This is a genomic window from Streptomyces sp. NPDC017991 (assembly GCF_044328075.1).
GTDB lineage: Bacteria > Actinomycetota > Actinomycetes > Streptomycetales > Streptomycetaceae > Streptomyces.
In genome coordinates, this window is sequence record NZ_JBIRGP010000001.1 from 603,994 (window position 1) to 661,664 (window position 57,671).

Annotated in this window: 46 protein-coding genes and 1 riboswitch (1 of these 47 running past the window's edge); of the genes, 22 read left to right on the plus strand and 24 right to left on the minus strand. The window is 70.8% G+C overall.

Going from position 1 to position 57,671, the window contains the following annotated elements:
- Positions 1–290: 290 nt before the first annotated feature.
- Together ACH4DZ_RS02580 and ACH4DZ_RS02585 are read left to right on the plus strand one after the other, a co-directional pair.
- Positions 291–1,676, plus strand: coding sequence for a cytochrome P450 (locus tag ACH4DZ_RS02580; protein WP_398285053.1), 1,386 nt, complete (start codon positions 291–293; stop codon positions 1,674–1,676).
- Between the two features lie 204 nt (positions 1,677–1,880).
- The gene (locus ACH4DZ_RS02585; protein ID WP_398285054.1) at positions 1,881–3,905 is read left to right on the plus strand and encodes an FAD-dependent oxidoreductase; all 2,025 of its coding nucleotides are present in this window, start codon (positions 1,881–1,883) and stop codon (positions 3,903–3,905) included.
- 67 nt (positions 3,906–3,972) lie between these two features.
- On the opposite strand, the gene ACH4DZ_RS02590 is transcribed toward ACH4DZ_RS02585, so the two are convergent.
- From ACH4DZ_RS02590 to ACH4DZ_RS02635, 10 genes are all read right to left on the minus strand, one after another.
- Positions 3,973–4,662 carry a TetR family transcriptional regulator gene (locus ACH4DZ_RS02590; RefSeq protein ID WP_398285055.1) on the minus strand — a complete coding sequence of 230 codons (690 nt, stop codon included), beginning with the start codon at positions 4,660–4,662 and terminating at the stop codon, positions 3,973–3,975.
- Complete coding sequence (locus ACH4DZ_RS02595; RefSeq protein ID WP_398285056.1) at positions 4,659–6,170, minus strand: MFS transporter; 1,512 nt, start codon at positions 6,168–6,170, stop codon at positions 4,659–4,661. Before ACH4DZ_RS02595 ends, ACH4DZ_RS02590 begins: the two co-directional genes overlap by 4 nt.
- A gap of 148 nt (positions 6,171–6,318) precedes the next feature.
- Entirely contained in the window at positions 6,319–6,831 is a 513-nt protein-coding gene (locus ACH4DZ_RS02600) for a hypothetical protein (protein ID WP_398285057.1), read from the minus strand.
- 91 nt (positions 6,832–6,922) lie between these two features.
- Positions 6,923–8,110, minus strand: coding sequence for a glycoside hydrolase family 64 protein (locus ACH4DZ_RS02605; protein ID WP_398285058.1), 1,188 nt, complete (start codon positions 8,108–8,110; stop codon positions 6,923–6,925).
- Between the two features lie 196 nt (positions 8,111–8,306).
- Entirely contained in the window at positions 8,307–9,344 is a 1,038-nt protein-coding gene (locus ACH4DZ_RS02610; protein WP_398285059.1) for a hypothetical protein, read from the minus strand.
- A gap of 39 nt (positions 9,345–9,383) precedes the next feature.
- The gene (locus ACH4DZ_RS02615) at positions 9,384–10,670 is read right to left on the minus strand and encodes a TRAP transporter large permease subunit (RefSeq protein ID WP_398285060.1); all 1,287 of its coding nucleotides are present in this window, start codon (positions 10,668–10,670) and stop codon (positions 9,384–9,386) included.
- A gap of 3 nt (positions 10,671–10,673) precedes the next feature.
- Positions 10,674–11,267 carry a hypothetical protein gene (locus tag ACH4DZ_RS02620; protein WP_398285061.1) on the minus strand — a complete coding sequence of 198 codons (594 nt, stop codon included), beginning with the start codon at positions 11,265–11,267 and terminating at the stop codon, positions 10,674–10,676.
- A complete protein-coding gene (locus tag ACH4DZ_RS02625; protein ID WP_398285062.1) occupies positions 11,264–13,438 on the minus strand; it encodes a hydantoinase/oxoprolinase family protein in 2,175 nt (724 codons plus the stop codon). Before ACH4DZ_RS02625 ends, ACH4DZ_RS02620 begins: the two co-directional genes overlap by 4 nt.
- An 84-nt stretch (positions 13,439–13,522) precedes the next feature.
- Entirely contained in the window at positions 13,523–15,136 is a 1,614-nt protein-coding gene (locus tag ACH4DZ_RS02630; protein WP_398285063.1) for an FAD-dependent oxidoreductase, read from the minus strand.
- 188 nt (positions 15,137–15,324) lie between these two features.
- On the minus strand, positions 15,325–16,428 hold the full coding sequence (locus ACH4DZ_RS02635) for a LacI family DNA-binding transcriptional regulator (RefSeq protein WP_398285064.1): 1,104 nt from the start codon (positions 16,426–16,428) through the stop codon (positions 15,325–15,327).
- A gap of 410 nt (positions 16,429–16,838) precedes the next feature.
- Between ACH4DZ_RS02635 and ACH4DZ_RS02640 the strand changes: the two genes are divergently transcribed.
- From ACH4DZ_RS02640 to ACH4DZ_RS02680, 9 genes are all read left to right on the plus strand, one after another.
- Positions 16,839–18,317: a glycoside hydrolase family 76 protein gene (locus ACH4DZ_RS02640; protein WP_398285065.1), complete on the plus strand. Its 1,479-nt coding sequence runs from the start codon at positions 16,839–16,841 to the stop codon at positions 18,315–18,317.
- 131 nt (positions 18,318–18,448) lie between these two features.
- Positions 18,449–19,177: a LysE family translocator gene (locus tag ACH4DZ_RS02645; protein WP_398285066.1), complete on the plus strand. Its 729-nt coding sequence runs from the start codon at positions 18,449–18,451 to the stop codon at positions 19,175–19,177.
- Between the two features lie 118 nt (positions 19,178–19,295).
- The gene (locus ACH4DZ_RS02650) at positions 19,296–20,828 is read left to right on the plus strand and encodes a glycoside hydrolase family 43 protein (RefSeq protein ID WP_398285067.1); all 1,533 of its coding nucleotides are present in this window, start codon (positions 19,296–19,298) and stop codon (positions 20,826–20,828) included.
- A gap of 375 nt (positions 20,829–21,203) precedes the next feature.
- Positions 21,204–23,372, plus strand: coding sequence for an RNA polymerase recycling motor ATPase HelR (gene helR, locus ACH4DZ_RS02655; protein WP_398285068.1), 2,169 nt, complete (start codon positions 21,204–21,206; stop codon positions 23,370–23,372).
- Positions 23,373–23,555: 183 nt separating this feature from the next.
- Entirely contained in the window at positions 23,556–24,209 is a 654-nt protein-coding gene (locus tag ACH4DZ_RS02660; protein ID WP_398285069.1) for a maleylpyruvate isomerase N-terminal domain-containing protein, read from the plus strand.
- A 100-nt stretch (positions 24,210–24,309) separates the two neighbouring features.
- Entirely contained in the window at positions 24,310–25,089 is a 780-nt protein-coding gene (locus ACH4DZ_RS02665; RefSeq protein ID WP_398285070.1) for an SDR family NAD(P)-dependent oxidoreductase, read from the plus strand.
- A gap of 30 nt (positions 25,090–25,119) precedes the next feature.
- Positions 25,120–25,338, plus strand: a riboswitch (cobalamin riboswitch).
- Positions 25,339–25,502: 164 nt separating this feature from the next.
- Positions 25,503–27,821: a 5-methyltetrahydropteroyltriglutamate--homocysteine S-methyltransferase gene (gene metE, locus ACH4DZ_RS02670; RefSeq protein WP_398285071.1), complete on the plus strand. Its 2,319-nt coding sequence runs from the start codon at positions 25,503–25,505 to the stop codon at positions 27,819–27,821.
- 177 nt (positions 27,822–27,998) lie between these two features.
- Positions 27,999–28,994, plus strand: a complete 996-nt coding sequence (locus ACH4DZ_RS02675) for a helix-turn-helix domain-containing protein (protein ID WP_398285072.1) — start codon at positions 27,999–28,001, stop codon at positions 28,992–28,994.
- Positions 28,995–29,336: 342 nt separating this feature from the next.
- Positions 29,337–29,771, plus strand: a complete 435-nt coding sequence (locus ACH4DZ_RS02680; RefSeq protein WP_398285073.1) for a cupin domain-containing protein — start codon at positions 29,337–29,339, stop codon at positions 29,769–29,771.
- Between the two features lie 25 nt (positions 29,772–29,796).
- Here the strand turns inward: ACH4DZ_RS02680 and ACH4DZ_RS02685 are convergent, their stop codons facing one another.
- A complete protein-coding gene (locus ACH4DZ_RS02685) occupies positions 29,797–30,255 on the minus strand; it encodes a MerR family transcriptional regulator (protein ID WP_398285074.1) in 459 nt (152 codons plus the stop codon).
- Between the two features lie 354 nt (positions 30,256–30,609).
- On the opposite strand from ACH4DZ_RS02685, the gene ACH4DZ_RS02690 reads away from it, so the two are divergent.
- On the plus strand, positions 30,610–32,106 hold the full coding sequence (locus ACH4DZ_RS02690) for a SulP family inorganic anion transporter (RefSeq protein WP_398285449.1): 1,497 nt from the start codon (positions 30,610–30,612) through the stop codon (positions 32,104–32,106).
- 247 nt (positions 32,107–32,353) lie between these two features.
- Here ACH4DZ_RS02690 and ACH4DZ_RS02695 read toward each other — a convergent pair whose 3' ends face one another.
- From ACH4DZ_RS02695 to ACH4DZ_RS02710, 4 genes are all read right to left on the minus strand, one after another.
- Positions 32,354–33,190 (minus strand): carbohydrate ABC transporter permease, encoded by an 837-nt coding sequence (locus ACH4DZ_RS02695; RefSeq protein WP_398285075.1) that lies wholly within the window; start codon positions 33,188–33,190, stop codon positions 32,354–32,356.
- Positions 33,187–34,032, minus strand: coding sequence for a carbohydrate ABC transporter permease (locus tag ACH4DZ_RS02700; RefSeq protein ID WP_398285450.1), 846 nt, complete (start codon positions 34,030–34,032; stop codon positions 33,187–33,189). Before ACH4DZ_RS02700 ends, ACH4DZ_RS02695 begins: the two co-directional genes overlap by 4 nt.
- Positions 34,033–34,193: 161 nt before the next feature.
- The gene (locus ACH4DZ_RS02705; protein ID WP_398285076.1) at positions 34,194–35,498 is read right to left on the minus strand and encodes an ABC transporter substrate-binding protein; all 1,305 of its coding nucleotides are present in this window, start codon (positions 35,496–35,498) and stop codon (positions 34,194–34,196) included.
- Between the two features lie 127 nt (positions 35,499–35,625).
- Entirely contained in the window at positions 35,626–36,867 is a 1,242-nt protein-coding gene (locus tag ACH4DZ_RS02710) for an aminotransferase class V-fold PLP-dependent enzyme (protein ID WP_398285077.1), read from the minus strand.
- A gap of 248 nt (positions 36,868–37,115) precedes the next feature.
- Here ACH4DZ_RS02710 and ACH4DZ_RS02715 point away from each other — a divergent pair, with 248 nt between their 5' ends.
- On the plus strand, positions 37,116–37,826 hold the full coding sequence (locus ACH4DZ_RS02715; RefSeq protein WP_398285078.1) for a FadR/GntR family transcriptional regulator: 711 nt from the start codon (positions 37,116–37,118) through the stop codon (positions 37,824–37,826).
- Positions 37,827–38,059: 233 nt separating this feature from the next.
- Here ACH4DZ_RS02715 and ACH4DZ_RS02720 read toward each other — a convergent pair whose 3' ends face one another.
- Positions 38,060–38,977: a LysR family transcriptional regulator gene (locus ACH4DZ_RS02720; protein WP_398285079.1), complete on the minus strand. Its 918-nt coding sequence runs from the start codon at positions 38,975–38,977 to the stop codon at positions 38,060–38,062.
- A gap of 164 nt (positions 38,978–39,141) precedes the next feature.
- Between ACH4DZ_RS02720 and ACH4DZ_RS02725 the strand changes: the two genes are divergently transcribed.
- Genes ACH4DZ_RS02725 through ACH4DZ_RS02750 form a run of 6 tightly spaced genes read left to right on the plus strand, consistent with a single transcriptional unit; the run spans position 39,142 to position 45,349 of the window.
- Positions 39,142–40,143, plus strand: a complete 1,002-nt coding sequence (locus tag ACH4DZ_RS02725; RefSeq protein ID WP_398285080.1) for a fumarylacetoacetate hydrolase family protein — start codon at positions 39,142–39,144, stop codon at positions 40,141–40,143.
- Positions 40,140–41,147 carry a cyclase family protein gene (locus ACH4DZ_RS02730; RefSeq protein ID WP_398285081.1) on the plus strand — a complete coding sequence of 336 codons (1,008 nt, stop codon included), beginning with the start codon at positions 40,140–40,142 and terminating at the stop codon, positions 41,145–41,147. The genes ACH4DZ_RS02725 and ACH4DZ_RS02730 overlap by 4 nt, the downstream gene beginning before the upstream one ends.
- 23 nt (positions 41,148–41,170) lie before the next feature.
- Positions 41,171–42,367, plus strand: a complete 1,197-nt coding sequence (locus ACH4DZ_RS02735) for an FAD-dependent oxidoreductase (RefSeq protein ID WP_398285082.1) — start codon at positions 41,171–41,173, stop codon at positions 42,365–42,367.
- A complete protein-coding gene (locus tag ACH4DZ_RS02740) occupies positions 42,364–43,416 on the plus strand; it encodes an amidohydrolase family protein (RefSeq protein ID WP_398285083.1) in 1,053 nt (350 codons plus the stop codon). Before ACH4DZ_RS02735 ends, ACH4DZ_RS02740 begins: the two co-directional genes overlap by 4 nt.
- A 4-nt stretch (positions 43,417–43,420) precedes the next feature.
- Positions 43,421–44,359 carry a VOC family protein gene (locus ACH4DZ_RS02745; RefSeq protein WP_398285084.1) on the plus strand — a complete coding sequence of 313 codons (939 nt, stop codon included), beginning with the start codon at positions 43,421–43,423 and terminating at the stop codon, positions 44,357–44,359.
- Positions 44,360–44,386: 27 nt separating this feature from the next.
- Positions 44,387–45,349, plus strand: coding sequence for a fumarylacetoacetate hydrolase family protein (locus ACH4DZ_RS02750; RefSeq protein ID WP_398285085.1), 963 nt, complete (start codon positions 44,387–44,389; stop codon positions 45,347–45,349).
- 72 nt (positions 45,350–45,421) lie between these two features.
- Here ACH4DZ_RS02750 and ACH4DZ_RS02755 read toward each other — a convergent pair whose 3' ends face one another.
- Both ACH4DZ_RS02755 and ACH4DZ_RS02760 read right to left on the minus strand, forming a co-directional pair.
- Complete coding sequence (locus ACH4DZ_RS02755) at positions 45,422–45,871, minus strand: DUF6069 family protein (protein WP_398285086.1); 450 nt, start codon at positions 45,869–45,871, stop codon at positions 45,422–45,424.
- Positions 45,872–46,009: 138 nt separating this feature from the next.
- A complete protein-coding gene (locus tag ACH4DZ_RS02760; RefSeq protein WP_398285087.1) occupies positions 46,010–47,803 on the minus strand; it encodes an FAD-binding dehydrogenase in 1,794 nt (597 codons plus the stop codon).
- A 263-nt stretch (positions 47,804–48,066) separates the two neighbouring features.
- Between ACH4DZ_RS02760 and ACH4DZ_RS02765 the strand changes: the two genes are divergently transcribed.
- Entirely contained in the window at positions 48,067–49,251 is a 1,185-nt protein-coding gene (locus tag ACH4DZ_RS02765; protein ID WP_398285088.1) for a PucR family transcriptional regulator, read from the plus strand.
- Positions 49,252–49,257: 6 nt separating this feature from the next.
- Here ACH4DZ_RS02765 and ACH4DZ_RS02770 read toward each other — a convergent pair whose 3' ends face one another.
- The 3 genes from ACH4DZ_RS02770 to ACH4DZ_RS02780 form a co-directional block, all read right to left on the minus strand.
- Positions 49,258–50,907, minus strand: a complete 1,650-nt coding sequence (locus ACH4DZ_RS02770; protein WP_398285089.1) for a phytoene desaturase family protein — start codon at positions 50,905–50,907, stop codon at positions 49,258–49,260.
- Positions 50,908–50,950: 43 nt separating this feature from the next.
- Positions 50,951–51,427 carry an SRPBCC family protein gene (locus tag ACH4DZ_RS02775; protein ID WP_398285090.1) on the minus strand — a complete coding sequence of 159 codons (477 nt, stop codon included), beginning with the start codon at positions 51,425–51,427 and terminating at the stop codon, positions 50,951–50,953.
- Between the two features lie 69 nt (positions 51,428–51,496).
- Positions 51,497–52,393, minus strand: a complete 897-nt coding sequence (locus ACH4DZ_RS02780) for an SDR family oxidoreductase (RefSeq protein WP_398285091.1) — start codon at positions 52,391–52,393, stop codon at positions 51,497–51,499.
- A 300-nt stretch (positions 52,394–52,693) separates the two neighbouring features.
- On the opposite strand from ACH4DZ_RS02780, the gene ACH4DZ_RS02785 reads away from it, so the two are divergent.
- The gene (locus ACH4DZ_RS02785; RefSeq protein ID WP_398285092.1) at positions 52,694–54,082 is read left to right on the plus strand and encodes a glycoside hydrolase family 43 protein; all 1,389 of its coding nucleotides are present in this window, start codon (positions 52,694–52,696) and stop codon (positions 54,080–54,082) included.
- Positions 54,083–54,133: 51 nt separating this feature from the next.
- Positions 54,134–54,526, plus strand: a complete 393-nt coding sequence (locus ACH4DZ_RS02790) for a molybdopterin-binding protein (RefSeq protein ID WP_398285093.1) — start codon at positions 54,134–54,136, stop codon at positions 54,524–54,526.
- A 59-nt stretch (positions 54,527–54,585) separates the two neighbouring features.
- On the opposite strand, the gene ACH4DZ_RS02795 is transcribed toward ACH4DZ_RS02790, so the two are convergent.
- From ACH4DZ_RS02795 to ACH4DZ_RS02805, 3 genes are all read right to left on the minus strand, one after another.
- The gene (locus tag ACH4DZ_RS02795) at positions 54,586–55,746 is read right to left on the minus strand and encodes an NAD-dependent formate dehydrogenase (RefSeq protein WP_398285094.1); all 1,161 of its coding nucleotides are present in this window, start codon (positions 55,744–55,746) and stop codon (positions 54,586–54,588) included.
- Between the two features lie 105 nt (positions 55,747–55,851).
- Positions 55,852–56,799, minus strand: coding sequence for a LysR substrate-binding domain-containing protein (locus tag ACH4DZ_RS02800; RefSeq protein WP_398285095.1), 948 nt, complete (start codon positions 56,797–56,799; stop codon positions 55,852–55,854).
- A gap of 110 nt (positions 56,800–56,909) precedes the next feature.
- Positions 56,910–57,671, minus strand: the 3' portion of a protein-coding gene (locus ACH4DZ_RS02805) for a methyltransferase domain-containing protein (RefSeq protein ID WP_398285096.1). Its footprint extends 537 nt past the window's final position; 762 of the gene's 1,299 nt are visible here — the last part of the coding sequence; its start codon lies beyond the right edge, outside the window — the gene reads right to left on this strand; it ends in the stop codon at positions 56,910–56,912.

Below are 57,671 nucleotides of genomic sequence, written 5' to 3' on the forward strand. Positions count from 1 at the left end.
GTTGAACGCCCCCGCGTGGGCGGGGGGAATATGCAACCCGAACGCCGCCCCCAAGTCCGTACCGCCCTCCTGCGAATGGCCCGGGCAGCCCCGGGGGGCCGATCACGACGACTCGTCGTGATCGGCCCACTGTTGTGGCATGACCGCCGGGCGCCCGGATCCGCCGCCCACTGCCCGCTCAGCCGTCGGTCACACGTGGTGAAGACCACTTGACGTTCCGGAATGCAATCGAGCCCGAGTTGGGCAGTGATGAATGCGCCCGTGAACTCTGTGAAGGAGCGCTGATCCAAGTGACGGTCGCCACGCCTCCCCCCATTCCCAGAGCGGCGGGCTCCCACCCGCTGCTGGGCCACGCGATACAGCTCATGCGCGACAACCTCGGTTTCATCGCCTCACTCCGCGAGACATACGGTCCCGTGGTCGAGATCACCCTTCAGCCCGGCACCCGGACCCTCATCGTCCAGGACCCCGCACTGATCCGCACCATGCTGGTGGACCTCGGCCCCAGCCTCGACAAGGGCCGGTTCTTCGAGAAGATGGGCCAGCTCCTGGGTGACAGCGTGGTCACCGCGGCCGGCCAGGAACACGTCCGCAAGCGGCGCCAGTTGCAGCCGGCGTTCACCCACACCGAGATCGCCCGGTACGTCGACACCATGCGCGACGAAGCCGAGGCGGTCGTCTCCCGCTGGCGGCCCGGCGAGGTCGTCGACGTCCGCGAGGCGATGGTCAAGCTCTCCCTCGACATGCTCACCAAGACGGTCTTCTCGGGCAGCCTCGATGAAGAAACGTTCCTGCAACTGCGGGGCGACCTGTCCGTGGTCATGAACGGCGTCGGGGCGCGCGTCATGCTCCCCGACTGGGTCGAGCGGCTGCCACTGCCGTTCAACCGCCGCTTCGACGAAGCCCGTGCCGCCGTACGCGCCACCATCGACGCAGCGCTCGACGGACTGCGGGCCTCCGGCCACGACACCGGCGACATGCTGTCGATGCTGCTGCGCGCCCGGGACGAGGAGACCGGCGAACCCCTCACAGGGGACCAGATCTGCTCCGAGATCCTCACACTCGCCGTGGCCGGCACCGAGACCACCGCGTCCGTACTGTCCTGGATCCTGTACGAACTCGCCCGCGATCCCGCCGTCGAGGCCCGTGTCCAGGCCGAACTGGCGGACGTGCTGGCAGAGCGGCCGGTCACCTTCGACGACGTCATGCGGCTCCCCTACCTCAACCGCGTCATCACCGAGACCCTGCGGCTCCACCACACCGGATGGCTCGTCACCCGTCGTACGGTCACGGACACCCGCCTCGGCGAGTGGACCGTGCCCGCCGGTACGGAGCTGGCCTACTGCCAGCACGCCCTGCACCGCGATCCCGAACTCTTCTCCGACCCCCTCGACTTCGACCCCGACCGCTGGCTGGACGACGCGCAGGCCCGGCTGCCCGCGGGGGCGTTCCTGCCCTTCGGGGCCGGCAGACACAAGTGCATCGGCGACCGGTTCGCGCTCACCGAGCTGATCACCGCGATCGCGACGATCACCCGGGAGGTACGGTTCGCGCTCGCGCCCGGCCAGGTCGTGCGGCCGGTGGCCCGGGCCACCGTACGACCCAGGACACTGCTGATGACCGTCGGTCCCCGAGTCGACTCCGAGCCCGAGCGGACCGGGCCGGCCGGGTACTGAACGCCGTTGCGGGACAGGTGACTCCCCCGGCGGCCCGGCGGCCCGATGGCTCTCAGGGGACGACGTCCCGGATACCAGGGTGAACGTCCGGTTCTCACAGGGGCGTTGACCAGGGACTCGTCCTATGACGGAACGAGTGGTTTGAGCTCCCCGTCCGTGTGAATGCCCTGGTTCCGCGCCGGTCGTGCGCCAAGCATGATCTTGATGAGTACACACGACATGAACACTCCGGACCTGACCACCGCAGACCTGGCCACCTCGGACGTGACCGCTTCAGGCCTGCCCGACGCGAACAGCGCGCCGCCGACACGGCGTTCGGTGGTCACGGTGACCGGTGCCACGGTCCTTGCCGCCGGGCTCACCGCGACCACGGCCGCTCCGGCCACCGCGCTGAGCCCCGCCATCACACCCTCGACGGCGCCGGCCGCGGTGCCGCCCGGCACCGATCCGACGGCGTACACCACGGTCGCCCGCGCCATCGTGGTCTACGACAAGAACGACAAGTCCCTTGTCCCGTCCTATCTGAAGGCCATCGAGAACGGTCTGCCGTCGAGCGGGGCCAAGGCCTCGAAGCGGGTCCTGATCGTCGGGGCCGGGCCGGCCGGTCTGCTCGCCGCCGACCTGCTCAACCGGGTGGGCCACGACGTGGTCGTCATCGAGGCCAACGACAACCGCGTCGGCGGCCGGATCAAGACCTTCCGCAAGGGCGGTCACGAGAACGGGGAACAGCCCTTCGCCGACCCCAACCAGTACGCCGAGGCCGGGGCGATGCGACTGCCCGAGAGCCACCCGCTGCTCATGGCGCTGATCGAGAAGTTCCACCTCGCACGCCAGGAGTTCCTGCTGGTGGACGTGGAGGTCGACAACCCGACCAAGCGGGCCAACCGCACCTGGATGCACATCAACGGCGTCCACATGCGCAAGGCCGAGTACGAGGAGGACCCGGCGAAGATCAACGACACCTTCGGCATCACGGGCCCCAACCGTACGAGGACCGCCGCCGCCATCCTCGCGGACGCCCTCGAACCCGCGCACCTGCTGATCCGCGGCAAGGAGGGCTCGGCTCTCGTCGAAGGATGGGTCAAGGTCCTCAAGCGGTACGGCCACTGGTCCATGTACCGCTACCTCACCGAGGTCGCCGCTCTCGACACCAGGACCATCGACCTCGTCGGCACCGTCCAGAACCTGACCTCGCGGCTCCATCTCTCCTTCCTGCACAGCTTCCTGGGCAGCGCGCTGATCCACCCCAGTACGAAGTTCTGGGAGCTCAAGGGCGGTACCGCGAAGCTCGTCGACGCGCTGTACGCGCCGGTGAAGGGCAAGGTGCGGCTCGACAGGCGTGCCGTACGCATCGAGCGCGGCGGCGGCAAGGTGCGGGTGCACACCGTGTCCGAGGACTGCCAGACCGGCAAGGGGGGTACCACGGAGGTGTTCGAGGGCGACGAGGTGATCGTCACCGTGCCCTTTTCCGGACTGCGCCACGTGGCCTTCGACCCGCCGCTGACGTACGGCAAGCGCCGGGCCATCACCGAGCTGCACTACGACGCCGCGACCAAGGTGCTGCTGGAGTTCTCCCAACGCTGGTGGGAGTTCACCGAGCAGCAGTGGGAGGAGGCACTGAACTCCATCGAGGACGGCCTGTACACCCGGTACAAGAACGGACAGGTCAGGGACGGCAGGCACCTCGGCGCACACCGGACCGTACGGGACCTGGGGGTGACCGTCCCCGGCGACCTCAAGGAGTGTTTCAGCGCCTTCCGGCCGGCCGTGCTCGACGACCCCGAAGCCTCGCATGTCCGAGGGGGCGGCTCGGTGAGCGACAACGCCAACCGGTTCATGTTCTTCGAGCACGCCCATCCGATGGAGGGCAGCGACGGAGGTATCGTCCTCGCCTCCTACAGCTGGTCCGACGACGCCCTGAAGTGGGACGCGTACGCCGACGAGGAGCGCTGTCTGCGTGCCCTCGCCGGGGTGCAGGCCGTCTTCGGGAGGCGCTGCGAGGTGTTCTTCACGACCAAGTGCAAGACCCAGTCGTGGATGCGCGACCACTACGCCTACGGTGAGGCCTCGGTGCTCTTTCCGGGCCAGCACACGGAGCTGTTCCCGGACATCCCCACCTCGGAGGGGCCCCTTCATTTCGCGGGGTGCCACACGTCCATCAAGCCCGCCTGGATCGAGGGCGCCCTGGAGTCCGCCGTCAGGACGGCGCTGAAGGTGCACACGGGCTGAGGGTGTTCGTCCGGTCGACAGGGCTGATGTGCCGGGGGCTTCCCGGCAGGTCGGCCCTGCCGCCGGCTCACGGTGTCAGGTGCGCCTGCACAGCGGGGGCGTACCGCTGCACGACGGCGTCGAGCGGTGCCGTGCGCAGTTCGCCGCCCCGCGCGATGCCGTACATCACGCCGAGGCCGAGCAGCATGCCGACGGCGAGTTCGGCGCGCAGGCCGGCGTCGGGGCCGTCGAGGCGCAGGGCGAGCCGGTCGCTCACCTGGGTGCGGAAGTTGGCGCGGAGCGTGTCTCCCTGCGTGCCCTGGAGCGGGGCGAAGACGATCCTCAGCAGCGGGTCGGCGCCGCGTTCGCTCTGGCTGACGAGGACGTGGCGGACCATGTGGCGACCGAGGTCCGCCAGCGGCGCGTCCAGCAGGACGGCGGCGTCCTCCTCGAAGGACATCACCCGCGCGAAGAGCGTTTCCTTGTTGCCGAAGTACTTCATGATCAGGGGAGGGCTGACACCGGCCCGTTCGGCCACGGCCTTGAGCGTGATGTCCCCGTGGGCGTGTCGCGCGAGGAGGTGGCGGGCCGCGCGCAGGATCGCCGCCTTGGTGGCCTCGGCGTCCCGGCGACCGGGACCGCCCCTGTCCGTGGCCGGGGGCCCTTGAACGGCGGTCGCCCGGTCGGGCCCCGCGTCGGAGGACCTTCCGGAAGCCTTCCCCGCGGACTCCCCGGGGGACTTCGTGGTGGACCTCTCGAAGGACTTCGCGGACCTCATGCTTCTCCTGCTCCCTCCAGCAGCTTTTCCGCGGCCTGTCCGCCGCGCCGTCGGCGCGGGAACCGCCCGGTCTTCTCCCGCTCGGCGCGACCCGGTATCGCCAGGGCCATCGCGCATCCTGCCAGTGCGACCGCCCCGGCCATCGCGAAGGCCAGCAGATAGCCCCGCAGGCTGGGCAGGAACAGTCCGCCGACCGGGCTGATGTGATGCACCAGTACGGCGGCCACGGCGGCACTGCACACGGCCTGGCCGATGGTCCGCATCAGCACGTTGACGCCGCTCGCGGAGCCGGTCTGCGCGGCGGGGACAGCTGCCAGGATCAGTGTGGGCAGGGCCGAGTAGGCGAGAGCCGTGCCCGCGGAGACTATGGCACCACCCAGGATGATCACCCACAGGTCACGGCTGTCCAGGATGCGTATGCCGTACCCGCACGCGATGACGACGGCCCCCAGGGCGAGCGTCACGCGGGGGCCGCGCGACAGCGAGATACGGGCGGAGACCGGGGACAGGAACAGCATGATCACGCCACTGGGCAGCAGGCACAGCCCGGCGCCGACGATCGACAGGCCGAGTCCGTACCCGGTGCCCTCGGGTGCCTGTACGAGCTGGGCCGTGACCAGGGAGTTGGCGTAGAAGGAGAATCCGACGAGCAGGGCGGTCAGATGCGGCAGCGCCACGCGCGGCCGGGCGGCGAGCCTGAGGTCGACCAACGGCCGTGCGGCGCGCAGTTGCTGCCACCACCACAGGGCCAGGGTGACCGCGAAGCCCGCGAACAGCGCGCTCACCGGCACACTCGTCCACCCCCATTCACCGCCCTGCGAGACGGCCAGGAGCAGACAGATCAGGACCGTGGCCAGGCCGAGCGCGCCGAGCGTGTCGAACCGGCCCGGGTGGCGTACGGCCGACTCGTCCACCGTCCACGCGGCGAGCGCCAGCCCCGCCGCACCCAGCGCGGCCGACACCCAGAACATGGTGTGCCAGTCCGCGTACTGCACGATGAGGGCCGCGAGCGGCAGGCCGAGCGCCGCGCCGATGCCGACCGTGGAACTCATCAGGGCGACGGCGGAGACGGTGCGCTCGGGCGGCAGCACATCCCGGAGGATGCTGATCGACAAAGGGACGACCGCCGCGGCGGCTCCCTGGAGCGCCCGCGCCGCGATGAGCACCCGGATGTCCGAGGTCAGCGCGCACACCACCGACCCGGCCGTCATCAGCGAGAGGGCGAGGAGCAGGAGGCGCTTCTTGCCGTACATGTCTCCGGCCCGGCCGAGCACCGGGGTCAGCACCGCGCCCGCGAGGAGCGTGGCGGTGACGGTCCACGACACGGCGGCGGCGGACGATCCGGTCAGCCGCGGCAGGTCGGGGAGCAGCGGTACGACGGCGGTCTGCATCACCGCCATCAGGATGCCGCCGTACGCGAGGACCGGGACCGTCAGACGGGCACGCAACCCCTCCGGGGACGCGGAACCCCCGGCGCGGTCGGTCTCCCTGGATGTCGGATCCTGCATGGCACTTCCCTGAGCGCGAGACACGGCAAGGTGAACAGCCATTCAACCTAGCGGATGAATGGCTGTTCACCAACCCGTACGAGCATCCGGTGAATTTCCATTCACCAGCCGCCACACGTGATCCCGGGTCCCAAAGAAATGCGTCCCGCTACGAGGCTTTCGGGCCGGGGGCGGCCGTGCGCGCGGCGTCCAGGTCCTCGATGCTCCCGCCGACCTTCGTGCGCAGCTTTTCCAGCGTCTTCGGCTTGGCGCTGATGGCCCACTGCGGGCCGACGAGGTACTTGCCTCCGTACAGGGAGGCACTGTCGAGCCAGGTCAGCTTGTACTTCTCGGCGGGAAAGGTGGTGATGAGGTAGTCGCCGTCGGCGGTGTCGCAGACGCCTTCACGGAGTTCGTCCGCGTCGGTCCGGATCCTGACCTCGCAGCCGGTCAGGTCCGCGATCACCTCGACCTTCGCCGGTGCCACCACGCCGGCGGAGGGGGCGGACATCGCGGAAGTCTCCGCCGGCCCGTTCTCCGCGCTCCCGCCCGTGTCCCCGCCGCAGGCCGTGGCCAGCGGCAACAGTGCCAGGCCGCCGGCCAGGGCGACGCCGCGCACCGCGCGGGTGACGAGGGGGCGGCCGGTACGTCCTCGCTGTGGCTGCTGTCGCTGCTGTGGCACGTGCCTCTCCGTATCCGTGCTGGTCCCGCGCGAGCGGGCAGGTGTCCACCAGGGATACGGAGGAGGCGTTCGGGCCGTTCACCGCCCGCGCTCAGCTGAACGGGTCGAGCGTGATGTACGCCGTCTGCGGGTTACCGTCGTTGACCAGCGACTCGTGGGCACCGACGTCGTCGAACGCGAAGCCGTAGGCCTTGCCGTCGGCCATCTGCTCATGGATCTTCTTGGCGTACTGGTTGGTCACCGCGTCCTGGTAGAAGCCGGCCGAACTGCTGTCGGGCTGGTTGGAGTTGGTGAGGAGCGTGGAGCGGTTGTACCCCGCGCACAGGGTGCGGGAGATCGGTCCGCGCACCAGGTCGTTGGGCGCGTCCAGCAGCTTGTAGCAACCGAAGACGCTGTCCGAGTCCGGCTTCTGGAACGAGGTGACGACCGCGCCCGCGCTGTTGGTGAAGTTCATGACGTTGCCGGAGACCCTGCCGTAGTACTTGGTGCCGGCCTGGTCCGCGAACGGTGTCACCGTCAGCGTGGAGCTCGCGTACTTGGTCCACACCCGGTTGATGTAGTCGTTCATGACGCTGCTCGGCAGGGCGCCGGCCTCGATGCCGTGCCCGGGTGCGAGCGCGCGCAGCACGGTGCCGTCGGACCGGGTCCTGATGAGGTTGGCCCAGCCGCCGGACTGGCTGCGCAGGGAGTTGAAGAAGGCGTTGTAGCCGCCGGCCTTGAGGTGCCCGGTGGTCTTGACGGTGCCGGCGGCCGTCTTGACACCGACCGCGTAGGGCGCCGAGAACATGTCGACCTGCGTGCTGTTGATCCACAGCCCGCCGTCGTTCAGGGTGTACTCGGTCCAGTTGAAGAGGATGTTCGCGTTCGGGTCGGACGGGTTCTGCACGGCGGGCTGTACGAGTCCGCCGGTGGTCAGCTTGAAGACCAGCTTCTGGCCGTACGAGAAGTAGACCCGGCCGGAGAACTTCGGCATACGGATCGTCTTGGTCTGTCCGTTGGCCGGGCCGGCGATCGAGGCGTCGGGCGCCGGGGTCGGCGGGTTTCCGCCCGCGGGCCAGGCGTGGAACGTGCCGTTCGCGTCGGCCCACCCCTGCTGGCCGGTCGAGAGCAGGGTCCCGATGACGTAGACGTAGACCTGATCGCCGCGCCCGGAGCTGTTCTTGAGTTCGAGCGGGATGGTCGTGGGCACCGCGGCCTCGGCGTGGGACACGGGTCCCACCGTGGTGAGTCCCGTGGCGACGGCCGCCGCGGCGACCAGGGGCACCAGCATTTTTCGCATGGCTAGCACGCTCGTCCTCCTCAGGTGGAAGCGGACCGTTCGGATCCTCATGAGAGCGCTCTCAGAGTGCTCCCATGAGGCGAACACGTCAAGGTCTAGACCAACATCGATTGACACTGGCGGGCCGACCGCGGCGGCACGGGTGCGGTACGGGTGGGGTACGCGTGCGATACGGGCGCGGTATGCGTGCGGAACGTCAGCCGCGGGCCATCGCGATCGACCCCGCGAGCCGCTCCCCCGCCTCGTAGATCATGTACGGGACACCGCCGTCCGTACCGAACGAGGGGGCGGCGGCGCGGCCGTTCTCCGGCGCGGCGCTGCCGGAGTTGTAGAAGACCCCGAGATGCGTGCGCTTGGTGAAGTCGTTGCCGACCTCGGTGATCATCATGTCGCCGCCGCTCGCCTTGTCCTTGTTGTAGACGACGTACGTGCTGTTGTTGCGGTACAGCAGGTGGGGACCGCCGACGTTGACCGCTCCGACGTCCGTGTGCCGGACGAGCGGCTGCTGGTCGAAGGTCCAGTTGCGTCCGTCGGCCGACCAGCCCCAGTGGATGTCACGGTGGTCGGAGGTGTTGTTCAGCATGAACACCATCACGAAGTGGGCGCCGCGGGACGGCAGTTCGTGCGGGAAGACCCGGGCGTACGACGTCTCGGTCGTGCCGCTGGGCAGCATGGACGTGGACAGGACGACCTTGTCGTAGGTGAAGTTGATGCCGTCCTTGGAGCGGGCCAGCCGCGTCGTCGTGTTCTCCCCGTGGAAGTACATCCACATTTCCTTGGAGCTCTCGATCCACATCACGTGCGCGGACGCGACATGGCTGACCTTGTAGTGCGGCTGCCAGTTGTTGGAGACGATCGGGTTGTTCGGGTACTCCGTGAACGGGCCTTCCAGGGAGTCGCCGTAGGCCAGGCAGATACCGCCGGGCGCGTCGTGCGGCCCGTAGTACAGGTAGTACCTGCCCAGCGGGTTGGAGAGGCGGCCGGCCGTGCCCCGGAGGCACGGAAAGATGATCTCGCCCGTCGGGTTGTACTTCAGCTGGGACGGGGTGAGCAGGGTGCGGACGTACGTGTAGTCGGGGAATCCGCCGGGTGCGGCGGACGCGGCCGGGGCGGCGGCCCCGTCCGCGGTGAGGGCGGACGCGGCCGGGGCGGCGAGCCCGCCCACGGTCAGGGCCGCGCCGGTGGCGGCACCGGCACGCAGGAACAGACGACGGGCGGGACGCGGCTCATTCATGGTCGGCTCCAGGTGGAGAAGCGGGGGGTCGGAGGTCGGTCAGAGGTAGGTGGCGGCGGTGACACACAGTCCGCCGAGCGCGACGGCCCACACGTACGGCAGGGTGCGCACCATGACCTGCTGCGGGGACACACCCGCGTACTGGGCGGCCCATACGGTCTGGGTGCTGGTGGGATCCGCGACGCCGAAGACCTGGTTGTACGAGGTGGCCATACCGAGGACGACCGCGGCCGGGTAGATCCCGGCGGAGATGAGCACACCGGCGATACCGGCGCCCAGCCCGAACACGTTCAGCGGCCCCCGGTACAGGCACAGCGGCACGAGCAGGGTGAAGACACCCACGAACAGCACCGCGTTCTGCGGGCTGACCGCCTTCACGAGCGGTTCGAGTGCGTCGACCGCGCCGGGGAGTTTCACCGCGGCCAGCAGGATGCCGATGGCGATGAACAGGGCGATCGGCGGGGCGGCGACCTCGAATCCGCCGTACAGGGTGCGCAGCAGGCGCTTGTTCATCTCGCGGGGGCGGGTGGTGGTGACCAGCGCGTACAGGACGCCGGCCAACAGGGAGGGGATGATGGCGAGTTCGAAGCCCAGGGCGAGGATCAGCGGCACGGCCGGGGTGAGCAGCGCGTACCACGGGGCATCGCCGAGACGCTGCCGACGGCTCGGCGAACGGGGCTTGTCCCGCACCGACTTGAGGGACCAGGTGTGCTCGACGCCCCGTCGCCGTGACTCGACGAACACGTACAGGACCGCGGCCACCAGGGCGAACGGGAAGAGCTTCACCATGAAGCCGCGGACGGTCGGGACAGGCAGTTCCAGGGCGGTGGAGAAGAACTGCCACAGCGGCAGTTCGAAGGGGATGCCGACGGCGATGCCCATGAGGATGGTCCCGGCCGCGGTCACCTTCGGGATGCCCACCGCGATCATGGCGGGGATGCCGATGAGACCCGCGAGCATCGCGGCGGGCGCGGAACCGGTGACGGTGCCGACGAGCGCGGAGACCGCGAGAACCCCGAGGGCCACGACGACCGGGCGGTCCCCGCCGAACTCGACGATCTTGCGTACGAGGGTGGCGGCGACCCCTGTCTCCTCCAGGAGCTTGCCGAGCCAGGAACCCAGCACGATGGCGATCATGGTGGCGGCCAGCGCGGGCGCGCCCTCCTGGAGAACCGTGTCGATGACGCTGTTCTCACCGGTCAGCGGCGCGCCGGCGACGAAGGCGATGACGACCGCGAGGATGACGAGCGCGAACGCCGTGGGCAGTTTGCGGGTGAGCATGGCGGCGACACCCGCGGCCATGACGAGCAGGATGACGACACCCATGGCTCAGTTCTCTCTTCTTGGCGCGCCGACCGCGGCGGCCAGCGCGGCGGTCAGCAGGAGGGGGCTGCGGCCGAGTCCGCAGACGGTACGGGCGTAGGCGTGGGCGGCGATCTCCTCGGCCCCCGCGACATGGGCGAGGACCCGGAAGCGGCCGAGCCGCAGCGCGGTGTGCCCGATCGCCTCCTTGAGCGCCGTCCGCGTCTCCTTGTGGTGGAAGTGCTCGTGCGCGGTCTCGTGGGCGAGGGCCGCGGCGCGCACGGATCCCACGGGATACCAGGAGCGCCAGCCGAGTTCGTCGATCAGCCGCTCGGCCCGCTCGACGGTGTCGACACAGATCTCGACGGTGGCGGGACGCGAGGTGTAGCGGGCGAGCAGCAGTTCTTCGAGCCCGTCGTCGCGTTCCACGATCCGGGCGCGGCACGGCCCGGGTGCGAGGGCCGCGCCGAACGCGTCGGCGGCCTCGGCCCAGCGCCGCAGGAGGGCGGGGTCGCGGCCTTCGTGGGTGGGGGTGCCGGCGAGCAGCCGTACCGCGAGATCGAGGTCGTCGGTGGCCTGGTAGGTGGCTGGGTCCGCGGTGGCCGCGAGGGCGCGGTTCATGACCGCACCTCCACCACGGCCACCACGGGCTCGTCGGCGGCACGGTCCCGCATCTCGCTGCGGGCCAGGGCGAGCAGCGGCTGTGGTTCAAGGACTCCGGAGAGGTCGGCGATACGGGAGCCGAGCAGCAGCCGCAGCGCGGGCGCCCGGACACCGCCGTCGCCGTACGACGTCGCCTCGCGGACGAGGTTGCTCAGCAGTTCGGGGGCGGCCCCCACGGTGGTGGCGGCCACCTGGGCGTCGGACGCGTGCAGGCGTACGACACCGTCGGCGTCCACGACGCGCACGGGATGCCGGGGAGCCCGCAGCCGACGGCGTACCTCGGTGCCGTAGACCGTATGGGCGGGTGTGCCGGCGAGGACGCGGACCCGGTCCGGGTCGGTCTTGAGGCTGGCGGCCGCCGCGGCGAGGCGTTCGGAGTCGTCGGCGCTGTGCGAGCGGTCCTGGGTACGCAGTTCGGTGGCGCCGGTGGCGATGGCGCGCACGGTGCTGGTCTGCGGGTCGACGGTCACCTCGACCTCGACCCCGTCGGCGGCGGCGCCCTGGGCGACGACGGCCTGCTCGGCCTCGGCCCGCACGGCGAGGATCTGTTCCTGGGTGGCGCCGGGGATGATCCGCTCGATCTGCTCGCGCACCAGGGCGAGCGCCACGCCGATCGGGCTGATGACCTCGTTGTGCCGGGCGATCCTGCCCTCCATGCCGGTGAGCACCGCGAGGTGCGGGGTGACCGTGGCGGCTCCTCCCCCGCCGCCGACGAGGACCGCGGTGTCGGCGTCGAGCCGGTAGTCGCGCACGATCTTGTCCACCACCGACTTCACCTGCTCGGCGCCCGCGTCGAGGATGCGGGCGGCGGCCGTCGGCACGTCCACGCCCAGGGCGGCGGCGAGCGGGGCGATCGCGGCCTTCGCCACCTGCTGGTCGCAACGCGCGAAATCCCCTTCCGGTACGCGGCCCAGCGCGTTGGCGGCGCAGGTCATGGTGATGGCGTACCGTCCGCCCGCCGCGTCCAGGACGGCGTAGTCGGCCGGGTCGTCGGGCATCGGACGCACGGTGGCCAGGGCGGCGTCGCGCAGTTCGTCCGGGTCGGCGAAGCAGGCGTAGGGCAGCCCCGCGATATGGGCGCTGCGCGGTCCGACGGCCGTGACCCGGGCTTGGCCGCCGCGCCCCTGACTGTCATGGGCCTGATCGCCTCGGGTCAGGTCGACGCGGACCATCGAGCCGCCGCCGACCCCGACCGTGCGGACGTCGAGGGCGTTGAGGTACGAGCTCCTGCCGAGCATCGTGGCGTGCCGGACGGCGACCTTGCCCCGGCGTACGACGCTGATGTCGGTGGAGGTGCCGCCGGTTTCGAGGAAGACGCCCTCGCTGATCCGCTCCTGCATCAGGGCCCCGGCGACTCCGGCCGCCGGGCCCGACAGCACGGTCAGCAGCGGGCGTCGCCGCATCTCGTCGAGCGCCATGACCCCGCCGTCGCACCGCATGACCATGAGCGGCGCGGTGATGCCCGCCTTGGTGATGGACGCGTCGACGAGATCGGCGGTGGCCAGCATGCGCGGCAGGATGGCCGCGTTGACGACGGCGGTACGGGTCCGCTTGTGCAGCCCGTACAGCGAGGTGATCTCGTGCGCGGCCGTCATCGGGAGGCCGGCGGGGCGGGCGGCCTCCAGCACGGACCGCTCCCCTTCGGGCCGGTCGACGGCGAACGGCTCGGTGGCGACGAGGACTTCGGCCCCCGCCGCCGTGACCTGCCCGACCGCGGCGCGTACGGCGCTGGCGTCGTCCGGATCGGCCACGTGGGCGTAGGCGAGCGGAAGCCGTTTGCCGGGGGCGAGTTCGAGCCGGCCGAGGGCGGCGAGCCGGCGGGTGAGGACGGCGCCGGGTCCGGTGCCGATGCCGATCAGGCCGACGGTGGCGACGTCACCCTCCAGCAGGGCGTTGGTCGCCTGGGTGGTGCCGTGGGCCAGGAACGCGACGTCGGCGGGATCGCGGCCGACCTGCTGGAGCAGCCGGTCCAGCGCCTCGACGATGCCGTGCGCGACACCGTCCTCGTGATGGTGGCTGGTGGGGACCTTGACCTGTCCGAGCAGGCTCAGTGTTGTGGCGTCCACGGCCACGGCGTCGGTGAAGGTTCCGCCGACGTCGATGCCGACGCGGATTCTGTGGGTGGTCATGTCCGGGCACCTCCTTGTGCTCTGTCAGTCATGCGCGACACCGGTCGGGCCGGACGGGCCGAGCAGCCCGTCCGCCCCTCGGTCTCAGTAGCCCCGTACGTCGGGCCAGTGGCGCTGTACGCCGTCACGGTCGAGGCCGCGCGCGAACTCCTCGAACCGCTTGTCCTCGGCCTGGACCTGGTGGGGTTCGACGTCCTCGGTCAGGCAGTGGGCGGCGAGCGCGCCGGCGACCTCGCCGATGTTCCACTCCACGGGGTGGAGCCGGTAGCAGCCGTTGGTGATGTGGGTGGTGCCGATGTTCTTGCCGGCGGGCAGCAGGTTGCGGACCCGCCTCGGCACCAGTGCGCCCAGCGGGATCTCGAAGGGCACCGAGCCGATGTCGACGTAGTTGTCGCCGCCGGTCGAGGGATGCAGGTCGATGCGGTAGTTGCCGACTCCGACGGAGTCCCGGTACCTGGTGCCGCCGTAGGGTCCGACCAGGTCGATCGCCACGTCGTGCTCGGTGACGGTGGTGACGGCCTTGATCCGGCGCGACTCACGGACGTACGGCGCCTTCGCGAGGCCGTCCGGGGTGCCGGTCACGTCCGGGCGCGGACGCAGGCCCGGGAACCCGGTGCCGCCGTCCTGGCGGGGCGCTTCGGTCTGCAGCCAGTACAGGACCGACAGCGACAACTGCCGTGCTCCGGCGACCGCTTCGGCCCCGGTCTCCGCGCCCGCTCCGACGAGCGGCTTCAACCAGTAGTCGTTGAGCGGCCAGTTGACGAGGGTGATGTCGGAGTCGAAGGCGCCGGGGCGGTGCAGCTTGCGCGCCAGGATGCGGCGGAAGCCCCACAGTTCCTTGTCGCCTGCGTCCGCGCTCTGGTCGGCGCTCACGGCCAGCGGGTCCAGCTCCGGATTGGGCTCGAACGTCCGCGGTACGGACTCCAGGGAACGGGGATCCGGTGCCTGGAAGCCCAGCAGCGGTCCGGGCCAGAAGTCGGGCCGGTACGCCCGCCAGAAGTCGTGGTCGACGGGCCGCTCGACGGTGTGGTCCTCGCCCTCGTGATGAGAGAGCGCGAAGCACACGGTGATGCCCTGCTGGTTGAGCGGCTGGGCCTCGTCCGGGGCGTGCGGTTCGTCGTACTCGGACCGCGCCTCGGCTCCGGTGACGTGCTCGACACCCGCGAGGTCGAGGAGTTCACCGGTCTCGGTGGCGTCGATCACGTAACGGGCGGAGACGGTGACCTGTCGGCCGTCGTCGTGGCGGTGCTCCAGGGTCACGGACCGTACGACATCGTTGTCGGCCTCGGCCGCGACGGGCCGGTGGTCGGTGAGGACGGTCAGCCGGCCGGCGGCCCGGTGGGGCGCGAGCATCGCCTCGACGACGGCGAGCGCCACGCGCGGCTCGTGGCAGAGCTTGCTCACGCGTCCGGCACCCGGATTGAGGTCCGTAAGAGCCAGTGCCTCGGCGCGCAGCGGGTACCACTGCCGGTAGAACTGCCGGATGCCTTCGCGCAGTTGACGGTACGAGGCGGTGGTGCCGAACTGCTCGACCCACGGGTGCTCGTCGGGCGGTACGGCCTGCGAGGTGAGCTGTCCGCCGAGCCAGTCGGTCTCCTCGGTGAGCACGACGGTGCGTCCGGCCCGGCAGGCCGCCAGCGCGGCGGCCACGCCGCCGAGCCCGCCGCCCACGATGAGGATGTCGGCTTTCGGTATCACGCTTCTCCTTGCTGGTGGTTCGTCTGCTGGTTCATGGGGTGGTTCGTCTGCTGGTCCAGCCGGTGGTTCGTCTGCTGGTTCATGGGGTGGTTCGTCTGCTGGTCCAGCCGGTGGTTCGTCTGCTGGTCCAGCCGGTGGTTCGTCTGCTGGTTCGACCGGTGGGTCGACTCGTGCGACGCACGCAGGTGTCAGCGCCGCTCCGGTGGGCTCCCGGTGGTCGCACCCGCCCGGAAGGCACAGGCGACCAGGGGTTCTTCGGCCGCCTCCCCCGCCACGAGTGCGGCCAGCATCCGGACCGCGGCAGCGCCCAACTGGTGCCGCGGGACGTCGAATCCGGTGGGCTGCGGATCCCCGGCGAGGTCGGACGGAGGGCTGCCGAGGAGCGCGAGGGACAGGTCACCCGGGTACGCGAGACCCGCCTCGTCGACGGCCGTACGCAGGGCTCGCCAGGCGCCTCCGGTGTCGGTCTCCTCCGCGACGAAGGCGGTGACACCCTCCGCGATCCAGCTCCGCAGCCGTTCGGGGGTGACCTCACGCCCGGGGTCGGCGCAGCGGAGGACGGCCTCGGACCCGCCGGGCAGTCCGGCTGCCTCCAGCCCTTCCAGGAAGCCCTGTTGGCGGTCGGTGGAGGCAGGCGCGTCGTCGTCCTCACGGACCAGGACGATCCGGCGGTGCCCCAGGGACGCCAGGTGCCGGACCACTTCGCTGCTGGCGCTCACATAGTCGGCGCCGACCCAGGACAGCCCCTCCAGCTCCTCGCGGCGGCCGAGGTGCACCACCGGGAACCCGTCGGCGACCATCCTCTTCAGCTCGGCGATCGGTACATGCCGGCCGAGGAACAGGCAACCGTCCGCGAGCCGGACCCGGTTGAGCGCCTCGGGTCCGGTCGCCTTGGCACCGCCGGAACTCGACCCCGTGAACAGCACCAGGTCGTAACCGCGCGCGGCGGCCTCCCGCTCCACCCCGACGAGGAAGGGGTAGTACGAGTGCTCCACGTCCGTCGGGAAGGTGGCCGTGAAGCTGTAGACGCCGAGCAGGTTGTTGCGGGCCGCCGCCAGCCGCTGGGCCGCCGGGTCCGGTACGTAGCCGAGGCTGCGGGCCGCGTCGAGCACCCGCTGCCGTGTCTCGTCCGAGATCGCCGAGCCCGTCGCCTTCGCCGACAGCACGAGCGACACCGTGGCCTGGGACACCCCGGCCAGCGTGGCGACCTCCGCCTGCCGCGGCCGGGATGTGCGTCCGGTCGCCGCGGGGGTCCGCCCACGCCTGGGTCCCTTCCTGGGCTGCTCCACCATGCTCCTCACCCGGCCGCCGAGGGCCGCCACCAACTTGCTTATGCGTATAAGTAATGCGCATTAGCAGAACTGTGGAGTGCCCTCACGGCAACGGTCAAGGGGTGTGACGCGACTTCTTCGTCCGCCGGGCCTTCGCGTCTTCGTCCATCGGTCGCCAGCCGGTCGTCCGCTTCTTCATCCATCGGTCGCCAGCCGGTCGTCCGCTTCTTCGTCCGCCGGTCGTCCGCCGGTCGTCCACCGGTCGGCCGCCCGGTCGTTCACCGGGTTCTTCTGCCGAGCGGTCGAACATGAACATTCAACCGGGCCATTGACCTGCCAACCGGTTCCGGTTAGCGTCCACGCCGAGCCTTTCCCAGGACCAGCCCCTGTGCCCCCACCGCAGCGTTCGGCAAGCCTTCGGGAGTTCTTCCATGCGCGCCAGACGATCGTCACTCGCAGCTCTCGCCCTCTCTCTGACAACGATGTCGGCCCTGTTGATCCAGGCTGCCCCGCCTTCCACCGCGGCCCCTGAGACGGCGGTGGCACCGGCGGCGACGGTGTGCAACAAGTACTGCGACGCACGGGATCCGGCCCTCAGCGGCCAGGACCGCAGACCCGTCACCGCCACCCTCTTCTCGCGGACGTTCGAACTGCATTTCAATGACGCCGACGCCATGGGCTGGGCTTCTGTCGGCAACGGCAGCCCCGGGGACGAGGTGTGGCTCGACCGCTCCTACGACGGAGGCCGGACCTGGGCCTCGAACAGCCGTCTAGGCGCAACGAAGATCCCGGCGGGTCGGACGGGCTGGCGGACGCTGATGTACAACGTCGACGACTGGGCGGGCCACGGCGTCGGCGCCCTGCGCGCCTGCGGCAAGACCGTCGACCGCACCGACATCGTCTGCACACCGTGGGCCCGGTCCACCTGGAACGCCGCCGACCGGCGTACCGCGGCGGCCACCGCGCAGATGCAGTTCTACAACTACGGCACCGGCCTGTTCGACACGACCGGCTGGTGGAACTCCGCCAACGCGCTGCACGCCGTCATCGACAACGTCCGGGTCACCGGCATGAAGAGTTACACCTACGCCATAGGCCGCACCTACGACCTCCAAGTCAACGCGGCCGACGGGCAGTTCCGCAACGACTACATCGACGACACCGGCTGGTGGGGCCTGACCTGGATCGCGGCGTACGACCTCACCGGCGACCCCCGCTATCTGGCCACGGCACGGGCCGACGCGGACTACATGGCCTCCTACTGGGACAGCACATGCGGCGGCGGGGTGTGGTGGAGCACCGCGAAGAGGGTGAAGAACGCCATCCCCAACTCCCTGTACATCGAACTGAACGCCGCCCTGCACAACCGCATCCCGGGGGACACCACCTACCTCCAGCGGGCGAAGGCGGACTGGAGCTGGTTCCAGGGGACCGGCATGATCAACGCCGACCAGACGGTGAGCGACGGCCTCAGCCTGAGCACCTGCAAGGTCGGCGACAGCACGGTCTGGTCGTACAACCAGGGTCAACTGATCGGCGGCCTGGTGGAGTTGCACAAGGCCACGGGTGACTCCTCGGTGCTCGCCGCCGCCCGCCGGATCGCCGACGCCAACACCGTCTCCGGCAAGCTCAACACCTCGGCCGGCATCCTCCGGGACCCCTGCGAGTCGGGTGACTGCGGCGCCGACGGAGCGTCCTTCAAGGGGGCCGACGTACGCGGTCTGGCGAAGCTGAACGCGGTCCTGTCCGACCGCCCCTACACCGCGTACCTCAACAAACAGGCCGCCCAGGCCTTCGCGGCCGACCGCAATCCGCTCGACCAGTACGGCCTGCGCTGGTACGGCCCCGTGGACAAGACGGACGCCGCCCGCCAGCAGAGTGCGCTCGACCTGATGAACGCCGCGTCCTGAGTGCCAACAGGACCGCGGCCCGGCACCCCGGTCCAGCACGAACCGCCGCATGACCCGCACGCCCCGTGGAACCCGCTACCCACGTGTGCCCGACGGCCGGACGCACAGGACGGAGCGGACGGAGCGGGCTCATGTCGGTCGACCTGACTGGATTCCTGGGCGTGGTGCTGCTCGCCTATCTGATCCCCGGCCCGGACTTCCTGGTCGTCGTGCGGGCGGCCGCCCGGCGTCCGGCGCTGGGTCGAGCCGCCGCCCTGGGCGCCCAGGGCGGCCTGTGCGTCCATATGTGCGCGGCCGCCCTGGGCCTCTCCGTCGTCGCCACCCGCTCGGCGCTCGCCTTCACCGTGATCAAACTGGCCGGCGCCGCCTACCTGATCTTTCTGGGCGTACGAGCACTGCTCGCCGCACGACGCCGCGACCGTGACGGGTCCACCGGATCCACCGGATCCACCGGATCCACCGGATCCACCGGATCCACCGGATCCACCAGGCCCACGAAGGCAGCGGTCGGTGGTCCCGCTGCCGCGTCCGGGCAGCACGTCAGCCGGGGTGACAGCCGGAGCGTCAGCCGGCGTGGCAGCTTCCTGGAGGGCTTCCTCACCAACGTGCTCAATCCCAAGGCGGCCCTGTTCTTCCTCAGCGTCCTCCCCCAGTTCGTCAGCCACACAGGGTCCCTGACCCGGCAGATCTTCCTTCTCGGCATCCTGGACGTGGCCGTCGGTGTCGTCTACTGGCTCGTCCTGGTGGGCGTCGCCGCGCGACTTCGTACCGTGCTCGGTCCGGCGTGCCGCCGCCGGTGGGAACTCGTGAGCGGCTGGCTCCTCATCGCCATCGGGGTAGGTGTCGCGGCGACCGAGTGACGCGACATTCTCCGACAGGCCGGTGCCCGCGGAAGCGCTTCGACATAAGCTCCCCGGACCGTGTCCAAGGGCACCCGCGGGCACCCCCCGGCCGCACTCCACCTCCACAGGGACGGACATGACGTACTTCGACAACCCCGTCATACCCGGCTTCAGCCCCGACCCCAGCATCTGCCGGGTCGGCGAGGACTACTACCTGGCGACGTCCAGTTTCGAGTACGTACCCGGCGTACCCCTGTGGCACAGCCGTGACCTGGTGCACTGGCGGCTGATCGGGCATGCGCTGGACCGGCCGTCGCAGCTGGCGCTGCCCGACACGGCCGCCGCCTCCACGGGGGTGTACGCGCCCACGCTGCGCCATCACGACGGTCTGTTCTGGCTGATCACGACCGTGGTCGCCGGGGCGGGCAACATCCTGGTGACCGCCGAGGACCCGGCGGGGCCCTGGTCGGATCCGGTACCGGTCGGCGTTCCGGGCATCGACCCGGATCTGGCCTGGGAGGAGGACGGAACCTGCTGGTGCGTGTTCTCGGCCGACGGGATCCGCGGGGTCCGCATCGACCCGAAGTCCGGCGAACTGCGGGGCGATCCGGTGCCGATGTGGTCGGGCAGCGGACTGCAGTACCCGGAGGGCCCGCACCTCTACCGGATCGACGGCTGGTGGTACCTGCTCCTGTCGGAGGGCGGCACCGAACGCGGCCACGCCCTGTCGGTGGCCAGGTCCCGTACGCTGCCCGGGCCGTTCGCACCGCACCCGGCCAACCCCGTCCTGTCCCATCGCAGTACGGACCACCCGGTGCAGAACACCGGCCACGGCGATCTGGTGCGGGCACACGACGACACCTGGTGGATGGTGCTGCTGGGCACCAGGCCCCGCGGTGACACGCCGATGTACCACGGCATGGGCCGGGAGACGTTCCTGGCACCGGTGCGGTGGGAGGACGGGTGGCCACTGCCAGGACCGCTGGAACCGCGTGCGCAGGCTCCGGCGCTCACCCCTCGTCCCTGGCCGAGGGAGCCGGACCGCGACGACTTCGACTCCCCTGCTCTCGCGCCGTGCTGGGTGTCCCTTCGACGGAGCGACCCGGAGGCCGTCCGGCTCGACGAACGGCCGGGCCACCTGGTCCTGCACGCCCGCGCGGACAGTCTCGACACTCCGGGCGCGCTCTTCGTCGGGCGGCGGCAGCGCGACCCCGACTGCACCGCGCGCACGCTGATCGAGGTCTCCGACGGCGGGCGGGGCGGGCTCGCGGTACGCCTGGACGAGGCACACCACTACGAGGTGGAGGTGGCCGACGGTACGGTCCGCGCGGTCGCCAGGATCGGCCCGCTGAGCCGGTCGATCGCCGAACGGGCCGTGCCCGCCGGTCCGTTGAGGCTGCGCATCGACATCACCACCTCCGACGTCCTGCCGCCCACGGTCACCTCCCGCGACCCGGCGACGGCTCCCCCGCCCGGCCTGCGCGCCGGCGGCCCCGACACACTCCGCCTGGGTTACGAGACGGACGGCGGCGACTTCGAGATCCTCGCCGAACTCGACGGCCGCTACCTGACCACCGAGGTCGCCGGGGGCTTCACCGGCCGTGTCCTCGGCATGTACGCCACCCGGGGCAGCGCGGCTTTCGACTGGTTCGAGCTGCGGTCCGCCTGACGGGGGTTGTGCCATGCGCCGTCCCGGTCTCGTCCGGCAACTCGTGGTCATGAGGTCGCTGTGGGGCGGACCGCCGGGTGCCGAGGAGTTCCTGGCCCACGGGACACCGTGGTGGTCGACGGACGCATCGCCCGGACGAATCACTCGGGCTTCTGGGGCCCTTCCTCGCGGCGTGCGATGAGGGCAAGCAGGAACAACCACTCCTTGCCACTCTCAACGTATAGCGCACCGGGGGGCTTGCGGCAAGACCCCCGTCCTGCTGCAGAATCTCGCACTCAAGACGAGTAACCGCAGAAAAGGGTGATTCACGAAGTGCGTGCGTTTGTGCCGGTCCACGGTCCGCGCGGTGACGTCGAACCAGGAGGAGCCGGTGACATGGACTCTTTGATCACGAGCGCGTTCGACCTTCCCGACCACCTCTCCCCCAAGGCCGATCCGCTGCTGATCGGCGGCGACGAGAGGCACTTCGCGGCCATCGCGGAGAGCCTCGACCAGGCGATCACCGAACTGTCCGACCGACTGGACGCCGAGCGCAAAGCACCCGGCGGCATCGGCCGGGAGGCGATGGAGCGGGACGCGGAGATCCACCGGCTGACCGCTCGGCTGCGTACTCTGCGCCGCTTCGGCCTGGACCTCTGCCTCGGGCACATCGTCAGCGCGGACGACCCCGAGCCGCTGTACATCGGACGGCTCGGCCTCACCGACAACTCCGGGCGACGGCTGCTGATCGACTGGCGCTCCCCCGCGGCCGAACCGTTCTTCGCGGCGACCCATGCCAGTCCGCTGGGGTTGGCGAGCCGTCGCAGGTACCGCTGGACCCGCGGCCGGATCAGCGACTACTGGGACGAGGTGTTCACCGCCGACGGCCTCGAAGGGCGTGCGGCACTCGACGACCACTCGGCCTTCGTCGCCAGTCTGGGCAGCACCCGGTCGAGCCGGATGCGGGACGTGCTCACCACCATCCAGGCCGACCAGGACGCGATCATCCGCGCCGGATCCCGTGGCGCGCTCGTCGTGGACGGCGGTCCGGGCACGGGCAAGACGGTCGTCGCACTGCACCGGTCCGCCTACCTCCTCTACTCCGACCCCCGTCTCGGTCACCGTCGGGGCGGAGTGCTGTTCGTCGGGCCGCACCAGCCCTATCTGGCGTACGTCGCCGACGTCCTCCCCAGCCTCGGGGAGGAGGGCGTACAGACCTGCACGCTGCGGGACCTCGTCGCCGAGGGAGCCGGAGCGGCGGACGAGCCCGACGCGCAGGTGGCGTCCCTGAAGTCGTCCGCGCGCATGGTCGGAGCGGTCGAGGCGGCCGTCAGGTTCTACGAGGAGCCGCCCGCCAAGGGAATGACGGTCTCGACCCCCTGGGCCGACGTCCGGCTGAGCGCCGACGACTGGGCCGAGGCGTTCGAGACGCCGGGGCCGGGTGTTCCGCACAACGAGGCGCGTGACCAGATCTGGGAGGCCCTGCTCACGATCCTGCTGGACAAGCACGACGACGACGTCCCGCCCGACCTGTTCCGCAGGGCGCTGCTGCACGACGAGGAGCTGACCGGGACCCTCGACCGCGCCTGGCCGCTGCTCGAAGCGGCCGACGTCGTGGGGGACCTGTGGTCGGTGCCCGCCTATCTGCGGATGTGCGCTCCCTGGCTCGGCCCCGACGACGTACGCAGGCTGCAGCGCGCGGATCCGCAGGCGTGGACGGTGTCCGACCTGCCGATCCTGGACGCGGCGCGGCAGCGGCTCGGCGACCCGCAGTCGGCGCGGCGCAGGCGTCGGCACGAGGCCACCCTCGCCGCCCAGCGCGAGCGCATGGCGCAGGTCGTCGACAACCTGATGGACGCCGCGGCCGACTCGGGCGCCGACGGTGACGACGGCGAGGGCCTGGTGACCATGCTGCGCGGCGAGGACGCCAAGGTCAGCATGGTCGACGAGTCCGAACTGCCCACCGCCGAACCGGATCTGCTCGCCGGTCCGTTCGCGCACGTCGTCGTGGACGAGGCCCAGGAGCTGACCGACGCGCAGTGGCAGATGCTGCTGCTGCGCTGCCCGTCCCGGAGTTTCACCATCGTCGGGGACCGCGCGCAGGCCAGGCACGGGTTCACCGAGTCGTGGCGGGAACGGCTGGAGCGCGTCGGGCTCGACCGGATCGAGGTCGCGTCGCTGAGCATCAACTACCGGACCCCGGAAGAGGTCATGGCGGAGGCCGAGCCGGTCATCCGGGCCGCGCTCCCGGACGCCAACGTGCCGACCTCCGTCCGCAGCAACGGCGTTCCCGTCGTCCACGGATCCGTCGCGGACCGGGACGCGGTCCTCGACACCTGGCTCGCCGCGCACACGGACGGGATCGCCTGCGTCATCGGCGATCCGACGTTCCGGGCGACTCCCCGCGTGCGGTCGTTGACCCCGGAACTGTCCAAGGGACTCGAATTCGACCTGGTCGTGCTCGTCGACCCGCAGACGTACGGCACGGGTATCGCGGGGGCGGTCGACCGCTATGTCGCGATGACCCGGGCGACCCAGCGACTGGTCGTCCTCACCGGCGGCTGAGCCCGGCCGGTCCTCGCGATCGCCGACCGTCACCGTTGATCGTCGTCGTCGCCCGTCGTCGTTGACCGTCGTCGTTGACCGTCGTCGTCGACCGTCACTGTTGATCTCCGGGCGGTGATCGCGAGGCCCTGCCGTCCACCGCATACGCTTGTCCGTCGCCGTGTTCCGGCATACCGTGCCGCGGTGAATCTCTTCTCGCTCGCCTGGACCGCGTTGCGCACGGCGGTCGCCGAAGTCCCGGACGAGGACTTCGAGCAACCGTCCGGCTGTACGGGATGGCTCGTGCGGGATCTGGTGTGCCACCTGGTCATCGACGCCCAAGACATCCTGATCACCCTGGTCACCCCCGCCGACACCGAACCGACCGTGGACGCGGTCACCTACTGGCAGCTCGGCGAGACCCCGACGGGCGAGGATCCGCTGGACGCCCTGATCCCCCGGCTGGCCGCCGCGTACGGGGAACCGGAGCTGCTGAAGTTCCACTTCGACGACGTCGGGTCCGCCGCGGGCCGCGCCGCCGGTCTCGCCGATCCCACGGCCCGCGTCGGGACCCGCGACGAGGTACTGACCGTCAACGACTACCTGTCCGTGTACGTCCTCGAAGCGACCCTGCACCACCTCGACCTGATCTCCCGGCTGACCTCGACCACCCAGCCGCCCGCCGAGACCCTGGCGGCAGCTCGCGCGTCGCTGGAGAAGATCGCCGGGACCCCGTTCCCTGCCTCGTTCTCCGACAAGGCCGCGCTGCTGATCGGCACCGGCCGGCGGACACCTACCGACGCGGAGGAGGCCGCGCTCGGCACCCTCGCCGAGCGGCTCCCGCTCGTACTGGGCTGAGCGGCAGGCTCCTGAGCTGCGAGTACTCGCCATACGGTCACCCCTCGCTGGATCACACCCCGCTGATCCCCCCAGGGCGGCGCCCTTCTAGGGTGCCGCCATGGACTCGCAGCACTACCTCTCAGAACTGTTCTCCCTGGACGGCCGGGTCGCCCTGGTGACCGGTGGCAGCTCCGGCATCGGGCGGGGCATCGCCGAGGCGCTGGCCCGCGCCGGGGCGAGCGTCGTCGTCGTGGCGCGCAAGGAAGCGGAACTGGCCGCGACGGTCGAGGAGTTGCGTGCGCTCGGCTGCCGTGCGGCCTGGGTCGGCGCGGACCTCGGTACACGTGAAGGCGTGCGCGATGCCGCCGAGCAGGCGGTCGAGGCCTTCGGCGAGCCCGACATCCTCGTCAACTGCGCCGGGATCAACCTCCGGCCGCCGATGAGCGAGCTCAGCGACGAGGTCTGGGACACCACCATGGCCCTGAACCTGGACGCGCCCTTCCTGCTGGGCCGGCGTTTCGGCCCGGCCATGGCCGAACGGGGCTACGGGCGGATCATCCACATCACCTCCCAGCAGGCCCACCGCGCCTTCGTCCAGAGCGGTGCCTACGGCGTCTCCAAGGGGGCGCTGGAGTCACTGGCCCGCTCGCAGGCGGAGGCCTGGTCGCCGTACGGAGTCACCGTCAACACACTGGTGCCCGGCTTCGTGATGACCCCGCTGAACCGGCGTCTGTCGTCCGACCCGGAGAAGGTGACGGCCCTGGCGGCGCGCACGATGGTCGGCCGCAACGGCCTCGCGGAGGACTTCGCGGGCGCGGCGGTCTTCCTGGCGAGCGCCGCCTCCGCGTACGTCACCGGGCAGTCGGTCTTCGTCGACGGCGGCTTCTCCGTGCACTGAAAAGTTTTCCACGACCGGGCTGTGCCCCGTAGGGTGGCCGGTGCAGCTGGTTCGCCCCGTCCGCCAGGCGGGTGCGTCGCAAGAGGGAACCCGGTGGGAATCCGGGACTGCCCCGCAGCGGTGAGTGGGAACGACCGCCGTCACACGCACTGGGCCCGGCCGGGTCTGGGAAGCGACGGCCAGTAGGTGTCCTCCGCAGGGAGGACGTGCCCGCGAGTCCGAAGACCTGCCAACTGCCCGTGCGCGAACCATTCGTGTGCGGAGATCCCGGTGACCTCGTGGGCGGGTCGGCGTACATGATCCGGCGGAAGGCCGTGCCTCGTGCACGGCTCGGATTCCGTCCGGTCGGTCACCCCTTCGCGTTCGCGTCCCGTCCCGGGATCCCAGGGAGATATCTCGCGAAGGAGATTTCCGTGACAGCGCAGTCCGCAGCCGCGGCGGCACGGGCCACCGTGTACGGCTACCCCCGCCAGGGACAGAACCGGGAACTGAAGAAGGCGATCGAGGGCTACTGGAAGGGCCGGGTCGACGCCGACACCCTCCGGGCCACCGCCGCCGACCTGCGCCGGGTCAACTGGCGGCAACTGGCCGAGGCCGGCATCCACGAGGTTCCCACCGGTGACTTCTCGTACTACGACCACGTGCTGGACACCTGTGTCATGGTCGGCGCGATCCCCGGACGCCACCGCGCCGCCGTCGAGGCCGACGCGCTCGACGGCTACTTCGCGATGGCGCGCGGCACCCAGGACGTGGCGCCGCTGGAGATGACGAAGTGGTTCGACACCAACTACCACTATCTGGTGCCCGAGTTGGGCCCGGGCACCGTCTTCACCGCCGACTCCCGCAAGCAGGTGGCGGAGCTGAAGGAAGCTCTCGCGCTCGGGCTCACCGCACGTCCCGTCCTCGTCGGACCCGTCACGTACCTGCTGCTCGCCAAGCCCGCGCCGGGTGTGGCCCCGGACTTCGACCCGCTCACCCTCATCGACCGGCTGCTGCCCGTGTACGCCGAGATCGTCGCAGATCTTCGCGCCGCGGGGGCCGAGTGGGTCCAGCTCGACGAGCCCGCCCTGGTGCAGGACCGCACACCCGCCGAACTGAACACGGCCACCCGTGTCTACCGCGACCTCGGCGCCCTGACCGACCGCCCGAAGCTGCTGGTCGCGTCCTACTTCGACCGGCTCGGCGACGCCCTGCCGGTGCTGGCCAAGGCCCCGGTGGAGGGTCTGGCGCTGGACTTCACCGAGGCGGCCGGCGCCAACCTGGACGCGCTCGCCGCCGTGGGCGGGCTGCCCGGCAAGCGTCTGATCGCCGGAGTGGTCGACGGCCGCAACATCTGGGTCAACGACCTGGAGAAGTCCCTCGCCACGCTCGGCACCCTGCTCGGGCTGGCCGACCGGGTCGACGTGGCCGCCTCCTGCTCCCTCCTCCACGTCCCCCTCGACGCCACCGCCGAACGCGACATCGAGCCGCAGATCCGCCGCTGGCTCGCCTTCGCCCGGCAGAAGACCACCGAGATCGCCACCCTCGCCAAGGGCCTCGCGGGCGGCGCCGGCACGATCGCCGTGGAACTCGCCGCCAACCGGGCCGACCTGGCCTCTCGCGCCGGGTCCGCGATCACCCGCGACCCCGCCGTACGGGCCCGGGCCGCCGCCGTCACGGACGCCGACGCCCGCCGCTCCCAGCCGTACGCCGAGCGGACCGCGGCCCAGCGCGCCCACCTCGGCCTGCCGCTGCTGCCGACCACCACCATCGGCTCGTTCCCCCAGACCACGGAACTGCGCACCGCGCGGGCCGATCTGCGGGCGGGGCGGATCGACAGCGCCGGGTACGAGGAGCGCATCAGGGCCGAGATCGGCGAGGTGATCTCGTTCCAGGAGAGGACCGGCCTCGATGTGCTCGTGCACGGCGAGCCCGAACGCAACGACATGGTCCAGTACTTCGCCGAACAGCTCACCGGATACCTCGCCACCCAGCACGGCTGGGTCCAGTCCTACGGGACCCGCCATGTCCGCCCGCCGATCCTGGCCGGAGACATCTCCCGTCCCGAGCCCATGACGGTGCGCTGGACGACGTACGCCCAGTCGCTCACCGCCAAGCCGGTCAAGGGCATGCTGACCGGGCCGGTCACCATGCTCGCCTGGTCCTTCGTCCGCGACGACCAGCCCCTCGGTGACACCGCCCGGCAGGTCGCCCTCGCCCTGCGCGACGAGGTGAACGACCTTGAGGCGGCCGGGACTTCGGTCATCCAGGTGGACGAGCCCGCCCTGCGCGAGACGCTGCCGCTGCGATCCGCCGACCGTCCGGCGTACCTCGCGTGGGCCACCGAGGCGTTCCGCCTCAGCACCAGTGGCGTACGCCCGGACACCCAGATCCACACGCACATGTGCTACGCCGAGTTCGGTGACATCGTGCGGGCCATCGACGACCTCGACGCGGATGTCATCAGCCTGGAGGCGGCGCGCTCGCACATGCAGGTCGCCCGGGAGCTGGCCGTACACGGCTATCCGCGCGAGGCCGGGCCCGGTGTGTACGACATCCACTCACCCCGGGTACCGAGCACCGACGAGGCAGCGGCCCTGCTGCGCAAGGGACTTGAGGCCATCCCCGCCGAGCGCCTCTGGGTCAACCCCGACTGCGGCCTGAAGACCCGCGCCTGGCCCGAGACCCGTGCGTCCCTGGAGAACCTGGTCACCGCGGCCCGCACGATCCGCACGGAACTGTCCACGTCCTGACGCGCGCAGCGGGCCGGGAGAGCGGGCACGGGCCCCGCCTCCCGGCCCGTCGGCGGTCTGCCGCGGGCCTCCCCATATCGACCCCGGGGCTGGATACTGGACCGATGCGGTTCGCCGCCTTCATGACCCTGCCCGGGCGCGCCGGAGACCGCACACCGACGGTCACGGGGGTGACTCATGGACGTGGTCAGTACCGCGGAAGTACCGCCGGAGGAGGGGTTCGCCTTCTGGCGTGAGGTGAGCTCGAAGCTCTGGGTGCCCTACGACACGCGCTGCGAGCGGCGGGTGGAGAGAGCGTTCAGGGCGCAAGTCGACATCAGCCAACTCGGTTCGCTGCAGGCGACGTTGATGACCACGATGGTGCACTCGGTGCACCGCACCCCCAAGCTCATCCGCCAGGCGGACCCCGAAGTGCTCAAGCTGGGCTGCATCGTGCGCGGCGGCGGCAGGATCACGCAGGACGGCCGGTGCACGGAGTTCGGAGTCGGGGATCTCCTCCTGTTCGACCCCTCCCGGCCGTACCTCGCCGGATTCGCGCCGGATGTGCCGGGAAGCCAGCAACTGCTGCTCCTGCGCTTCCCCCGTTCACTGCTTCCGCTGCCCCACCGGGACGTGCGACGGCTGAGCGCGGTGCGCATTCCGGGCGGCAAGGGCGTCGGCGCGCTGTCCTCGCACTTCCTGATGCAACTGGCGCGGCGCATGAGGGAACTGTCCCCCTCCGACGCCGCCAGGCTGTCCACAGTCACCCTCGACGTGCTGACCGCCGCGCTGGCCAACGCGCTGGATGCCCGGAGTGGCGTGCCGCCCCACACCACGCGGCGTGCGCTCATGGCCCGGATCCATGCCTTCATCCGGGAGAACCTGGGCGATGCGCGCCTGGCACCGGATGCGATCGCCGCGGCGCACCACATCTCCCTGCGCCATCTGCACAAGCTGTTCCACGAGGAGGGGCACACCGTCGCCGGCTGGGTCCGTGAGCGTCGCCTGGAACAGTGTCGTCGCGACCTCGCCGATCCCGGGCTGGCCTACCGGCCGATCGGCGCGATCGCCGCCAGATGGGGGTTCGCCAGTCCCGCGCACTTCAGTCAGGTGTTCCGCGGCTCCTACGGCCTGTCCCCGCGCGAGTTCCGCCGGCAGTGCACGGAGACGAAAGAGCTGTGCGCCGACACGTAACGACAGGCCCGGTCGTGGCGCTCCGGGGCCGTCGAACGGGTCAGGCCGACCGCCGAGGTCTCGGCCGCCGCCGTCTGCCACACGGTCGGCGCCTTCGAGCGGCTCTCGGAATGCCAGGCAGTGGGCAGGGCATACGTCGCTCTGGGCCTTGCCTCGGCCTGGGCCTGGGACGACGTCGGCTACCGGCGGCTGCGCGTCCTGGACTGATCGCGTAGTCGGCCATCGTCAACTGCGGTGCAGTCGCAGCCAATTCGCGTTTTGCCGCGCCAACACGCCCCGCCTGCCTCTATGTTCGCTGCGGCGCTTTGCCACTTAGCCGCACGCACCCTGGAGGCCCTACCCATGCGTACCTCGTTCCGCACCGCGGTGGTCGGCGCGGTCGCCGCCGTCGCCGTCCTGGCCGGGGGAACAGCCCGGGCCACCCCGCCCGGGCCCGGAGTCACCGGCACGCTGATCGCCCAGAAGACGGTCGGCGGCACCGACTATGTCGTCCGCGAGATCACCGTGCCGCCCGGCCAGGCCACCGGCTGGCACTACCACGACGGCCCGCTCTACGCGTACGTGAAGCAGGGCACACTCAGTCACTTCGACTCCACGTGCGCCTCGGACGGTGTGTATGCGCAGGGCAGCCGCGTGCAGGAGCCGGCCGGGCCCGGCAACGTCCACATAGGCCGCAACCTGGGGGACACACCGGTCGTCCTCACCGTGCTCTACGTACTTCCGCACGGCGCCCCCTTCTCCGAGGACGCCCCGAATCCGGGGTGCGCGTTCGAGTAGGGGCGGAAACAGGGGCGGAACCGGCTCAGGCCGTGGTGGCCCGATCGCGGTCGCGGTTGCGGTCCCGACCGCGGTCCCGATCCCGGTCGCGGTCCCGGCTCAGGCGCTTGCGCAGCGTCTGGGCGAACTCCTCCGCCTCCGCGAGCTGCGCGCGCAGCTTCTCCACCTGCCAGACGGCGTGCTCCTCGTACTCGCGCACGCGCCTCAGCAGGGACTGCCGCTCGTACGCCGTCAGGTCGTCGTCGGCGTCGAGGCGGTCGGTGACGGCCAACAGGTCGCGCATCTGCTCCAGGCTGAAGTCGAGCGGCTGCATACGGCGGATCGCCTTCAGCCGTGCGACATCCTCCCTGGTGTAGAGGCGGAAGCCGCCCTGGGAGCAGGCGGAGGGGGCAACCAGGCCGGTCGCCTCGTAGTGGCGGATCGTGCGCAGTGGCAGCTCCGTGCGCGCGCCGACCTCGCCGATCTGCATGTGCTCGCTGCTCATTCGGGCGCCCTACCTCGTCTGTCTCGTCTGTGTCCGTCGCCCGGGCCATGGGGCGGCCGACGTCGATCGCTACCGTGACGTCGAGGTAAAGTATGTGATCATCGGGTCGGTTCCATGACGTTCCCACTCCGTGGGACGGAAGAAAAGTTCCCGTGGCCGCCGACCGCGCAGGAGCGACGACGTCGACGCCTCCGGGACAGCGCCGCTCCCTCTCTGCCCCTTCCTGTCACGCCCTGGGCCGAGGCCGGGCGTGCCCGAGCACGACAGGCCTTCCACTTGCCCACGCCCGCTCCGCCCCCACTGTCCTCACCGTCTTCGGCGTCGTCGGCCTCATCGGCGTCACCGGCGGCCTCACTGTCTTCGCGGTCGCCGGTCGCGCGGCTGCGTGGACTGCGTCCCGACTGGCTGTCCGACCCGAAGGTCTGGCGCACCGAGGTGCTGGCCGGCCTGGTGGTCGCGCTCGCGCTGATCCCCGAGGCGATCTCGTTCTCGATCATCGCCGGCGTCGACCCTGCGATCGGCCTGTTCGCGTCCTTCACCATGGCCGTGACCATCTCCGTCGTGGGTGGCCGCCGCGCGATGATCTCCGCCGCGACCGGCGCCGTGGCCCTGGTCATCGCCCCGCTCAACCGCGAGCACGGTCTGGGGTACCTGGTCGCCGCGGTGATCCTGGCCGGTGTCATCCAGGTTGCCCTCGGCGCGCTCGGGGTGGCGAAGCTGATGCGCTTCGTCCCACGGTCCGTGATGGTCGGCTTCGTCAACGCCCTCGCCATCCTCATCTTCATGGCCCAGGTCCCCGAGATGCATGATGTGCCCTGGCCCGTCTATCCACTGATCACCGGCGGGCTGGCGCTGCTGGTGTTCTTCCCGAAGATCACCACCGTGGTCCCGGCCCCGCTGGTGTCCATCGTCGTCCTGACCGTCATCACCGTCGCGGCGGGGATCGCGGTGCCGACCGTGGGCGACAAGGGCGACCTGCCGTCCTCCCTGCCGGTGCCGGGCCTGCCGGATGTGCCGTTCACCCTCGACACGCTGACGACGATCGCCCCCTACGCGCTCGCCATGGCGCTGGTCGGCCTCATGGAGTCGCTGATGACGGCCAAGCTGGTCGACGACATCACCGACACCCACTCCTCCAAGACCCGGGAGTCGATCGGGCAGGGCATCGCCAACATCGTCACCGGCTTCTTCGGCGGTATGGGCGGCTGCGCAATGATCGGCCAGACGATGATCAACGTGAAGGTCTCCGGCGCCCGTACCCGGCTGTCCACCTTCCTGGCCGGTGCGTTCCTGATGGTTTTGTGCATCGTCTTCGGGCCGGTCGTCTCCGACATCCCGATGGCCGCCCTGGTCGCCGTGATGGTGATGGTGTCCTTCGCGACCTTCGACTGGCACTCCATCGCGCCGGGGACGCTGAGGCGGATGCCGTTCGGCGAGATCGCCGTCATGGTGATCACCGTCGCGTGTGTCGTCGCCACCGGCAACCTCGCGATCGGCGTCGTCGTCGGCTCCGTCACGGCCATGGTCGTCTTCGCCCGGCGGGTGGCCCACCTCGCCGACGTCACCTCGGTCACCGACCCGGACGGCGGCCGGGTCGTCTACGCCGTCACCGGTGCGCTGTTCTTCGCCTCCTCCAACGACCTCGTCGGCCGGTTCGCCTACGCCACCGACCCCGACCGGGTCGTCATCGACCTGACGGCCGCGCATGTCTGGGACGCCTCGTCCGTCGCCGCGCTGGACGCCGTCGAGACGAAGTACGCGCAGCGGGGCAAGACGGTGGAGATCATCGGGCTGAACGGGCCCAGTGCTCGGCTGCACGGGCACCTCAGCGGTGAGCTGGGCGGGCGCTGACGGGCGGGCCTCCGTCGAGGGGCCCGCCCGCCCGCCGTGGCCAGGGGGTGGTTCGGGTCGTTCGTGGGTGCGGGTCGGCCGTAGCTGGGCGCGCAGTTCCCCGCGCCCCTAAAGACAAAGGACTGCGCCGTTCCCCGCGCCCCTCAAAGACAAAGGACTGCGCCGTTCCCCGCGCCCCTCAAAGACAAAAGACTGCGCCGTTCCCCGCGCCCCTGGAAGACAAGGACAGCGCCCCTGGAGGGAGGCGTCAGCCCTTTACCGCGCCTGCCGTCAGGCCCTGGACTATGTGGCGGCTGGCGAAGGCGAACAGGACCATCGTGGGGAGGATGGTGAGGACCGCCGCCGCGGACATCGAGCCCCAGTCGATGTTGAAGCTGGAGATGAAGCCGTTCAGGGCCGTCGGCACGGTCTTGTTGCTGTCACTGTTCATCAGCGTCACCGACAGGAACAGCTCGTTCCAGCAGTTGACGAAGTTGAAGATGAACGCCGCAATGATCCCGGGCCGCATCACCGGCAGCAGCACCCGGAACAGCGCCCCGAACCGGGACAGCCCGTCGATCATCGCGGCCTCCTCCAGCGCGTCCGGGATGTTCTCGAAGAAACCCCGGAGCATCACCGTGCAGAACGGGATGCAGACCGCGATGTAGACGAGGATCAGCCCGAGCCGGTTGTCGACCATCTTGAGGTCGGTCATCAGCAGGTACAGCGGCCCCAGCGCGATGAACGTCGGGATCATCTGGGTCACCAGGGCGGCCATCAGCAGCGCCGACTTCGTACGGAACTCGAAGCGGGCCAGTACGTACGCCGACAGCATCGAGATGACGGTGGCGATCGCGGCGGCGACGGTGGCCACGATGAGGCTGTTGGTGAGGTAGACGCCGAAGTCGGCCTTGCCGAACAGTCCGCTGTAGTTCTCCAGCGAGAAGTGCTCGGGCCAGTAGGCGATCGGGAAGGCGAAGATGTCGCCGGGCGCCTTGAGGGACGTGATGGTGATCCAGTAGAGGGGGAAGACGGTGAAGACCAGCCACAGCCCCAGGAAGCTGAACTTGGTGACCCGGCCCGCCGTGGACTCCTTGCCGATCACGGCTTCACCTCTCGCTTCTCGCGCGTGGCCAGGAGGAAGAAGACCGCGAACACCAGCAGCGTGGCGACGACGATGAGACCGAGCGCGGAGGCCCTGCCGTAGTCGCCCTGCTGCGTGATCTTGATCATCCACGTGGTCACGATGTGCGTCTCGTTGTTCGGTCCGCCGCCGGTCATCCCGAAGATCAGGTCGGGGAAGTTGAAGATCCAGATGATGCGCAGCAGCACGGTCAGCGCGAGCGTGACCCGGATGTACGGAATGGTGATCTGGAAGAGCGTGCGCACCTTGCCGGCGCCGTCCAGGGCCGAGGCCTCGTACAGCTCCTCGGGGATGGACTGCAGCGCGGCGAGGATCATGATCGTGAAGAAGGTGACCCCGTACCAGATGTTGGCGACCACGACGGCGAACATCGCGGTCTTGGGGTCGGCCAGCCAGGCGACCGGCTCGTCGATCAGGCCGACCTTCTGGAGCAGGTCGTTGACGACGCCGAACTCGCTGTTGAACATCCAGCGGAACAGGATGCCGATGAGGAAGCCGGAGATCGCCCAGGGGAAGAAGATGAGCGCCTGGTAGAGGCCGCGGAAGCGGAACCTGCGGCGCAGCCACAGGGCGAGGGCGAAGCCGATCACCAGCTGGGGCACGATCGAGCCGAACACCCAGATCGCGGTGTTGCTCAGCACGGTGCCCCAGGCGGGGTCGGCGAAGACGTCGCGGAAGTTCTGCAGGCCCACCCAGGAGGTGTCGGTCAGGTCCGTCAGGTTCCAGTGCCGGAAGGCCATCTGGCTGCCGGCGATCATCGGGTAGTACGTGAAGACCGCCACGAAGATCGCGGCCGGGGCCATGAAGAGGGTGATGAGGAAACCGCGCCGAGCGGTGAACTCCGGCTTGCGGCGGCCTGGACCAACCTTGCGGACGGGCCGGGAGCCCCCGTTGCCGGAGGCCCCCGCCGAAGCTGTCTTCGCCGTCTCTGTCGCTGACGTCGTTTCGGACGCGGTGGGCATGACTAGTTCTCCTGCTGCCGCTTCTCGGTCCAGTACGTGTCCCAGCCGGCCAGCAGTTCCTTGGGCGTCGTCTTGCCGAGGACCATCTTCTGGATGTCGGCGTCGGCCTTCTGCTGCCACTCGGCCCACCAGGCGACCCCGCGCGGCTGGCTGACGTTGAGGTAGGTGTCCGGGTTCTCCGTCATGGTGACGTAGCTGGACCAGGGGCCGGTCTTGTAGAACGGGTCCTCGGCGGCCGACTTGAGGATGGGCACCAGGCTGTTCTTCTTGGTGAAGCTCGTCGACGCCTCACCCTCGGAGAGGAACTCGACCAGCTTGACGGCTTCCTTCTTGTGCTTGCTGCCCTTGGCGACGCCCCATCCGGCGGTGGCCAGCGGCTGTACGGTCTTGCCGCTGGGGCCCGCCACCAGCGGCGCGGTGCTCCACTGGTTCTTCTTGATGGACTTGGACTCCGAGACGGTGGCGATCACCTCGGGGTCCTGCAGCAGGAAGGCCGTGGAGCCGTTCGAGAAGCCCTCGACCATCTCGGGGTAGCCCCAGGAGACGGACGACTTCGGGGACGCGTCCTTGAAGAGCTTGAGGTAGGTCTGCATGGCGTCGAGCGCCTCGGGCGCGGAGAAGATCGTCTTGCCGCTCTTCAGCTTGAAGCCGTCGGCGGCGTCGATCTCGTCGGCGACGTACGCCTCGATGACGGCGGTGGCGTTGCCCTGGGCGTTGGCTCCGCCGCGGAAGGCGTACCCGTACTTGCGCTTGCCCGGGTCGTGGATGGCGGAGGCCTGTTCCAGCAGTTCGTCCCAGGTGGCCGGCGGCTTGCTGAAGCCCGCCTCCTTGATCAGGTCGGTGCGGTAGAAGACGCTCAGACCGTAGAAGCCGTACGGGACGAAGTACGTCTTGCCCTTGGCGTCCTGGGAGGCCTTGACGGCGTTCTCCGTCATCGCCTCCCAGCCCTTCCAGGACGTGAGGTCCTTCTTCATGTCGTAGATCCAGCCGTTGTTCGACCAGGGTCCGACGGTCGTGTCCCGCACTTCGAGGGTGTCGACCCCGCTGCCGGACTGGAGCATCTGCTGGATCTTCTGGTCGGCCTGCTCGGTGGGCGGCGAGATCAGGTTGACCTTGATCTTGGGGTTCTGCTTCTGGAAGTCCGCTATCAGGCCCTTGATCAGGTCCGTGCGCGCGGGGTTGGTCAGGCTCTCCACCATGTTGAGGGTGACCGTGCCGTCGGCCTGGGAGCCGCTCATGCTGCTACAGCCGGTCAGGACCATCGTGGCGGCGGTGCCGAGGGCGAGAGCTGCCGTCCTTCTTCTCATCGTGCCGACCTCTTTCTGTGCTGCTGTGCGGGGGACGTGGCGTTACGGAGCGCCGGGGGTGCGTGATGCGGGGTACGGAGTGCTCGGTTCTGGGTTCTGGGTTCTGGGTTCTGGGTTCTGGGTGCTTCTACGGCCTGCCCGGTTGTTCGCGGGCCGCGCGGGCCCAGCGGCCGAGCAGGGGGACGCAGTCCTCGGCGAAGTACTCGTAGTCGGCGGCGGTGTTGTAGACGTGCGCGGACAGCCGCATGTAGCCGATGCCGTCGAAGCTGGTGAAGGCCGCCTCCACGCCGAGTTCGCGGGCGGCCCGGTCGCGCAGCGCGTCGGCCTCGATGCGGCTGCCGGCCAGACCGTCCGGCAGCCGGACCAGCCGCATGCCCGGGACCGGCATGCCCACGTCGACGGTGCCGGTGACACCGGTCAGTTCGGCGAAGGCGGCGCCGATGACGCGCTCGCCGTAGCCGGCCAGGTCGTCCATGTACCGGCGGGCCGTGTCCCAGCCCCAGGTGCTCTCGACGAAGTCCAGGGCCGACGGGGCCGCGAGATAGCCGGTGGCGTCGATCGTGCCCTGCTGGTCGAAGCGGTCGGGATACGGATCGGCGGCGCCCCACGAATCGATCAGGGGGTACAGCTCCTCGCGCAGCTCGCCGCGGGCGACCAGCGTGGCGGTACCGCGGGGCGTACAGCCCCACTTGTGCAGGTTGCCCACCCAGAAGTCACAGGTCAGGCCGTCCAGCGGGGCCTCGATCAGACCGGGGGCGTGCGCGGCGTCCACCAAGAGCGGGATACCGCGCCGCCGGGCCTCCGCGCCGACCAGTTCCACCGGCAGTCGGCGGGCGGTCGCGGAGGTGATCTGGTCGAGGACGATCAGGTCCGTGTCGTCGTCGACCGCGGCCATCACGGCCTCGTACGCCTGCTCCTCGCTCGCCTCCAGCGGCACCCGGGCGGTACGCACCTCGCCGCCCCAGCGCCTGGCGAGCCGCGCGGCGCCCATGGTCACCGCGCCGTAGCCGTGGTCGGTGACGACGATCCCGCCGCCCCGGCGCCGCTGGAGCGAGGCGAACACGACGCTGATGCCGGCGCTCGCGTTCGGCACCAGGGCCACGTCGTCGGGGGCGACCCGCAGGAAGGCCGCGAGGTCGATCCGGGCCGCGGCGATCCGCTGCGGCAGGGCCGGAAACCACACCACCGGCGAACTGTCCATCTCGGCACGGAACTCGTTCTGCCGCTCCTGGGCCACCAGGGGGACCGCTCCGAACGAGCCATGGTTGAGGTGCTTCATGACGGGGTCCAGCGACCACGCCCGGGCCGCGGGGCGGCCGTCCGCCAGCAGCAAGGGGCGCGGGGCGGTGGTGACCTCGGTCTCGCTCACATCACTCCACATCTACCGAACCCGAGTGCCCGCCGAAATCCGGTCTGCAGTCCGCAGACATCTGACATCGGGCGGGACACGTATGATGACTCGGCATCCTGCACGGCATTTTTGCGCCACGCAAGAGGTGTGCAGCGATAGTCATCAGATGACTTTCGACCGATACATCGGAGACATCTGATGACTCGGAGTCGCTAGAGTGCCCGAGGGGTACGGTGCTGCCGCCGGCCCGTCACGGGAGGAAACGGATGTCCGCAGTCGACAGGGCGTTCCATGGCCTGCGCCACATGATCGCGACGGGGCGGCTCGGGCCGGGTGAGCGCATTCCGCCCGAGGCCGAACTGGGCGAGGAACTCGGGGTCTCGCGGGGCCCGTTGCGCGAGGCCGTACGGATGCTTTCGGCCCTGGGCGTGGTCGAACCGCGGCACGGCTCGGGCACCTACGTGTCCCAGCTCAGGCCGGAGGACATCATCGGCAGCCTCTCGCTGACCCTCGAACTCCTGCCGCTGACAGGCCTGTTGGAGGTGTACGAGATCCGGCGGGTGCTGGAGGCGCATGTCGCGTCCAAGGCCGCCGCGCGGCGGACCCCTGAGACGGTGAAGTCGCTCTTCGCCCTCATCGAGGCCATGGAGGCGACCGAGGACCCCGCCGAGGCCTCGGACCTCGACCACCGCTTCCATGCCGAGATCGCGCGGGCCGCCGAGAATCCCACGCTGGCCTCGCTGCTCGCGGTCTTCCGCGCCCGCTCCCGCAAGTACCAGATCTTCACGCTCCCCGAGGGGCCGGAGCTGCGGCGCAAGAGCGACGCGGACCACCGGGTGCTGGCGACCGCGATCGCCGACCGCGATCCGGGCGCCGCGGCGGGCGCCGCGGAGGCGCATGTCGCGCAGACGGAGCGGTGGTTGCGGGCGTTCATGCCGCCCGTGGAGGAGGTGGACGACGACGGCGTCCCGGCCTGACGGGTGACTTGACTTGGCCGTCAGCGAGGGCTGGAACCGTAGGCAGGTCGTTGTCCGCGGGTGCGTTGTGGTTGCTCGCGCCGTTCCTCGCGCCCCTGACAGGGCGGGTCGTTGTCTGCGGGTGCGTCGTGGTTGCTCGCGCCGTTCCTCGCGCCCCTGACATGGCGGGTCGTTGGGTGCGGGTGCGTTGTGGTTGCTCGCGCCGTTCCTCGCGCCCCTGATGGGGCGCCCGCTTACGCCTTCGGCATCTGTGTCAGGCTTTTGCCTACTCTCGCTGCTGTCTCGCGGAGCCAGATGTGGGCCGCGTCGTGGGTGTGCACGGGGTGCCACCACAGGGCTTCGCGCAGCGGCACCGCCTCGTACGGGGGCGTCACCACGCGGACGGCGGCGAGGGGTGCGAGCAGCCGGGCGAGGCGCGCCTGGACCAGCGCGATGCGGCGGGTGCCCGCGACCAGCAGCGGCAGCAGCTGGAAGCTGTCGACGGAGACCTCGACGCGCGGCTCGACGCCGAGCATGCCGAGCTGGCGTACGGCCGGGGAGTCGTAGGTGCGCTGATAGGTGACCCAGGGCAGCCGGGCCAGATCCGCGCGGGTGAGCCGGTCCCCGACACCGGGGTGGTCCGCGGACACGACGAAGACCCAGTGGTCCTCGTACAGGTCGGTGGCCGGGAAGTCGCTGACCACACCGTGCGGCATGAGCAGGCCGTCGGTGGCGCTGAGCAGGGTGGCTGTGTCGTCGACCACGGTGGGCGGTGTCTGGCTGAAGCGCAGCCGGATGCCGGGGGCCTCCTCGTGCACGACGCGGGCCAGTTCGGTGCCGAAGACGGCGACGGCGTAGTCGGACGCCATCAGTCCGAACTCCCGGCTCTCCTTGGCCGGGTCGAAGTGGGCCTGGCTGGCGAAGAGGCGTTCCAGCAGGTCGTAGGCGGTGGAGGTGCGGTCCAGGAGTACCTGGCCGAGGGCGGTCAGTTCGTAGTGGGCGCCCACCCGTGCGAGCAGGTCGTCGTCGAAGTGGCGGCGCAGCCGGGCGAGGGCAGCGCTCATGGCCGGCTGGCTGAGCCCGATGCGCTCTCCGGCGCGGGTGACGTTGCGCTCCTCCAGCAGGGCGCGCAGGGCTACGACGAGGTTGAGGTCGAGGCGGGCCAGATTCACGGCGTTTCCTTTGGCATTTTCCTTGACGGTTCCCTTGGCGGTACAGCCGACGGTACGGCGTTGACCAGGGAGGAATAAACACGGTGGATGCCCACCATCCACACAATCTATTTCCCTGATCACGGGTGGCGGGTCCAGATTGGTCCCACCGCAATCAGGAGGACATGTCCGTGAAACCCGAAGCCGCGTCCGCACCCTTCGCCGGCCGTTTCGCCCTCGCCACGCTCTCGGCCCCCGACGGGCCGCCCTTTCCCGCCCTCGTCACGGCGGACGCCCGGGTGCTCGACCTCCGGACCGCCTTCGGCGACGAGCGCCTGACCGTCCGCGCTCTTCTGGAGGACTGGGACACGGCGCTGGGTCGGCTGTCGGTGCTGGCCGACCAGGGTGGTCCGTGGAGCGGGCCGCTCGCGGACTTCCGGGTGCATGCTCCCTTGGAGCCGCGTCAGGTGTTCCAGTCCGGTGCCAACTACCGGCAGCACGTCATCGACCTGCATGTCGCGCACCGCGATCCGGCCGACGACCGGCCCGAGGAGGAGCGGCGCGCCGAGGCCGCCGAGATCATGGACCGCCGGGCGGCCCAGGACCTGCCGTACGTCTTCATCGGGCTGCCGAGCGCGATCACGGGCCCGTACGACGAGGTCGTGCTGCCCTCCTGGGCCGAGAAGCCGGACTGGGAACTGGAGTTGGCAGCCGTGATCGGCCGGCCGGCCCATCGGGTGCCCGTCGAGGAGGCACTGGACCATGTCGCCGGATACACCATCGCCAACGACCTCACCGACCGGGCCACCGTCTTCCGCCGGGACATGCCACAGATCGGCACCGACTGGCTGCGCAGCAAGAACGCCCCCGGCTTCACCCCGCTCGGCCCCTGGCTCGTACCCGCCGGGTCCGTCGCCGACCCCGGCGACCTGCGCCTGATACTCAGGCTGAACGGCGAGACGATGCAGGACGAGTCCACCCAGGACATGATCTTCGACATCGCCCGGGTGGTGTCCTACGCCTCCCAGTCCGCCGAACTCCTGCCCGGCGACCTGGTGTTGACCGGTTCCCCGGCGGGCAACGGCATGCACCACGGACGGTTGCTGCGGGACGGGGATGTCATGGACGGCTCCATCACCGGTCTCGGCGCCCAGCGCACCCGCTGTGTGGCGGAGGCGGCCCGATGAGCCTGGACCCCACCGACCCCGAGGGGGCGATCGCGCGGGCCGCCAAGGCGTACTCCAACTGGGGCCGTTGGGGCGCGGACGACGTGCTCGGCACACTGAACCACCTCGACGAGGCCAAGCGCCGCGAAGGTGCCGCGCTGGTGCGCAGGGGGGTCAGCTTCTCCCTCTCCCAGCGGTTCGACATGAACGGCCCGCAGAAGGGCTGGCGGCGGCGCACCAACCCGGTGCACACCATGCTGGACACCGGCACCGACGCCGCGCTCGGCAACCAGGGCTTCCCGCACGGCATCGGCGGCGCCGACGACGTGATCGCCATGCCGCTGCAGTGCTCCACCCAGTGGGACGGGCTCGGGCACATCTTCGACCACGGCAGGGCGTGGAACGGACGTCCGGCCGAGCGGGTCGTCACCTCCGACGGCGATCTGGTGACGGGCATCGAGCACATGGCGTCGCACGTCGCCGGGCGAGGCGTACTCCTGGACGTCGGCCGCACGATCGGCACAGGCTGCGCGGACGGTGGGGACAGTGCGGGCAGTGCGGGCAGTGCGGGCGGCGAACTGCCCGACGGGTTCGCCGTCACCGAGGGCCACCTGGCCGCGACCGCCGAGGCGCAGGGGGTCGCGATCGGCCGCGGCGACATCGTGCTCGTACGCACCGGGCAGCTCGCCCGGGCCCGCCGCGACGGCTGGGGCGACTACGCCGGCGGTCCCGCGCCCGGCCTGTCCTTCACCACGGCAGGCTGGCTGCACGGCAGTGAGATCGCGGCGATCGCCACCGACACCTGGGGCTTCGAGGTACGGCCCAACGAGTTCGAGCACGCCTTCCAGCCGCTGCACCAGGTGGCCATCCCCCACATCGGCCTGCTGATCGGCGAGATGTGGGACCTGGACGCGCTCGCGCAGGACTGCGCGGCCGACGGCGTGTACGAGTTCTGGCTCACCGCCGCGCCCCTGCCCATCACCGGCGCGGTCGGCTCCCCCGTCAACCCGATCGCCGTCAAGTAGCAACAGGAACAAGGGAGTTCCCGATGAGCACACCCCGTAAGGTCCTGGTGATCGGCGGCGGCGCGGCCGGCAGCGCCGTGACGATCCTGCTGCGCCGCGCCGGCCTCGCGGTGGACCTGGTCGAGGCCAGGAGCGACTGGAACGCGACCGCCGGTTCCGGCATCACCCTCCAGGGCAACGCCCTGCGCGTGCTGCGCGAGTTGGGCGTCTGGGACGAGGTGGAGGCAGCCGGTTTCGGCTTCGGTTCGGTCGGCATCACCGCCCCCGACGGCACCGTTCTGCATGTGCAGGAAGACCTGCGCACCGGTGGTGACGACCTGCCCGCCACCGTCGGTATGCAGCGCCCCCGGCTTCAGCGGATCCTGATCGACGCCGTGCGCGCCAGTGGTGCATCGGTCCGCCTGGGCACCACCGCCGTGATCGTGGACCAGGACGCGGACGGTGTCTCCGTCCGCTTCGACGAGGTGTCCGCCGGCGGCTCCGACAGCAGTTCCGACAACGGCTCTGCCCACGGCTCCGACGCGTCGGCGGACGCCGAGAGGCGTTACGACCTGGTGATCGCCGCCGACGGCCTCGGATCCGCGACCCGCGCCGCGATCGGCATCGCCGACCGGCCCGAGCCGACCGGCATGGCCATCTGGCGGATCGCCGCCCCGCGCCCGGCCGGGCTGACCCGCACCGACCTCGCCTACGGCGGTCCGGCCTACATCGCCGGTTACTGCCCCACCGGCGAAGACACCCTGTACGCCTATGTCGTCGAGGCCAACCGCGACAGGGCCTTGATACCGGCCGGGTCCCACGCCGACGAGATGCGGCGCCTGGCGTGTGCGTACGGCGGCTTCTGGCCGGAGATCACCGAGCACATCACCGACCCGGCGCAGGTCAACCACACCTGGTTCGAACGGCTGTTGGTCGAGGGTTCCTGGCACCGCGGCCGGGTCGTGCTGGTCGGCGACGCGGCCCACTGCTGTCCGCCCACCCTCGCGCAGGGCGCCGCGCTGTCCCTGGAGGACGCCTGGGTGCTCACCCAGCTGCTCACCGGGTCCGGCCCATGGGACGACACGCTGTTCCAGGCGTACTACGAGCGGCGGATCGCCCGGGTGCGTCCGGTCGTGGAGGCGTCCGTGCAGCTCGGGCAGTGGCAGCTGGACGGGGTCCGCGACGCCGATGTGCCCGGCCTGATGGCCCGCACCATGACCATGCTCCGGGAGCTGCCGTGACCACCCCCACTCCCACCTCCACCTCCGCCCCCGCCCCCGCCTCCGCCTCCGCCTCCGCCCCTACCGTCGACGTCCACGCCCACATCCTGATCCCCGAGATCGAGGCGCTGGTGGAGGGGGAGCCGGGACTCGCCGAAGCACGGGGGTTGGACGCCCGCCGCAATGGTCCGGCCGCCCTCGCGGTCAGCGGGCCCATGGTGCGCGACCGCCTGCCCCGGCTGACCGACGCGGCCGTACGTCTGGCCGCCATGGACGCCCAGGGCGTGGACATCCAGCTGGTCAGCCCTTCCCCGTCGCACTATCACTACTGGGCCGGGGAGGCGACGGCGGAGAAGGTGTACCGGATCGCCAACGAGGCCACGGCCAAGCACTGTTCGGCCGCGCCCAACCGGCTGCGCGGCCTCGGACTCGTCCCCCTCCAACACCCGGACCGGACGGTCGAAGCCCTCGACCACGCCCTCGCGCAGGGCCTGGCCGGGGTGGAAATCTCCAGTCACGCGCCCGGCCGGGAGCTGTCCGACCCGGCCTACGCGCCCTTCTGGTCCCGGGCCGAGGAGACCGGCGCGGTCGTCTTCCTGCATCCTTTCGGGTGCACGCTCGACGAGCGCCTCGACCAGTGGTACCTGTCCAACACCGTCGGCCAGCCCGCCGAGAACGCCGTCGCCCTCTCCCACCTCATCTTCTCCGGCGTACTGGACCGCCACCCCGGCCTCAAGGTGCTGGCGGCCCACGGCGGCGGCTATCTGCCCACCCACATCGGCCGCTCCGACCACGCGTGGTCGACCCGTTCCGACGCCGGTGCCGTATGCGCCCAGCCGCCCAGCAGCTATCTCAGGCGCCTGTACTTCGACTCGGTCGTCCACGACCCGCACGTCCTGCGGGAGTTGGTGCGGGTCGCCGGTGCCGACCGGGTGCTGCTCGGCTCCGACTTCCCCTTCGACATGGGCACCGAGGACCCGGTCGGCGCCCTGCGCGCGGCCCGGCTCCCCGGTGTCGGCTTCGACGCCGTACGCGGCGGCAACGCGGCCGCCCTCCTGAGGAAGGACTAACACCATGAGCGCACGCCTGCTCACCCATCTGCGGCACGTCGACCTCGCCGTGCCCGACTACGACAAGCAGCTCGACTTCTACTCCGGCGTCTGGGGCCTGACCAAGGTCGCCGAGGACTCCGGTATCTCCTTCCTGGCCGCCGAGGGATCCCCGGAGCAGTACGTCGTGCGGCTGCGCAGGGCCGAGGAGAAGCGCCTCGACCTCGTCTCGTACGGGGCCGCGAGCCCGGCGGACGTCGACACCCTCGCCGAACAACTCCTCGCCGGTGAAGTCCAGTTGATATCCCGACCGGGCAAGGTCGACACCCCCGGCGGCGGCTACGGTTTCCGTTTCTTCGACATCGACGGCCGCACCATCGAGGTCTCCGCGGACGTGGAGGTACGCAGGCACCGCAGGATCGAGGAGAAGGAGGCCATCCCAGTCAAGCTGTCGCACGTGGTCCTCAACTCGCCCGATCTCGACCGCACCCGGCAGTGGTACGAGCGCCACCTCGGCTTCCTGCTCTCCGACACACTCAGCTCGCCGCACATGGGCGAGGTCATGCATTTCATGCGGATCAGCAGCCGGCACCACTCCATGGCGCTGGCGAAGGGCCCGCACACCGCCCTGCACCACGTCTCCTTCGAGATGCGCGGCCTCGACGAATACATGCGCGGTTCGGGCCGGGTCATGCGCGCGGGCTTCCGGAAGATCTGGGGTCCGGGCCGGCACATGGCGGGTGACAACACCTTCACCTACTTCCTCGACCCGCACGGCAACACCGTCGAGTACACGACGGAGTTGGAGGAGCTGGACGAGGACACCTGGCACCCGCACGTCTACGACTTCTCGCAGCCCGAGGTCACCGACCAGTGGGGCACCGCCAACCCCATGAACGAGCTGGTCGCCAAGGAGTCCTTCAACGACCCCGACCGCGGTGTGTTCATCGCCCCGCCGGTCTGATCCGCCCGGCCCGCCAGGAGAGCCCGTATGCGCTTCGCCACGTATGTCCACCACCACCGGACCCAGGTCGCCGTGGTGGCGACGGACGGCACCCTGTACCCCCTGCTCGCCGTCCGGTCCCTGACCGAACTGCTCGGCGCGACGGACGGTCTGCCCGGCCTGCTGGAGGCGGGGGCGTCGGCTCTCGGCGGGCCGCCCGGGCCGCACGTCTCCCGGGTACGGCTGCTGCCGCCTCTCCGGCCCGCGTCGGTACGGGACTTCGTCACGTTCGAGGAACATGTCGAAGGCGTACGCGTTTCGGTCGACGGCGTCGCGGGCGTCCCCGAGCAGTGGTACGCGGCGCCGACCTTCTACTTCACCAACCCGCACGCCATCTACGGCCCCGGCCAGGACGTACCCGTACCGCCCGGGTCGGCCGCCCTGGACTTCGAACTCGAAGTGGCCGCCGTCGTCGGACGGGAGGGCCGGGACCTCACACCCGAGCGCGCCCGGGACCACATCGTCGGCTACACCGTCCTCAACGACTGGTCCGCCCGTGACCTGCAGTCGGCGGAGATGAGGGTCGGGCTCGGTCCGTGCAAGGGCAAGGACACCGCGACCACCCTGGGCCCGTACCTCGTCACCGCCGACGATCTGGAGCCGCACCGGGACGCCGACGGCTTCCTGCGGCTGGCCCTGACCGCCGGGATCAACGGCCGGGTGGTCGGCAGGGACCTGCTCTCCCACATGAGCTGGACCTTCGAGGAGATGACCGCGTACGCCTCCCGCGGCACCCGCGTCGTACCGGGTGACGTCCTCGGCTCCGGCACCTGCGGCAACGGCGGCTGCCTGGCCGAACTGTGGGGCCTGCGCGGCGAACAGACCCCACCACCGCTGAAGCCCGGAGACACGGTCACCCTCACCGTCGAGGGCATCGGCACCCTCACCAACACCGTCGTTACGGGGGTCGATCCCATCCCCCTGCCACCGGCTCGGCAGCGGCGTTTCTGAGGGGCGCGGGGGACTGTCCGGCCGGCCGCGCGGTTCCCCGCGCCCCTCAGAAACGCCCCTCAGTAGCGCCGGTCAGACCCGTCCACGGGCGAGCCGCCCCGCCAGCAGCGGAATGACGACGGCCGCGGCCACCACATGGGACACCGCCAGGACGATCTGCGTGGACGTGGCGGTGTGCGGCGCGACGGCCGGACCCACCAGGGACAGCGCGGTCAGTGCGACGGTGATCACCACGAAGGTGCGGGCGGGCCGCTTGGCCCAGCGGGCGAGCGCCATCGCCAGGACGACCCCGGCGACCGACCAGAACAGCACGCCCCCGGCGAAGCCGCCGACCGGAATCTCGGCGGCCTCCGTCGCCCCGGGACCGGCCGCCTCCATCGGTACGCCGGCGCCGCGGGCGACGAGAGCGAAGGCCTCGGTCACCACGGCTCCGGCCAACACCGCGAGGGCGCCGACCTGCCACACCGGACGCGTACCGAGGGACTGGGCGAAGGACTGGTTCCGGGACGCGATGTCGCTCATGGCAGGGTCTCCTGTCGGCAATTCCTGGATGTGGGCCTTTCACAGAGTCAGACCGGGGTACGGCCAGGAACTGAGCGGTCACCGGGCAACAATCTTCAGGCCGGCCCGACGGCGGGCCGAGGCGGGTCGCGACCGGGCTCAGGTCCCGGTCGCCGCCGCGGCGGCCCGCCCCGCCGCCCGCCCCGAGAACAGGCACCCGCCCAGGAACGTCCCCTCAAGGGACCGGTACCCGTGGACACCGCCCCCGCCGAACCCGGAGACCTCCCCGGCCGCGTACAGGCCGGGGACCGGTGTGCCGGACGCGTTCAGGACCCGGCCGGAGAGGTCGGTCTGGAGGCCGCCGAGGGTCTTGCGGGTGAGGATGTTGAGCCGAACGGCGATGAGCGGACCGGCACTTGAGTCCATGATCTTGTGCGCCGCCGCCGTGCGGCTGATGCTGTCCCCGGGGTAGGCCAGGGCGTTGCGGATGCCCATGACCTGGAGGTCCTTGGTGTACGGGTTGTCCATCTCCCGGTCGCGCGCCTCGATCTGGCGTTGCAGGTAGGCCAGGTCGATCAGTCCGTCGCCGGTCAGTTTGTTCATGCCGCGGACGAGTTCGGACAGGGTCGTGGCGACGACGAAGTCCACGCCGTTCTTCTTGAACTTCTCGATCGGCTCGGGGGTCTGCCAGATGCGCGAGAGCAGCTTCCAGACGTTCTTCTCGGTCAGGTCCGGGTTCTGCTCGGAGCCGGAGAGCGCGAACTCCTTGGCGATGATCTTCTGGGTGGTGACGAACCACGAGTAGTCGTACCCGGAGGCGGTGATCGACTTCAGTGTGTGGAGCGTGTCGTAGCCGGGCATGTCGGGTGCGCCGAACCGTTTGCCGGTGGCGTCGAACCACATGGACGACGGGCCCGGCAGAATCCGGATGCCGTGGCCCGGCCAGATGGGGTCGTAGTTCCTGAGGCCCTCGGTGTAGTGCCACATCCGGTCGGGGTTGACGATCCGGCCGCCCGCCTTCTCGGTGATCGCGAGCATCCGGCCGTCCACATGGGCCGGAACTCCGGTGATCATGGTCTTGGGCGGGGTGCCGAGCCGGGCCGGCCAGTTCTGCCGTACGAGGTCGTGGTTGGCGCCGATACCGCCCGAGGTGACGACGACGACCGGGGCGCGCAGTTCGAACTCACCGACCACCGTGCGCGAACTGGGCTTCCCGCGGGCGGCGTCGCTCGGCTCCAGGACAGCGCCCCGGACGCCGGTGGCCGCCCCGTCGGTCGTCACGAGCCCGTCGACGCGGTGCCGGAACCTGAAGGTGACCTTCCCGTCCGCGACCGCCGCCCGCACCTTCTTCTCGAACGGTTCGACGACCGCGGGGCCCGTGCCCCAGGTGACGTGGAAGCGCGGCACCGAGTTGCCGTGTCCGTCCGCGAGGCCGCCGCCGCGCTCCGCCCAGCCGACGATCGGGAACCACTGCACGCCCAGGCCCGCGAGCCAGGAGCGCTTCTCCCCGGACGCGAAGTCCACGTACGCCTCGGCCCACTTGTAGGCCCAGTGGTCCTGGCCCGACGTGTCGGTGATGCCGCGGTCGAAGCCGGCGGTGCCCAGCCAGTCCTGCCAGGCCAGTTCCTGGGAGTCCTTGATGCCCATCAGCCGCTGTTCGTCGGAGTCGACGAGGAACAGACCGCCGAAGGACCAGAACGCCTGACCGCCGAGGTTCGTCGCCGGTTCCTGGTCGAGCAGCAGCACCTTGCGGCCCGCCGCGGCCAGTTCCGCCGTGGCGACCAGACCGGCGAGGCCGCCGCCGACGACGATCGCGTCCGCGTCCGAGGCCGCCGAAGAGGCGGCGAAGGCGGGGGCGGTCGCCTGCGCGAGGGCGGTTGCGGCGAGCGCGCCACCCGCCGCCGTCAGGGCACGGCGCCGAGTGATCGCGGCCAGGGCTGGGGAGTTCTCCATGGACTGCCTTCCGGAGGAGACGGAGGAGATGCGAGACGGGACGCCTGATACGGGATACGGATACGGGGGATGTTCCTGGGACCGGCACACTGTTACCGTCGGTAGCCCACAGGGAACCAGGTCGTCACAGCGATGTGGTAGTGGCCGGACACCAACGTGCGGACGACTTCGTTGTGGCCCGGCGACAGCGCGGACCGACGACGGACGGACAGTGGACAGGTCGCGGACGGATCGCGGACGGGCCGCGAAGGGAGAATCGACTCATGGCTGTCGTCCACGAGCGTGAACCGGTCACCGAGATCCTGCGGACGATGGCCGTGGACGACGACGTGTGCGGCGAACTCGTCCGCGCGGCCCGGGCCCACTCCCCCGAAGTCGCCCGGCTCACCGAGGCGGAGAGCCGCTCCCACGTCACCGCCATGGTCCGCGCCGCCGGCGAGTGGTTCGCCACCTTCGACGGGGTCGAGCAACAGGACTTCACGGCCGCCCTGTTACTGGGGGCCGACCGGGCGGGCCAGGGTGTCCCGATGACCGCGGTGCTGCGAGGGGTCCAGGCCGGGCTGGGCCGCGCTCTGGAGATCACCGTCGAGCGCTGCCGGGCGGCGGGAGTGCCGGACAGCACCCTGCTCGGCGTCGTCCTGCGTCTCAACGAGTACGGCGACGCGATCGAACGCCATGTGATCAACGGCTACCGGGCCGCCGAGCGGGCCGCCCCGCACGAGAGCGCCGAGGTCCGCACGCACGTACTCCGCAGGCTGCTGGTCGGCGGAGTCGTACCGTCACCCCTGGAGATGGCCGGGGCCGGGATGCGGCCGGGCGGCGGACCGCACCACTGCGTCGTCGCGGACGCCGGCAACCCCGCGGCCGTACGCCTCCTCGCGGACCGGCTCTCCGGGCTCGGCGCGGTCTCCGGCCTGATCGAGGGACGACTGGCCGGCCTGTGCCGGCGGCTGCCCGGGATCGGGGAAGCCGGAGCGTCGGCCCTCGTGGTGGTCTCACCGGCCGCTCCGCTGGAGGAGATCCGCCCGCTGTACCGGCTCTGCGTCCGGGCCGTGGACATCGGGGTACGGCAGGGGCGTCAGGGCCGGTACGAGCTGACCGACTTCGCCGCCGAGATCGCCCTCGCCGACCAGCCGCTCCTGGGCGCGCACCTCAGCGCCCGACTCCTGGGCGCCCTCGACGAGTCGGACGCCTTCCACCGCCAACTCGCGGTCACCGCACTGACGTTCCTCGACAACGGCCGCCGTCTCGACCAGAGTGCGACAGCCATGTTCACCCACCCCAACACCGTCCGCTACCGGCTCGGCCGCCTCCAGCAGATCACCGGGCACCCCCTGACCGACCTCACGTCCGGGCCCCTCGCCGAACCACTGAGCACCCTGCACTGGTGGTGGGCCCTGACCACCTGGCTCCGGCAGGACCCGGAACCGCGCCAGGACCTGTCCTAGGCCGTCCTAGGCCCTGTCGTCGCGGGTGCCGAGTTCGGGCCTGCGGTCCCCCTTGCGGTCACGGCGGGCGAGCAGACGCTGGGCGCGGGTCAGACCGTTCGGTATGTTCCTGCGCAGCGCGGCCCGGGCGGCGTTGGAGCCCGGGGCCCCGTGCACACCGCCTCCCGGATGCGCGGAGGCCGACGCCAGGTAGAGGCCCTTGACCGGCGTCTCCGGGCGCCCGGTGCCCGGGACGGGCCGGAACACGAGCTGCTGGTGCAGAGCCGTGGTGCCGCCGTTGATGGCACCCCCGTGCAGATTGGCGTCGAGTGCCTGGAGGGTGGGCGGTGCCAGCACGCGCCGGGCCCGGATCAGGGAGCGGAACCCCGGTGCGAAGCGCTCGACCTGCCGCTCGACCCGGTCGGCCATCAGCTCCTGCTCCTTCGCGTCCCAGCTCCCGGTCAGCCCGTCGTCACCCGCGTCACCCTTGATGCGGTGCGGGACATGGGTGTACGCCCAGGCCGACTCGGTGCCCTCGGGCGACCGGGTGGGGTCGGCGGTCGTCATCTGCCCGAACAGCGCGAACGGCCGGTCCGGTACCTGCCCCATGGCGACCTGTGCCGCGAACCGGGTCAGCTCGTCGACGCCGTCCGCCAGGTGCACGGTTCCCGCGCCGACGGCCTCGGGGGCCTGCCACGGGACGGAACCGTCGAGGGCCCAGTCGACCTTGAAGGTGGCGAAGTCCCACTGGAACCGGCGCAGATCGGCCAGCACCTGCGGCGGCAGGTCGGCACTGTCCACCAACTCGCCGTACAGGGCTGGCGCGGACACGTCCGCGAGTACGGCACGGCCGGCGGACACCGTCTCGCCGCCGGCCGTGCGCACCGCCACGGCCCGGCCCTCCCGGACGACTACGCGGCTCACGCGCTCCCCGCACCGGAGCACCCCGCCGCGCTCCTTCAGCCGCCGGGTCAGCGCCCCGATGAGGGCGCCCGAACCGCCGACGGGAACGGGAAACCCGTACGTCTGGCCCAGCATCGACATCAGCCAGCCGAAGCCGCCGCTTCCCGCGGCCTCGGGGGCGAGGTCGGCGTGCAGCGCGTTGCCCGCGAGGAGCAGCCTGCCGCCCTCGCCGCGGAACTCCTCCTCGCCGAGCCGCCGTACCGGCAGCACCATCGACCGGGCCAGGCGCAGCCCGCCGGCGGTCCGCAGACGCAGGGCGAGGCGGGCGCCCGCGCGCACCGGCGGAAAGGGGGTGAACAGCGCTTCCAGCAGGTCGGGGCGCAGCCGCTCCCAGACCCGGTGCAGCTCACGCCAGGCGTCGCCGTCTCCCTCGGCGAAGACGTCCAGGGACGCGGCGGTGTCGTCGAGGTCGCGTCCGAGCACGGCGCACCGGCCGTCGGACAGCGGGTGGGCCAGTACGCGGGGGGCATGGCTCCAGTGCAACCCGTACCGCTCCAGGTGGAGTCCGGAGAGGACCGGGGAGGCCGCGGCGAGGGGGTAGAACGAGCTGAAGAGGTCGTTCGTGAAGTCCGGGTCGACCCCGTTGTCGTGCCGGACCGCGCCCCCGGGCTCGTCCTGTTCCTCCAGGACTTCGACGCTCCAGCCCTCGTCGGCCAGCAGGTTGGCGGCGACGAGCCCGTTGGGACCGGCCCCGATGACTACCGCGTCCGGCATGGCCGCCTCCCGTCCCGCTGCCGTGTCGCACGGACGGCGCCGGTCATGCCGGCCTCGGCTCCGTGCGGGCGGGCCGGGACCGGTTCTGCCCGTCGCCCTCGCACACGTCGGCCAGCCGCTTGAGCATGGCCCGGTGCCGTACCTGGATGAGCCCTTCGACGGCCACGTTGTGCAGGGTGCCGCCCGCTCCCTGCAGCGGATGCTCGTCGATGATGACCAGCGTGTACTCGCCCCAGGGCCGCAGTTCGATGGCGATGCGGGCCGTGCCGAGCGGACCGGCAATCGCTTCCAGCTCCAGCTCGCGCTCCTCGACGCACGCCCGTACGACCGACTCGTTGCGCAGGGTCCAGAGCCCGACCCGCACCTCGTAGCCGATCGCTGAATGCACCTGCGGCCACTGGCCGCGCACGGGGTACGAGGATGCCGTCCCCACGACCCAGTCCGCGTACCGGGTGCCGTCGGCCAGGACGGCCCACACCTCGCTCGGACTCTTCTTGATGAGCCTGTGGCGTACGGCCACCTCTGCCTCCCTCGTCTCGCACCCGTCGGTAGCGGAGTGATCGGTGCCGAGTCCCCCGGCAGCCGGAGTTCAACCGACCGGCGATCTGCCGCCGCCCGGGCTGCCGGGGCCGTCGGCCCGGCCGCCCGCGCCGAGCAGACCGGTGGGGCGGAAGGGCTCCCGGGCCGCCAGCCGGGGCAGGGCCCGGCGCGACACGCGCAGCACGACCGGTGGCAACGCGGCACGGCCCAGCTGGGCGGCGACCAGCCAGCCGGGCACGTACACGGAGGTGCGCCGCCGCTCGACGGCCCGCACCAGCCGGGCCGCGACGTGCTCCACCGGATAGACGCGGCGGGCGGGGGGCGGCATGTGGCCCCGCAGTTCGCGCAGCACCGCGTGCCGGTCGGCGTCGCGGATCATGTCGGTGTCGGTCCAGTTGAGGTAGGCGATGCCCACCGCGACCCGCTGATGCGCCACCTCGGCCCGCAGGGAGTGGGCGAAGGCCTCCACACCCGCCTTGGAGGCGCAGTAGGCGCTCATCATCGGCGACGCGCCGATCGAGGCCAGCGAGGCGACCTGGAGGTGGTACCCCGCCGTGTCCACCAGATCCGGCAGGAAGGCGCGCGCGGTGATCGCGCTGCCGGTGAGGTTGACGTCGATCACCCGGCGCCAGGAGGCCGCGTCCGACTCGGCGAAGGGGCCGCCCTCGGCGATGCCCGCGTTGGCGATCACCACGGAGGGCTTGCCGAACGTCCCGCGGACTTCCCGGGCGACGTCGGTCATGCCGGTGTCGTCGGTGACGTCGACCTCCCAGACGCCGGCCGGGGTGGGCAGTTCCGCCGCCAGTGCCTCCAGCGCCGGTTTCTCGTGCCCCAGGAGCGCGAGGCGGGCGCCCCGACGGGCCAGGTCCCGTGCCAGGGCGGCGCCCAGGCCCCTGGCCGCTCCGGTCACCACCACGGTGCGGCCACGCAGCGGATCGTGTTTCACGGGTCTCCCTTCGTACCGGGTTCAGGTCTTCCCCGAGCCGACGGGGATACTTCCCGGTGACGGCCGGACCCGGATGCGGGTCGAGGCCACCCGTTCCCATCCGACCACGAGTCGGTGCGCACCGCCCGCCGTCGGGTCGTGTGCCGACCGCGCCCCTTCCGGGGCCGGCCTCGTCAGAATCATTGACGCGCCTGACGCTGGACTCTAATTTCTGATCGATCTCCCGAACCGCGTTCGAAATACCGACCCACGGCATCCGCCGGGGCCCTTCGTCACGCCCGCACCCGCTTGGAGACCACGATGAGCGCAAGACCCCAGCCGTCCCGGCGCCTCCTCCTCGGCATGGCCGCCGCGACGCCGCTGGCCGCGTCCGGCGTACTGACCCTCGGTGCCGGCACCGCCCACGCCGCGGACTCGGCCTATGTGATGTGCTACTTCACCGAGTCGACCAGCCTCGGCCTCGGCACCGACTACGGGCTCCATCTCGCCGTCAGCACCGACGCGCTGAACTGGACACCGCTCAATCAGAACAACCCCCTGGTCACTCCCACGGCGGGCGCACTGGGCCTGCGGGACCCCTTCCTCATGCGCAAGCAGGACGGCACCTTCGTCGTCATCGCCACCGACCTCAAGGGCACCGACTGGAGCTACAACAGCCAGTACATCCACGTCTGGGACTCCGCCGACCTGCGCACCTTCACCGGCTACCGCCGACTCAAGCTGCACGACATGGCCACGCACAGCTGGGCACCCGAGGCGTTCTGGGACGCCGGCCGGGGCCAGTACGCGGTCATCTACTCCTCGGTCAACTCCAGCGGCCACAACGTGATCATGGTCAACCACACCAGCGACTTCGTGACCGCGTCGGCTCCCCAGGTGTTCTTCGACCCCGGGTACGACGTCATCGACGGCAACATGGCCGTCGGTGTCAGCGGCTACAACTACCTCTTCTACAAGAAAAACCAGACACTGGTGGCGGCGAGGTCCACCTCCCTCACCCCGGGCAGCTTCACGGAGTTCGGCGCGGGCGTCGCACACGGCGGCACCGAGGCCCCGACCGTGTTCAAGTCACTGACCGGCGCCAACTGGTACCTCTGGGGAGACACCTACACTCCGAACGGCGTCTTCTACGCCTGGCAGTCCGGCAACCTGGCCTCCGGCACCTGGACCGCGCTCGACCAGAAGACCTACACCCAGCCGGTCAACTCCAAGCACTGCGGCATAGCGACGATCACCACGACCGAATACAACAACCTGCTCACCAAGTGGGGCGCCCCGGCCTGGAACCGGCTCAAGTCGTACAACTACCCGGATCGTTACGTCCGCCACGCCAACTACGCCGCCCGCGTCGACACCTACCCCTTCGACCTGTACACCGACTCCCAGTGGAAGCTCGTCCCGGGCCTGGCCGACAGCTCCGGCGTCTCCTTCCAGTCGGTGAGCCACCCCACCCGCTATCTGCGGCACTACAACTACGCGCTCCAACTCGACGTCAACGACGGCACGTCGACGTACGCGGGCGACGCGACCTTCTACCGTACGGCCGGTCTCGCCGACTCCTCCTGGGCGTCGTTCCGCTCGTACAACAACCCCACCCGCCACATCCGCCACGCGAACTACGTGCTGCGCGTCGATCCGGTCTCCACGGCCACGGAACAGCAGGACGCGACGTTCCGCGTCGGGTACTGACGGCCGGGCGCCTCGCGTACCACGCGTCAGTGATCGCCTATCTTGGCGCGTATGCAGTCATACACGATCGGCCAGGCGGCGCGTCTGCTCGGGGTGAGCCCGGACACCGCGCGGCGCTGGGCGGACGCGGGCCGGATGGTCACGCACCGGGACGAGGGCGGGCGGCGCCTCATCGACGGCAAGGACCTGGCCGCCTTCTCCGTCGAGCTCGCCAGGAGCGACGGCGAGGAGGACACCTCGTACACCTCCGTGCGTAACGCCTTTCCCGGCATCGTCACGGCGGTGAAGCTCGGTGATGTCGCCGCCCAGGTCGAGATCCAGGCCGGCCCGCACCGGCTGGTGTCACTGCTGACGCGGGAGGCCGTGGAGGAGCTGGGCCTTGAGGTAGGGGTGGAGGCCACCGCCCGGGTCAAGTCGACGAACGTACATATCGACCGGGCCTGAGAGCGGCACGGCGGCTACGGGGGTGGCCTCCAGCGGTCACGCGCCGCCCTGGAGGCCGGTCATGTGGTGACCGAGTACGAGTGCGCGCCCGTACCGGCCAGTGCGCCCGCGTCCACGATCAGGTACTCGTCGCGGATCGGGCGGCCCGCCAGCCAGGACTCCAGGATCTCGCGGGTGCCCGCCGCGTAGCGGGCCTGCGCGGAGAGCGAGGAGCCCGAGATGTGCGGGGTCATGCCGTGGTGCGGCATGGTGCGCCACGGGTGGTCGGCGGGGGCGGGCTGCGGGTACCAGACATCGCCCGCGTAGCCCGCGAGCCGGCCGCTGCGCAGGGCCCGGTCGACGGCGTCCCGGTCGACGATCTTCGCCCGTGCCGTGTTGACGAGGTACGCGCCGCGCTTCATCCCGCCCAGCAGCTCGTCGCCGAAGAGCCCTTCCGTCTCCGGGTGCAGCGGCGCGTTGATCGTGACGACATCGCAGTGCGGGACCATGTCGGCCGCGCTCTCGTGGAACGTCAGTCCCAGTTCGCGTTCGACGGCCTCGGGGAGCCGGTGGCGGTCGGTGTAGTGCAGCTTCACGTCGAAGGGCGCGAGCCGGCGCAGGACGGCCAGGCCGATGCGTCCGGCGGCGACCGTACCGACGTGCATACCCTCCAGGTCGTACGAACGGGCGACGCAGTCGGCGATGTTCCAGCCACCGTCCAGCACGACCCGGTGAGACGGCAGGTAGTCGCGTACGAGGGACAGCGTCATCATCACCACGTGCTCGGCGACGCTGATGCTGTTGGAGTACGTGACCTCGGCGACCGTCACCCCGTGCGCGACCGCCGCGTCCAGGTCGACGTGGTCGGAGCCGATGCCGGCCGTGATGGCGAGCTTGAGGTTCTGGGCGGCGGCGATGCGTGCCGGGGTCAGGTAGGCCGGCCAGAACGGCTGGGAGATCACCACGTCCGCGTCGGGCAGCTCCCGGTCGAAGACCGACCCGTCGCCCTCCTTGTCGGAGGTGACGACGAGGGTGTGCCCCGCCTTCTCCAGGAAGCCGCGCAGGCCCAGTTCGCCGGAGACACTGCCCAGCAGATGGCCCGGCGTGAAGTCGACGGCGTCGGGAGTGGGCGTGCTCCGACCGCCCGGGTAGTGGTCGATCACGGGGAGGTCGTCACGGGCGTACGTGGTCGGGTATCCGTCGGTGGGGTCGTCGTACAGCACACAGAGCACCTTGGCCATGGTCACGGCTCCTCAACTGCGTTGGCTGCGGGTGCTGTTCACGATCCATGGCGCCGATTGCCCTGGTCAAAGCGATTCTCGCTATGTCCGTATAGCCGACGGCTATCACCTGGTCCCGTCGAGGCGCGATCCGTCGAGGTACGTCCGCAGCAGTACGTCCAGCGCCTCCCGTACGCCGGCCCGGCGCGCCTCCGTCAGCAGGGCCCCGGCGAGTACGGACGGGGGGTCGTCGGGGCCGGTCACCAGGCCCACCCGGGGCCCGTGCGCCGGTCCCTCCAGCGGCACCACCCGCATGCCGTCCGGTACGCCGAACATGTGCAGCCACGCGTGGGAGATCACGCTGGACCAGCGACCGCCGGGGAGGTGGGCGTAGAGGCCCGCGACGCTGTCCGACTCGATCGCGGGAGCGGCGGTGGCCCCGTCGGCGGCGAAGCACTCGTCGATGATGCGGCGGTTGCGCATACGGGAGTTGAGCAGGCACAGCGGGAGCGCGGCGGCTGCCGCCCAACCCGTCGTCGGGGCGCTCCCGAGCGGGCCGTCGACCGGGGTCAGCAGCACATACCGCTCCTCGTACAGCGGGAGTCGCCGCACCCCTCGTAAGGAGTCGTCGTCGAGATAGGTCATCGCCGCGTCCAGCTCGAACTCGGCGAGGCCGTGGGTGATGTCGGCCGACGACAGCGACTCGATGCTCACCCCGGCCCGGGGGTGGCGGTCGCAGAACGGGGTGGTCAGGAGGGAGACGGCGGGCAGTGCGGTGGGGACCACGCCCAGGCGCAGGGTGCCGGTCAGTCCGTCGCCCAGGGCGGACAGCTCCTGGCGGAGGGCGTCGCCCTCGGCGAGGATGCGGTGCGCCCAGGCCAGCACCACCTCGCCCTCCGGCGTGAGGCCCTCGTAGCGTCGGCCGCGTCGCACGATCGGCACGTTCAGTTCGTGTTCGAGACGACGGATCGCGGCGGACAGCGAGGGCTGGGAGACATGGCAGGCGGCGGCCGCGCGGACGAAGTGGCGCTCCCGGGCGAGGGCGACCAGGTATTCCAGCTGGCGCAGTTGCACGCGTGACCTCCCAGGGGACGCCGGGCCCTCATCCGCCTGCCCCCGGCATCCGGGTCTCGACGAGGAGACGCGGGCGCAGAGGTCGGCCGGTGCGGGTCAGTCCGTGCGGGTCAGTCCGTGCGGCGCACGGCCCGTGCCAGGAAATGGTGGGCCGCGTCCTCGTAAGAGTCCAGGTCCCAGCCCGCCGCGTGCAGCGCCGGGCGCAGGTTCTCCTCGGCCAGCGGGTCGTCGGGGTCCAGGGCGCGGCCGTGGCGGGCGGCCCGTTCGGCGCGGCCGGAGGGATGGAAGAGCAGGAGGACACCGTCGGGGGCGGTCACGCGGGCCCATTCGCGCAGTGCGGTCGCGGGATCGGGGACATGGTCGACCAGTCCCGCGCTGAAGATGCCGTCCAAGGACCGGGCGGGCAGCGGAAGTCGGCACGCGTCGGCCAGCAGAAGTCCGGTGCGTCCCTTCCCGGCGGCTGCGGTGAGCATCGCCGGGGTGAGGTCCGCGCCGAGCACGACACCCTCGGCGCCGACCTCGGCGCGCAGGGCGGGCAGGGCGCGGCCACTGCCGCAGCCCACGTCCAGCGCCCGCTGTCCGGGGCGCAGGCCCATGCGCGAGACGGCCGCCGTGTAGCGGGGGCCGTCGACGGCGAAGCGCTCCTCCCACGCGGCTGCCCGGGGCGTGAAGAAAGCGCGGGTCGTGGTCGCCGTAGCCCGGCACGCGGCCAGAGTGGCGAAGCGCTCGAACACGGCATCCCGGTGCCGGGCCGGCGTCGCCGGTTCGGCGGGAGCGGCCTCCTGGAGGTCCGGGGCGGTGGCCGCCTTTCCCGGGAAAGCAGTCGCGAAGGCGTCGGCCGTCTTCTTGTTCACCTCCAGGTGGAACTGCGT

What these genes read in the sequence shown, in the direction of transcription:
- ACH4DZ_RS02635 (WP_398285064.1), bottom strand. Translation starts at nt 16,428, where the DNA reads ATGGTGGAGCAGCCCAGGAAGGGACCCAGGCGTGGGCGGACCCCCGCG.
- ACH4DZ_RS02785 (WP_398285092.1), top strand. Translation starts at nt 52,694, where the DNA reads ATGAGCGCAAGACCCCAGCCGTCCCGGCGCCTCCTCCTCGGCATGGCC.
- ACH4DZ_RS02625 (WP_398285062.1), bottom strand. Translation starts at nt 13,438, where the DNA reads ATGACCACCCACAGAATCCGCGTCGGCATCGACGTCGGCGGAACCTTC.
- ACH4DZ_RS02730 (WP_398285081.1), top strand. Translation starts at nt 40,140, where the DNA reads ATGAGCCTGGACCCCACCGACCCCGAGGGGGCGATCGCGCGGGCCGCC.
- ACH4DZ_RS02595 (WP_398285056.1), bottom strand. Translation starts at nt 6,170, where the DNA reads ATGCAGGATCCGACATCCAGGGAGACCGACCGCGCCGGGGGTTCCGCG.
- ACH4DZ_RS02685 (WP_398285074.1), bottom strand. Translation starts at nt 30,255, where the DNA reads ATGAGCAGCGAGCACATGCAGATCGGCGAGGTCGGCGCGCGCACGGAG.
- ACH4DZ_RS02765 (WP_398285088.1), top strand. Translation starts at nt 48,067, where the DNA reads ATGGCTGTCGTCCACGAGCGTGAACCGGTCACCGAGATCCTGCGGACG.
- ACH4DZ_RS02610 (WP_398285059.1), bottom strand. Translation starts at nt 9,344, where the DNA reads ATGAATGAGCCGCGTCCCGCCCGTCGTCTGTTCCTGCGTGCCGGTGCC.
- ACH4DZ_RS02650 (WP_398285067.1), top strand. Translation starts at nt 19,296, where the DNA reads ATGACGTACTTCGACAACCCCGTCATACCCGGCTTCAGCCCCGACCCC.
- ACH4DZ_RS02620 (WP_398285061.1), bottom strand. Translation starts at nt 11,267, where the DNA reads ATGAACCGCGCCCTCGCGGCCACCGCGGACCCAGCCACCTACCAGGCC.
- ACH4DZ_RS02750 (WP_398285085.1), top strand. Translation starts at nt 44,387, where the DNA reads ATGCGCTTCGCCACGTATGTCCACCACCACCGGACCCAGGTCGCCGTG.
- ACH4DZ_RS02605 (WP_398285058.1), bottom strand. Translation starts at nt 8,110, where the DNA reads ATGCGAAAAATGCTGGTGCCCCTGGTCGCCGCGGCGGCCGTCGCCACG.
- ACH4DZ_RS02745 (WP_398285084.1), top strand. Translation starts at nt 43,421, where the DNA reads ATGAGCGCACGCCTGCTCACCCATCTGCGGCACGTCGACCTCGCCGTG.
- ACH4DZ_RS02770 (WP_398285089.1), bottom strand. Translation starts at nt 50,907, where the DNA reads ATGCCGGACGCGGTAGTCATCGGGGCCGGTCCCAACGGGCTCGTCGCC.
- ACH4DZ_RS02615 (WP_398285060.1), bottom strand. Translation starts at nt 10,670, where the DNA reads ATGGGTGTCGTCATCCTGCTCGTCATGGCCGCGGGTGTCGCCGCCATG.
- ACH4DZ_RS02590 (WP_398285055.1), bottom strand. Translation starts at nt 4,662, where the DNA reads ATGAGGTCCGCGAAGTCCTTCGAGAGGTCCACCACGAAGTCCCCCGGG.
- ACH4DZ_RS02795 (WP_398285094.1), bottom strand. Translation starts at nt 55,746, where the DNA reads ATGGCCAAGGTGCTCTGTGTGCTGTACGACGACCCCACCGACGGATAC.
- helR (WP_398285068.1), top strand. Translation starts at nt 21,204, where the DNA reads ATGGACTCTTTGATCACGAGCGCGTTCGACCTTCCCGACCACCTCTCC.
- ACH4DZ_RS02585 (WP_398285054.1), top strand. Translation starts at nt 1,881, where the DNA reads ATGAGTACACACGACATGAACACTCCGGACCTGACCACCGCAGACCTG.
- ACH4DZ_RS02725 (WP_398285080.1), top strand. Translation starts at nt 39,142, where the DNA reads ATGTCCGTGAAACCCGAAGCCGCGTCCGCACCCTTCGCCGGCCGTTTC.
- ACH4DZ_RS02645 (WP_398285066.1), top strand. Translation starts at nt 18,449, where the DNA reads ATGTCGGTCGACCTGACTGGATTCCTGGGCGTGGTGCTGCTCGCCTAT.
- ACH4DZ_RS02700 (WP_398285450.1), bottom strand. Translation starts at nt 34,032, where the DNA reads ATGGCCCCGGCCGCGATCTTCGTGGCGGTCTTCACGTACTACCCGATG.
- ACH4DZ_RS02755 (WP_398285086.1), bottom strand. Translation starts at nt 45,871, where the DNA reads ATGAGCGACATCGCGTCCCGGAACCAGTCCTTCGCCCAGTCCCTCGGT.
- ACH4DZ_RS02665 (WP_398285070.1), top strand. Translation starts at nt 24,310, where the DNA reads ATGGACTCGCAGCACTACCTCTCAGAACTGTTCTCCCTGGACGGCCGG.
- ACH4DZ_RS02790 (WP_398285093.1), top strand. Translation starts at nt 54,134, where the DNA reads ATGCAGTCATACACGATCGGCCAGGCGGCGCGTCTGCTCGGGGTGAGC.
- ACH4DZ_RS02640 (WP_398285065.1), top strand. Translation starts at nt 16,839, where the DNA reads ATGCGCGCCAGACGATCGTCACTCGCAGCTCTCGCCCTCTCTCTGACA.
- ACH4DZ_RS02715 (WP_398285078.1), top strand. Translation starts at nt 37,116, where the DNA reads ATGTCCGCAGTCGACAGGGCGTTCCATGGCCTGCGCCACATGATCGCG.
- ACH4DZ_RS02760 (WP_398285087.1), bottom strand. Translation starts at nt 47,803, where the DNA reads ATGGAGAACTCCCCAGCCCTGGCCGCGATCACTCGGCGCCGTGCCCTG.
- ACH4DZ_RS02680 (WP_398285073.1), top strand. Translation starts at nt 29,337, where the DNA reads ATGCGTACCTCGTTCCGCACCGCGGTGGTCGGCGCGGTCGCCGCCGTC.
- ACH4DZ_RS02705 (WP_398285076.1), bottom strand. Translation starts at nt 35,498, where the DNA reads ATGAGAAGAAGGACGGCAGCTCTCGCCCTCGGCACCGCCGCCACGATG.
- ACH4DZ_RS02735 (WP_398285082.1), top strand. Translation starts at nt 41,171, where the DNA reads ATGAGCACACCCCGTAAGGTCCTGGTGATCGGCGGCGGCGCGGCCGGC.
- ACH4DZ_RS02675 (WP_398285072.1), top strand. Translation starts at nt 27,999, where the DNA reads ATGGACGTGGTCAGTACCGCGGAAGTACCGCCGGAGGAGGGGTTCGCC.